Source organism: Maribacter ulvicola, assembly GCF_900155985.1.
Classification (GTDB): domain Bacteria; phylum Bacteroidota; class Bacteroidia; order Flavobacteriales; family Flavobacteriaceae; genus Maribacter; species Maribacter ulvicola.
Window position 1 is genome coordinate 230686 of sequence record NZ_FTMA01000004.1, and the last position, 57671, is coordinate 288356.

The 57671-nt window shown below is 34.7% G+C and carries 48 protein-coding genes and 1 tRNA gene (1 of these 49 running past the window's edge); 25 read left to right on the forward strand and 24 right to left on the reverse strand.

Annotated features, from left to right (window positions below; all coding sequences use genetic code 11):
* The 5 genes from BW936_RS13110 to BW936_RS13130 form a co-directional block, all read right to left on the reverse strand.
* A protein-coding gene (locus BW936_RS13110) for a restriction endonuclease subunit S (RefSeq protein ID WP_076548854.1) crosses the window boundary here: on the reverse strand, positions 1 to 1043 show its 5' portion. Its footprint begins 277 nt before the window's first position; only the first 1043 of its 1320 coding nucleotides appear in the window; it begins with the start codon at positions 1041 to 1043; the stop codon falls past the left edge of the window.
* The gene (locus BW936_RS13115; protein ID WP_076548855.1) at positions 1036 to 3159 is read right to left on the reverse strand and encodes a type I restriction-modification system subunit M; all 2124 of its coding nucleotides are present in this window, start codon (positions 3157 to 3159) and stop codon (positions 1036 to 1038) included. The genes BW936_RS13110 and BW936_RS13115 overlap by 8 nt, the downstream gene beginning before the upstream one ends.
* Before the next feature lie 3 nt (positions 3160 to 3162).
* Complete coding sequence (locus tag BW936_RS13120; RefSeq protein ID WP_076548856.1) at positions 3163 to 4329, reverse strand: S1 domain-containing protein; 1167 nt, start codon at positions 4327 to 4329, stop codon at positions 3163 to 3165.
* A gap of 3 nt (positions 4330 to 4332) precedes the next feature.
* The gene (locus tag BW936_RS13125; RefSeq protein ID WP_076548857.1) at positions 4333 to 6897 is read right to left on the reverse strand and encodes an N-6 DNA methylase; all 2565 of its coding nucleotides are present in this window, start codon (positions 6895 to 6897) and stop codon (positions 4333 to 4335) included.
* A gap of 66 nt (positions 6898 to 6963) precedes the next feature.
* Positions 6964 to 7965 carry a helix-turn-helix transcriptional regulator gene (locus tag BW936_RS13130; RefSeq protein WP_076548858.1) on the reverse strand — a complete coding sequence of 334 codons (1002 nt, stop codon included), beginning with the start codon at positions 7963 to 7965 and terminating at the stop codon, positions 6964 to 6966.
* 305 nt (positions 7966 to 8270) lie between these two features.
* On the opposite strand from BW936_RS13130, the gene BW936_RS13135 reads away from it, so the two are divergent.
* Positions 8271 to 10037, forward strand: coding sequence for a hypothetical protein (locus BW936_RS13135; RefSeq protein WP_076548859.1), 1767 nt, complete (start codon positions 8271 to 8273; stop codon positions 10035 to 10037).
* A 192-nt stretch (positions 10038 to 10229) separates the two neighbouring features.
* Here BW936_RS13135 and BW936_RS13140 read toward each other — a convergent pair whose 3' ends face one another.
* A complete protein-coding gene (locus BW936_RS13140) occupies positions 10230 to 10553 on the reverse strand; it encodes a helix-turn-helix domain-containing protein (RefSeq protein ID WP_076548860.1) in 324 nt (107 codons plus the stop codon).
* Positions 10554 to 10720: 167 nt separating this feature from the next.
* Between BW936_RS13140 and BW936_RS13145 the strand changes: the two genes are divergently transcribed.
* The 4 genes from BW936_RS13145 (at position 10721) to BW936_RS13160 (ending at position 13622) form a co-directional block, all read left to right on the forward strand.
* Entirely contained in the window at positions 10721 to 11503 is a 783-nt protein-coding gene (locus tag BW936_RS13145; RefSeq protein ID WP_076548861.1) for a hypothetical protein, read from the forward strand.
* Positions 11500 to 11976 (forward strand): hypothetical protein, encoded by a 477-nt coding sequence (locus BW936_RS13150; protein ID WP_076548862.1) that lies wholly within the window; start codon positions 11500 to 11502, stop codon positions 11974 to 11976. Before BW936_RS13145 ends, BW936_RS13150 begins: the two co-directional genes overlap by 4 nt.
* Before the next feature lie 168 nt (positions 11977 to 12144).
* Positions 12145 to 12486, forward strand: a complete 342-nt coding sequence (locus tag BW936_RS13155) for a plasmid mobilization protein (RefSeq protein ID WP_076548863.1) — start codon at positions 12145 to 12147, stop codon at positions 12484 to 12486.
* Entirely contained in the window at positions 12483 to 13622 is a 1140-nt protein-coding gene (locus BW936_RS13160) for a relaxase/mobilization nuclease domain-containing protein (protein WP_076548864.1), read from the forward strand. The genes BW936_RS13155 and BW936_RS13160 overlap by 4 nt, the downstream gene beginning before the upstream one ends.
* Before the next feature lie 201 nt (positions 13623 to 13823).
* Here BW936_RS13160 and BW936_RS13165 read toward each other — a convergent pair whose 3' ends face one another.
* Both BW936_RS13165 and BW936_RS13170 read right to left on the reverse strand, forming a co-directional pair.
* The gene (locus BW936_RS13165; RefSeq protein WP_244156227.1) at positions 13824 to 14834 is read right to left on the reverse strand and encodes a tyrosine-type recombinase/integrase; all 1011 of its coding nucleotides are present in this window, start codon (positions 14832 to 14834) and stop codon (positions 13824 to 13826) included.
* 297 nt (positions 14835 to 15131) lie between these two features.
* Positions 15132 to 15204, reverse strand: a tRNA-Met gene (locus BW936_RS13170).
* A 193-nt stretch (positions 15205 to 15397) separates the two neighbouring features.
* On the opposite strand from BW936_RS13170, the gene BW936_RS13175 reads away from it, so the two are divergent.
* The 4 genes from BW936_RS13175 (at position 15398) to der (ending at position 19949) form a co-directional block, all read left to right on the forward strand.
* Positions 15398 to 16762 (forward strand): alanine/glycine:cation symporter family protein, encoded by a 1365-nt coding sequence (locus BW936_RS13175; RefSeq protein WP_076548866.1) that lies wholly within the window; start codon positions 15398 to 15400, stop codon positions 16760 to 16762.
* Positions 16749 to 17633: a GTPase Era gene (gene era, locus BW936_RS13180; protein ID WP_076548867.1), complete on the forward strand. Its 885-nt coding sequence runs from the start codon at positions 16749 to 16751 to the stop codon at positions 17631 to 17633. The genes BW936_RS13175 and era overlap by 14 nt, the downstream gene beginning before the upstream one ends.
* A gap of 226 nt (positions 17634 to 17859) precedes the next feature.
* Positions 17860 to 18591 carry a NeuD/PglB/VioB family sugar acetyltransferase gene (locus tag BW936_RS13185; protein ID WP_076548868.1) on the forward strand — a complete coding sequence of 244 codons (732 nt, stop codon included), beginning with the start codon at positions 17860 to 17862 and terminating at the stop codon, positions 18589 to 18591.
* A 53-nt stretch (positions 18592 to 18644) separates the two neighbouring features.
* Positions 18645 to 19949, forward strand: a complete 1305-nt coding sequence (gene der, locus BW936_RS13190; RefSeq protein ID WP_076548869.1) for a ribosome biogenesis GTPase Der — start codon at positions 18645 to 18647, stop codon at positions 19947 to 19949.
* Between the two features lie 160 nt (positions 19950 to 20109).
* On the opposite strand, the gene BW936_RS13195 is transcribed toward der, so the two are convergent.
* From BW936_RS13195 to BW936_RS13215, 5 genes are read right to left on the reverse strand one after another with little or no spacing between them, the layout of a single operon-like run.
* Positions 20110 to 20904, reverse strand: coding sequence for a TPM domain-containing protein (locus BW936_RS13195; protein ID WP_076548870.1), 795 nt, complete (start codon positions 20902 to 20904; stop codon positions 20110 to 20112).
* Entirely contained in the window at positions 20885 to 21322 is a 438-nt protein-coding gene (locus BW936_RS13200; protein ID WP_076548871.1) for a TPM domain-containing protein, read from the reverse strand. The genes BW936_RS13195 and BW936_RS13200 overlap by 20 nt, the downstream gene beginning before the upstream one ends.
* A 6-nt stretch (positions 21323 to 21328) precedes the next feature.
* On the reverse strand, positions 21329 to 21928 hold the full coding sequence (locus tag BW936_RS13205) for a LemA family protein (RefSeq protein WP_076548872.1): 600 nt from the start codon (positions 21926 to 21928) through the stop codon (positions 21329 to 21331).
* A 10-nt stretch (positions 21929 to 21938) separates the two neighbouring features.
* Positions 21939 to 22268, reverse strand: a complete 330-nt coding sequence (locus BW936_RS13210; protein WP_076548873.1) for a MerR family transcriptional regulator — start codon at positions 22266 to 22268, stop codon at positions 21939 to 21941.
* The gene (locus tag BW936_RS13215) at positions 22268 to 23245 is read right to left on the reverse strand and encodes a M23 family metallopeptidase (RefSeq protein ID WP_076548874.1); all 978 of its coding nucleotides are present in this window, start codon (positions 23243 to 23245) and stop codon (positions 22268 to 22270) included. Before BW936_RS13215 ends, BW936_RS13210 begins: the two co-directional genes overlap by 1 nt.
* A 104-nt stretch (positions 23246 to 23349) precedes the next feature.
* On the opposite strand from BW936_RS13215, the gene alaS reads away from it, so the two are divergent.
* Genes alaS through BW936_RS13230 form a run of 3 tightly spaced genes read left to right on the forward strand, consistent with a single transcriptional unit; the run spans position 23350 to position 27593 of the window.
* A complete protein-coding gene (gene alaS, locus BW936_RS13220) occupies positions 23350 to 25965 on the forward strand; it encodes an alanine--tRNA ligase (protein ID WP_076548875.1) in 2616 nt (871 codons plus the stop codon).
* Between the two features lie 48 nt (positions 25966 to 26013).
* Positions 26014 to 26961, forward strand: a complete 948-nt coding sequence (locus BW936_RS13225) for a GSCFA domain-containing protein (RefSeq protein WP_076548876.1) — start codon at positions 26014 to 26016, stop codon at positions 26959 to 26961.
* 5 nt (positions 26962 to 26966) lie between these two features.
* Positions 26967 to 27593: a DUF4230 domain-containing protein gene (locus tag BW936_RS13230; protein WP_076548877.1), complete on the forward strand. Its 627-nt coding sequence runs from the start codon at positions 26967 to 26969 to the stop codon at positions 27591 to 27593.
* Here the strand turns inward: BW936_RS13230 and BW936_RS13235 are convergent.
* Complete coding sequence (locus tag BW936_RS13235) at positions 27571 to 29328, reverse strand: aromatic amino acid hydroxylase (protein ID WP_076548878.1); 1758 nt, start codon at positions 29326 to 29328, stop codon at positions 27571 to 27573. The two genes, BW936_RS13230 and BW936_RS13235, sit on opposite strands and share 23 nt — an antisense overlap.
* Before the next feature lie 169 nt (positions 29329 to 29497).
* On the opposite strand from BW936_RS13235, the gene BW936_RS13240 reads away from it, so the two are divergent.
* Entirely contained in the window at positions 29498 to 29965 is a 468-nt protein-coding gene (locus BW936_RS13240) for an Lrp/AsnC family transcriptional regulator (RefSeq protein ID WP_084182083.1), read from the forward strand.
* Positions 29966 to 30024: 59 nt separating this feature from the next.
* On the opposite strand, the gene BW936_RS13245 is transcribed toward BW936_RS13240, so the two are convergent.
* Positions 30025 to 30597, reverse strand: a complete 573-nt coding sequence (locus BW936_RS13245) for a DUF4136 domain-containing protein (protein ID WP_076548879.1) — start codon at positions 30595 to 30597, stop codon at positions 30025 to 30027.
* A gap of 73 nt (positions 30598 to 30670) precedes the next feature.
* A complete protein-coding gene (locus BW936_RS19660) occupies positions 30671 to 30829 on the reverse strand; it encodes a C1orf53 family protein (RefSeq protein ID WP_159439025.1) in 159 nt (52 codons plus the stop codon).
* Positions 30830 to 31026: 197 nt separating this feature from the next.
* Here BW936_RS19660 and BW936_RS13250 point away from each other — a divergent pair, with 197 nt between their 5' ends.
* Genes BW936_RS13250 through hemL form a run of 4 tightly spaced genes read left to right on the forward strand, consistent with a single transcriptional unit; the run spans position 31027 to position 34391 of the window.
* Positions 31027 to 31356 (forward strand): hypothetical protein, encoded by a 330-nt coding sequence (locus tag BW936_RS13250; RefSeq protein WP_076548880.1) that lies wholly within the window; start codon positions 31027 to 31029, stop codon positions 31354 to 31356.
* Between the two features lie 11 nt (positions 31357 to 31367).
* On the forward strand, positions 31368 to 32273 hold the full coding sequence (locus BW936_RS13255; protein WP_208611123.1) for a 1-aminocyclopropane-1-carboxylate deaminase/D-cysteine desulfhydrase: 906 nt from the start codon (positions 31368 to 31370) through the stop codon (positions 32271 to 32273).
* Positions 32270 to 33094: a glucosaminidase domain-containing protein gene (locus BW936_RS13260; RefSeq protein WP_076548881.1), complete on the forward strand. Its 825-nt coding sequence runs from the start codon at positions 32270 to 32272 to the stop codon at positions 33092 to 33094. Before BW936_RS13255 ends, BW936_RS13260 begins: the two co-directional genes overlap by 4 nt.
* 16 nt (positions 33095 to 33110) lie before the next feature.
* The gene (gene hemL / locus BW936_RS13265; protein ID WP_076548910.1) at positions 33111 to 34391 is read left to right on the forward strand and encodes a glutamate-1-semialdehyde 2,1-aminomutase; all 1281 of its coding nucleotides are present in this window, start codon (positions 33111 to 33113) and stop codon (positions 34389 to 34391) included.
* Positions 34392 to 34457: 66 nt separating this feature from the next.
* On the opposite strand, the gene BW936_RS13270 is transcribed toward hemL, so the two are convergent.
* From BW936_RS13270 to BW936_RS13295, 5 genes are all read right to left on the reverse strand, one after another.
* Positions 34458 to 34913 carry a lysozyme family protein gene (locus tag BW936_RS13270; RefSeq protein ID WP_076548882.1) on the reverse strand — a complete coding sequence of 152 codons (456 nt, stop codon included), beginning with the start codon at positions 34911 to 34913 and terminating at the stop codon, positions 34458 to 34460.
* A 522-nt stretch (positions 34914 to 35435) separates the two neighbouring features.
* Complete coding sequence (locus tag BW936_RS13280) at positions 35436 to 37925, reverse strand: zinc-dependent metalloprotease (RefSeq protein WP_076548884.1); 2490 nt, start codon at positions 37923 to 37925, stop codon at positions 35436 to 35438.
* 785 nt (positions 37926 to 38710) lie between these two features.
* Positions 38711 to 40402, reverse strand: a complete 1692-nt coding sequence (gene lysS, locus BW936_RS13285; RefSeq protein ID WP_076548885.1) for a lysine--tRNA ligase — start codon at positions 40400 to 40402, stop codon at positions 38711 to 38713.
* 216 nt (positions 40403 to 40618) lie between these two features.
* Positions 40619 to 41182: a thioredoxin family protein gene (locus tag BW936_RS13290; protein WP_076548886.1), complete on the reverse strand. Its 564-nt coding sequence runs from the start codon at positions 41180 to 41182 to the stop codon at positions 40619 to 40621.
* Between the two features lie 105 nt (positions 41183 to 41287).
* Entirely contained in the window at positions 41288 to 42340 is a 1053-nt protein-coding gene (locus BW936_RS13295) for a response regulator transcription factor (protein ID WP_076548887.1), read from the reverse strand.
* Positions 42341 to 42436: 96 nt separating this feature from the next.
* On the opposite strand from BW936_RS13295, the gene BW936_RS13300 reads away from it, so the two are divergent.
* From BW936_RS13300 to lipB, 3 genes are read left to right on the forward strand one after another with little or no spacing between them, the layout of a single operon-like run.
* Positions 42437 to 42592: a YqaE/Pmp3 family membrane protein gene (locus BW936_RS13300; RefSeq protein ID WP_073240341.1), complete on the forward strand. Its 156-nt coding sequence runs from the start codon at positions 42437 to 42439 to the stop codon at positions 42590 to 42592.
* An 11-nt stretch (positions 42593 to 42603) separates the two neighbouring features.
* Positions 42604 to 43341, forward strand: a complete 738-nt coding sequence (locus tag BW936_RS13305; RefSeq protein WP_076548888.1) for a hypothetical protein — start codon at positions 42604 to 42606, stop codon at positions 43339 to 43341.
* Between the two features lie 26 nt (positions 43342 to 43367).
* Positions 43368 to 44081, forward strand: coding sequence for a lipoyl(octanoyl) transferase LipB (gene lipB, locus BW936_RS13310; protein WP_076548889.1), 714 nt, complete (start codon positions 43368 to 43370; stop codon positions 44079 to 44081).
* 32 nt (positions 44082 to 44113) lie between these two features.
* On the opposite strand, the gene BW936_RS13315 is transcribed toward lipB, so the two are convergent.
* The 3 genes from BW936_RS13315 to BW936_RS13325 form a co-directional block, all read right to left on the reverse strand.
* A complete protein-coding gene (locus BW936_RS13315) occupies positions 44114 to 44806 on the reverse strand; it encodes a TapB family protein (protein ID WP_076548890.1) in 693 nt (230 codons plus the stop codon).
* A 117-nt stretch (positions 44807 to 44923) separates the two neighbouring features.
* On the reverse strand, positions 44924 to 47377 hold the full coding sequence (locus tag BW936_RS13320; RefSeq protein ID WP_076548891.1) for a hypothetical protein: 2454 nt from the start codon (positions 47375 to 47377) through the stop codon (positions 44924 to 44926).
* A gap of 42 nt (positions 47378 to 47419) precedes the next feature.
* Positions 47420 to 48001, reverse strand: a complete 582-nt coding sequence (locus BW936_RS13325) for a ribonuclease HII (protein WP_076548892.1) — start codon at positions 47999 to 48001, stop codon at positions 47420 to 47422.
* Positions 48002 to 48208: 207 nt separating this feature from the next.
* Here BW936_RS13325 and BW936_RS13330 point away from each other — a divergent pair, with 207 nt between their 5' ends.
* The 5 genes from BW936_RS13330 to BW936_RS13350 all read left to right on the forward strand — a co-directional run bounded on the left by BW936_RS13330 (position 48209) and on the right by BW936_RS13350 (position 57577).
* Positions 48209 to 51478 (forward strand): SusC/RagA family TonB-linked outer membrane protein, encoded by a 3270-nt coding sequence (locus BW936_RS13330; protein ID WP_076548893.1) that lies wholly within the window; start codon positions 48209 to 48211, stop codon positions 51476 to 51478.
* Positions 51479 to 51484: 6 nt separating this feature from the next.
* Entirely contained in the window at positions 51485 to 52996 is a 1512-nt protein-coding gene (locus BW936_RS13335; protein ID WP_076548894.1) for a RagB/SusD family nutrient uptake outer membrane protein, read from the forward strand.
* 135 nt (positions 52997 to 53131) lie between these two features.
* On the forward strand, positions 53132 to 53845 hold the full coding sequence (locus tag BW936_RS13340) for a hypothetical protein (RefSeq protein ID WP_076548895.1): 714 nt from the start codon (positions 53132 to 53134) through the stop codon (positions 53843 to 53845).
* Positions 53846 to 54003: 158 nt separating this feature from the next.
* Complete coding sequence (locus BW936_RS13345; RefSeq protein ID WP_084182080.1) at positions 54004 to 55374, forward strand: aryl-sulfate sulfotransferase; 1371 nt, start codon at positions 54004 to 54006, stop codon at positions 55372 to 55374.
* A 211-nt stretch (positions 55375 to 55585) separates the two neighbouring features.
* Complete coding sequence (locus BW936_RS13350; protein WP_076548897.1) at positions 55586 to 57577, forward strand: putative porin; 1992 nt, start codon at positions 55586 to 55588, stop codon at positions 57575 to 57577.
* Positions 57578 to 57671: the final 94 nt, after the last annotated feature.

The window sequence follows — 57671 nt, forward strand, 5'->3', positions numbered from 1 at the left end:
GTCTTTCTTAAGAAATCACTTCTAAAGAATAAATACACATACTCAAACAAGTCTTCAGTTTTAGGTTTCAATTTTGCAACACGCTGATTTAATAAATAATTATCTCCGTAAACCAAACAAATTCTACCAATGTTCCCAGTAAGTGAAAGCAAAATATCTTTGTCCTTTAAAAAAATATCATCCTTTATATTTTTAGGTAACTCTTTAATATAATCTGTAGTTTTAGTCACAAAAAAACCGTTCTGAACATTTTTAATCGTCACTAAGCCATAATCTCCATCTTCTTCAAAAGATTCAGTTTTAAAAGCATAACCTGAAATAATATCTACAATATCTTTAATTGGTTTCTTCTCCCACCCCTCAGGAATAGCACCTTTCGTACCGTGAGCAACTTTCTTACCTTCTTTATCTAAAAAGGTAGCGTCTTTATAGCCAGGAAAACGAAAACGTACAAACCACTCTTTGTAGATTTCTTCAGCCATTTCTTCTAGTAGCTTGATGCGTTGGTTGTTGTTTTCTATTAAATCATCATAAGCAGAAAGGATAGAGGCTATTTTTTTTTGGGTTGGTAATTCAGGTACAGGTATTTTAATGTTTTTTAAAATATCTTGATTCAAATTATTAATATTTGCTCCGTTACCAAATTGAGAAAGTAAAGCTCTAAATAATGGACTTTTAAAAACATATAAATAAAAAAACGAGTCAATTTTTATATCTTCTTTAAATCGCAACCTTATACAAAAAGCGGAATAAGTCACTTTTACATCATTTGGTAAGTTCTTTATATAAATAGACCTCCCAATAAGATTTTTATTACCATTTGAACGTACAAATACTATATCACCTTTTTTTAAAAATGATTCTTCGTGCCATTTTGAGGCAGCATCAAGCTCTCCTAAAAGTGAGTAGTCAGGATACATTCTATCTTTAAAATCAGAAACATTGATAACTTTTATTCCTTCTCCAAAAGAAGAGTTGTCAAAATTTACTCCATTTCTAAATTCTGCAATATTACCTAATGGAATTGTTTTCCAATTAACCATTGATTATATGATTTAAAGAATTAGCAATACTTGTAAACCTTTCTTCTTGAGACTTAGATAAGCTTTCCAAAAGTCTTTTATTATTGGTCAACTTCTTAATGAATTCTTCTTTTGTAATATTATCATCTTCAATCTCAACTCCAACATAACGACCTGCATTTAAAGAATAATCTTGTTCTTCAACATATTCGGTTCTATCAGCCATTTTACATAAACCAACAATGTCTTCATATTTTGCATCAGGAAAACGTGATTGTAACCAATTAATGTTAGTCACCCAATACGCAGCTTTCTCCGTAGCTTCTATATATAATTGTAATGCTTCTTCTAGGTTTTTATCGGCTTTTACTAAATCGTAATTACTCCAAACCTTATCTGTTTTAAGTTTCAGGTTTTTATCGGCTATTTTATACAGTTCTAAAAGTGCATTAACATCTTGTTTTAAGGCATCAGTATCTAATTTATGCTGCGTAACATGCCATTGTAAATGTGCTGCTACTTCCAATTGCGCTTCGTTATCCAATGGCGTGTTCTCTATTGGGTGTGCTAAGTTGTTTAAAACAGTTTCGTTTGTTATAGGTTTTGTTATTTTGAAACCCTGTACTAGATTTAAGAAATCAGTTTCTTTTAGCGCTTTTATTTTTGCTGGTGTGCGTTTGCTGTCTTTTGTTTCTTCAATGTGCTTTTTCAAACTATTTACCACCTTCTCAAGTTGTAAGACTAACGTTTCTTTTGCTGGTGCTATTTTATTTTCAGCTTGGTCTGCTGCTTTTATATAAGTTTCAATTAACTGTAAATAGCGGTTAGTTTCACCACGATATAAACGGACAATAGCAGCTAAATTTTGTTGATTTTCTGGTGTCCATTCTCTATGTGCTCTGTCTATTTGGTTATATACATTACGCGCATCTAAAAACAATATTTTGTCTTTGCGCTCTGTATGCACTTTTTGCTTATCAAAAAACCATAAAGTAGCAGGTAAAGTCACCGTTAAAAACATATTGGTTGGCATACTTACCATACAATCTACAATACCAGAATCTACGATGTTTTTACGAATGTCGTATTCAGAATGTCTAGCATCACTTGCAGAGTTAGGCATAACAAAACCTGCACGTCCGTTTTTATTTAAAGAGGTAGCAAAGAGTGAAATCCATAAATAATTGGCATCGGATATTTTATCGCTTTTCCCTTTACTTTTAGGTAAGCCAAACTCATAAAAACGTTTATCATTTTTTACAGTACTCTCTTTTACAGACTTCACATTAAATGGAGGGTTAGCCATGACAAAGTCGAACTTTTCATAGCCGTCATAAGGGTCGCTATCGTAAGAGTTAGCTTCAGTAATTTCGCCACGTAAATTGTGAACTAATAAGTTCATTTTCGCCAAACGCACGGTTTCGCCCATATATTCTTGTCCGTAAACGTAAATATCGTTTAGGTCGTGACCTTCGTGTGCTATGAAATCGGCAGATTGTACAAACATCCCACCAGAACCACAAGCGGGATCGTAAATTTTACCTTTGTAAGGTTCTATAACTTCAACAATAAAACGTACTACAGACGTTGGTGTAAAGAACTCGCCTCCTTTTTGTCCTTCGCTCATGGCAAACTTGCCTAAGAAGTATTCATATATCTTACCAAATATATCGCCAGAAGCATTTTTAGGAATGTCTGAGAATGATTTTAGTAGTTCCGGTAGAATATCATCCTTCTTCTTTTCGATATCAAAATAAGCCTCTGTAGGCAATACATCTTGAAATTTAGCATCTTGGTAATTTTCAATGCCTTTCATAGCATCTCGCAAAGCTTCTGCTCTTTTGTTTCCTTTTAGATTTAAAAGATAATCATACCTAGCATCATCTGGCAAGTAGAAACCACACTTGGCTAATGCAATTTCTTGCATAGTACGTTCCATTCTAGTGCCTTTATCCTTTTGATATTCTTTTAGAATTTCAGGTTCGTGCTGGCTGTATTTATTCTCGGCAAACTTTAAGAAGATTAACCCTAATACTGGTACAGCATAATCAGATGCTTTTAATCCGCCATGTGCACGCATTGCATTTGCAGAGTCCCAGAGTTTGTTTTCTAAATCTTTTAATTGATCGTTGGTCATATGCTATTCTATGAGTTTTTTAACTCGTTTTCTTAGTTCTTGTGTTCTATTGTCTGTGTATTCTTCTATTTCTGCAGTAATTATAGCTGTTTCTTTTAAACTATGATTGGTTACTAAATGAGGTGGAATGAACACATTTTCGGTTCCATCTTCTGGTTCTAGAAAAGCAAATCCCTTAAAAGCATGAAAATTAATTACTTCTCCTTTTTTGATATTACTTATTGTTTCCTCTTTCGTATAATTAATTTTAAACCAATTCTCTTTTTTTGGATTACTATCAACATGTAATTTAAACCAAACTATAACATCTAACAATTGGTATAGTATACTTTGAAAAAGATAAGGGGTATTTAATGATTTAGTATGTAAATCTATTTTAGACCTATGAGATCCATCTTGTGTGGCGGATAAAATATTCCATAACATAGTAGAGATTTGTACAGGTATATGCGTTTCTTCATTATGTTGATATCCTCTTTCGGTAAATAATTCTCCCTTATGATTTTTGCCAGATAAAAACTTACTGGTTTCATTTATTGCAATTGAAGGTGTTATAAATTCATTTGGTAATAATTGAAACTTGTTAAATGCAATAAAAATATCTTCAACTATTTTTCTTATTGTATTGAATTGATTTTCAGTATTAAAATGACTTATGTTTAAAAACAAGCTCAATAAGTCTATGCTTGCATTTTCTCCAATATACTTTTCAGTACATACTTCAAAAACCCGTTGATATTTATGTCGAATTTGAGTATCGGGTTGTTTACTTGCTTCTTCCTTAATTGCTAAAAATAATGCTGCATTATCCTTACTCTTCATAAAGATGGTTTCATCTGCCAACATTTCTCTTGCGCTAGCATGCTCATCCTGGTCTATATACCCTGAAAAAATAAAATAGGGTATTTTTTTTCTGTCAGATAAACTATTAATTCTTTTTATAGAATTAAATAACCCAGTTAATGCTGCATTTTCATCTTCTGATTCATTAAATACCATTGCATCTAAAATAACTGCATCATAGTGTTCAATTTTGTCAACCAACTCTTCCATGCCTTTCTTGGACGTTTTGTAATAATTTACATCTAATCCTTCTAGATAGGCAGAATCTAGAAAACCATCTTGCTTTTCGGCATCATCATCAATCCATAGTACTTGATATCTATTCATAACTTAAAGCGTTTCCAGATTAAATTTAAAATTATAACCAACAGGGAAATCTGCTGTGGGTTCATCGAATACGGACATTATGGCTCCAAAGTGTTTTGCAATTTCTGATACTTTCCAAAGCCCTATACCTGTACCTGCTGTGATACCCGCTTTTTCTCCTTTAACATCAAATTTCTGGGCAATTCCTTTAGGAAATGGCTTTCCGTTATTCTCGAAGTTAATTTCTAAAAAATCATCAATGAAGGCAATGGTGATTCTTAAAATGTATTTCTTATTATCATCAACGAAACCATGATTAATAGAGTTCTCTAAAATATTATTATAAATTTCTTCGAAATCATTTTTAGAAATACTTATGAGTGGTTCTCTGCCCTCAAAAGAGGTTTTTTCAATAATAACCTCTACTGTAAATGATTCATTCTGAATACCACGTTCTTTACATTCTTTAATAAATTTTGCAGGGTTTATTATTTCAGCCACGTCATACTTTAACTCATTGGTAATATTATCTACATAATAAATTACCTTACTTAAACTTTCTTGCAAACGGTGAAAACGTTTTTCTACCGTAACCCCCCTTCTAGGGTCTATAATCTCATCAGACTTTAAAATGCCATTGTTAAGCTTCATCATTTTAGTTAAAACATCTGCGGATGCTTTTACATTATTTAGATGTTGCATGATGTTATGTTTTTTAGAGCCCAAATCTTTCATTTGAGCTAGCTTAAGTTTCGCTATCTCTTTTTCAAAACCTAAATCTTTTGCTGCCGATTGAAAACGTACTTCACGTTCTTTTTCAATAATTTCTTTTTGTTCTTTAAGAGATGGTGGAATTGAAATAAGAATTTTCAAAAGATCTTTGCGACTAATAGTTCGCATTACAGAACCCATACTATATCTTTCTAATTCGGCCTTAATATAGTCCTTGTGTAGTTCAGCAACTAAATAGTCCATATCCACTCTGTTTTCATCTACTTTAAAAGAATATATAGCATTTACGGAATAGGCAACTTTCTCAGTATTTGAAGAATAGAATGTTGGCTTAAGGTTCGTGCTTAATTTAGAAAGTAAAAGCACATCATTCTGTAATATACTATAATTAGGACTTTTACCTACTTCAGATAGGTTATCAGTTTTAAGTATATATGAATCAGGATTAGAGGACAGATCTTTTATACTAACCTTCTTAATATTATCCTTTAACTTGGATTTTGTTGGGGAAACATATGTTAATATTTCACCAAGTGAAACAATATTTCCTGGTTCGTGATCTAGTTTTACTGTAGATAGATAATCAAGATTTAAGTATCGTTGAGGTGTTAGAATATAGTCGTTTTCAGCGATTCTCTTTATATCGACAGAATTGGAAAACCCTATACTACTTATTTGAGTTTCACCTACTTTCCATTTCGTATAGTGGGTAACGATTTTTTGAATACTATCTTCATTTAATTCACGCTGTCCTTTATTAATCATTTTACCTAGATCAGAGGCATCAATTAATATTACCTTTTTATTGAGAGGTTTTTTTTTACTAAAAATCCAAATACTTGAGGGGATACTGGTATTTGCCAAAAGCCGAGAAGGAAGAGTAATGATTGCCTCTACTAAATCAGCTTCAATTAAATTCTTTCTTATTTCGCCATCTTTGCCCCCTCTAAATAATGTACCCACATTGAGTAGTAAGGTCGCTTTACCCTCATTGTTTAAGTGGGATAAAGCATGTTGAATCCATGCAAAATCTGCATTTGATTTTGGTGGTAGACCAAATTCAAATCTTGGGTCAGAGGAATTTAATTCGTTTCCCCTTAGTCGTACATTAAATGGAGGATGCATTATAACAAAATCAGCTTTTAAATTAGGGAAGCTGTCATTAATTAAAGTGTTGGCTGAATCTCCAAATTGAAATATATTTTTTTCGTTAAAGGCAAAACGCAGTTTAGCAATAGCTAATGTTGATGAGTTATACTCTTGTCCATAAAACTGAAACTGATTTTCGGAATAGTTTTCTTCTATACTAGAGAAATAACCTCCTATGCCGCAAGTAGAATCTAATACAGTTCCTCCTTTAGGTTCTAACAATTTTGTCATTAGTTTAGAAACAGAATGCGGTGTTGTAAAATCGCCTCCCTTTTTGCCTTCGTAATTTGCGAAATTAGCGAGCAACTTTTCAAGAATATCTGAAAAGCTTAATTCAATCTTTTGAAAATCAATTTTTGAAAAAGTAATAAATAAATGATAGAGAAATTCCAGTTGCTGTAAGTGATTTCGATTAGAATTAAAATTAAAGTTACATACAGTGTTACGGATTTGGGAGTTGGCATTTTCTAATAAAAAAAAAGCCTTATTTAATTCATCTTGTAAATAGGGGGAGCCTACCGTTGAATATAAATAGGCCCATCTTGCATTCTCTGGTATCTCTATGACATTATATTCTTTAGGTTTATAGTTGTCATTTGCATACTTTAAAAATAGCAGAGAAATGAACATTTCTTTCATGCCTTCAATATCTCTATATCCTTTAACGCTATTTAAAATATCTTTAAGCCTATTATCCAATTCACTCATATACTAAAACTTCAATTATTCAATTAATTATACAAATATCAATAGAGTGTGTGCAGTCTTTCTGCATTAATTATAAAAGGATATGTTTTTAAGTAATCGTTGTTTAATCGATTCTTGGAAATGATTGGGGGAGATAACTATCATTTCTTCCCCAAAAGAAAGAATAAGTTTTTCCAATTCAAAGTTGGGAACTACTTCAATTGAAATATAAACATAATGATTGTCTGAAAGCTTTTTCTTTTGCGAACCGTGCAAGGGTTTAGTTTCTATATAAGGCCATAATTTTTTTGTAATTTTTAATTCAATAATTTCTGGGTTACCATCATTTAAGGTAACGCCTACAACATCTTCAAAATACTCTTCAAAATCAATCTCAGTTTCTACATAAGACATATCAACTTCATGAATTTCGTTAATTCTATCTAATGGATAATTAGTTAGTGTCTTATAATCTGGGTTACGACCAAAAAGGAACCATCGAGAATTAAACTGTTTAAGGTGGTATGGAAAAATAATAGAGCTAAACTCATCTTTACCAAAAGGTTGATAGGTGATTTCTAAGCTTTTTTTATGATTTATGGCATTAAAAATGGGGTCTAAAAATTCTAAGCCTTTAAGAAATGGGTTGTTTTCAAAAGACATGATATGATTTTCTTTATCTTTTAAAAGAAAGGTCTGGTCTAGTTTTGGAAGTAATTCGTTTACCCACTCAAATTGAGGCATACCCTTAAACCGTGTCAAAACCATCATTGCAGACTTTAACTGTTCAGCCTCTAATTCATTAATAGGGTTCTTAGTGATAGAGAAAGAGGTGTCTATATACTTATAAAAAGTTCTTCTACCTTCTTTGGTCTTTTCTAATTCTATTGAATATCCTTGGTTAGACTCCATGAATCTAATATCTTCATAAAGCTGCCTTTTTTTTATACCGGTAGCATCGGTATTATATTCGAAAAGAGCATCATTACAAATTTCCAATAATGCATTAATATCATAACGACGACCAGGGTTGGCAAAGCACTTGTCAAGTGCTTGGTATCTAATAAGGGCATTTTTATTTATAGGCACATTAGCTATTTTAAACTAAATTAAAAATTATGTGCAGAATACCCGCACATATAAGTTTATGTTTTAAAAATAAATTTTTAGAGTGATATCATTTTATGAATCAAATGCTTTAGGATAACGAGTTTATGCAATTTAGATGGTTTTAATTGATTCACTTTACGGTTTTCCGTAAGTGCTCTTTAATATTATTTGTCAGGGAGAACTCAAATGAATTTATTGGTTTTTTAAATTGAGAGATTATTTGTGCAGATTGGGTGCACGTATTACCCATAGTTTTACAGTGTTAATCTTTTAAACCTGTACATATGACTGCTTATCAAAATCACTGGGATGCTGAAATTGAAATTTTATTAAATCAACTGGATGCACCAAATTCTTTAACTGAAAACATCGCTGATACTATTCATAATTCTAAGCGGACGGGGATATTTCCTAATCAAATAATTAATGCATTACGTATTGGGTTATCCCTAAAGGAAGGAAATCAAAATATGGCTTTTGTAGCTTCTATGCAAAGTGGTAAGTCCGGGACTGTTTACTTCTTGTGTAATTATGTTTTGCCGGCTATTGGATTGGTTAATAAATATGAGTCTATTTTATTTGTAACAAGTATGCGTGATACGGATTTGTATGATCAGAACTGTAGAGTTTTGCACAAGGAATATTATGATGCCTCAACAGGAGAGATTAACCCGTCGAATATTAAGGTGATGAAAATGAGTGATTTCTTCAATCATCCAAATCCTCATAAGGTAGTTAATGAGTTTGACGTACAGTTGATCGTTAGAGATGAAGATCAGTATGGTTGTGGAGAAGAATCTAGTTTTCAAATGGCGTTTTTTAGCGAATTAAGAAGAAGAATGCCAGATATAAAACTTTTGGCTGTTAGTGCTACTCCGTATGATATTTTGGATGCGCAATATACAGGTACTGCAGATGTTGATGTTATCGTTGGTGTTAGACCACCGGAATATTATGGCATTTCAGAAATGTTGGAAGATGGTTTAATTGAAGATTTGCCAGAATCTTTTAAACCGCTACAGTCTCAAGAATTAGATGGTGACAAGGTGTATAATGCACATCCAAAGGTATTGTCTTTAATGAACCATCTTTGTGGGTTTGATAGTGGATTGGGCATCATTAGAGAGTCGAGTACGACCAGAGCATTGGAGCTTAGAAATCTTTTGAAAAAAGATTTTAAAAGGCAATGTGAGGTAATTGCCATTGGATCAAATTCTTCATGTGATTTTGGCATAAATGAAGGCATTAAAGAAATATCCAGCTTAATAATGAAGCGTGGAAAACGAGTTGTTTTAATAATTGTTCAGGCATTAACTGCCGGTAAAGATTTAGGTCTCCTAAAAGAAAAGATTCGTTTTGGTATAGAGCCGAGAGATCGTCAATTGGCAAATGGAGCCCAAGGAATTACCGGTCGTTTTTGTGGGTATCACAAAAACCGTGATTTCAAATTACTTGCCAGTTTACCATTGTTAAGGCATTATGCACAGTTTGAACAAGATTGGGAAATATTTGCAGATGAGGTATGGAGAAATGAGTTGTATAATAACAACGTGAAAGGGTTGAGTACCCATACCAAATTTGTTAAAACACTGTCTGAAGGAATGTTTACTCCAATTGTAAGTATTGAAGAATTGTCCTATTCTCAATTAATAGCAGATGGAGGAAGAGAGAAGCTTAGTTTTATTGACGATGATGCTTACGATAGACTTCTCGCTTATTTTGAGACTACCTTCTATGAGGTTTCTACAAAAGGTACTCGCTTTAAGCAAAAAGGAATAACCGTTCGTATAGCGTCAAGCTATAACCAGAGTAGTAATAGAGTTTATAGAAACTGGGATTGTAATTTAAATAATGATTTCGGTAGTGTGTTCTTTAAAAAGAATCCGTACGAGTATGGTATTTTAATTAGTAATTATCCAGAAAGTGATGAGCGTAATGCATCTGGATTTACCGGCATAAAAATCTTGCGTTCCGGCATAGGAGAATGGAGAAGTCAAGAGACTAACGTTCAGAATAATTCCATGTATGGTGGAGATAGTGATGCAGCTTGATAGTTACTCCAAGAAAATTTTGAATTAGGTTTAATTATTTTTTTCAAAATTCCTTTTATGTGATTTTTTAATGAGTCTGGTCCTCGCCCAGACAATGGAAAAAGCTTGGAGGCAATAATAGAGTATTTGGCTAATAAGATAGTAACTGTGTATACTGGTAATTCAATTTTATTTACTGAAGAATGATGAAACTTAAAGAGGTTTTTTTAATAAATACTCATCTGCTTTTTCTTCAAGCTCTTCTCTTGTTAACTGCCTACTATACTCTAACCATTCATCTACCACCCTTTTTTGAAAATATAATCGCTTTCCTTTTTTAATGAATGGTATGGACCGTTTGTGTACTAAACCATAGATTGTATAAACAGACAAGTTTAGATATTCACCAAGTTCTTTAGCAGTCATTGGTTTATTGTCATTATACTTAGATTCATTTATATTTTGTGAGATTAGTTTATCCAATAATTGCTCAATTCGTTCCAGGCGCTGATTTATTATTTCGAAAGGGTTTTCCATAGTTTAATAGATTTTGAGTTTTATAAATCAATAAAATTTTCAATATGAAATATAACTTAAACTTATATTTCGGGATGTCATAATGGTTTTTGTTATATTCTGATTATCAGTAAATTATATTTTGTTTTAAGAAAAATAATTTTAAGTTTACGACAGATTAACTAGAAATGGATTACAAGAGATTAAATTACAATAAGCCTATTGATCCCACTCCTTTTGTAAAAATGCTCACTAAAGAACAGAGAGCCTCATTTGATAACGGGAAAATTCAATTACAGCCAAAGCAGCTTAAGGCTTGGATAGCTGAGCTTTATGCTTACGGATTGGTTGATACTAAAAAACCGGGGGTTGATGATTACCCTTTGTACATTTCCATAGCATCTAATAAAAATAAATTATTGAAATATGTCAAACAATTTTCTCATCATTTATTAAATAATCTTGATGATGATAGAACTGAAGATTTAGCGTCTTTAGCTAAACTTAAATATAACATTCTAAGACCCTTTTCAAATCATGGACTTTTGAATTTTGTTGATGAACAGCTTTTAGATGTAACATTTTCTTATCGAAAATGGGAATTCGGTCAGTTCATTCTACAAGAATTAGAAAGAAATGAAATTGATAAAAGTGTATTAGATTTTGTTGATGAGGGGTTTAAAAGTTCCGAATTAAATTTTCAAGATCAATTATTTAAAATAATGGACCATTTTAATCGAAGCCTCAGATTGTCTGAATCAGAAAAGGTTTTGTCGACTATGATCGTAAAGAGTAAGGTTGGTCCAGAAAGGATGACAATGGCTGATTTTTTATTGATGGGGGATATTTTTCAATCATATTTAATTGCGTATTCCAAACGAATTAAAATTATTAATAGTGAGATGCAATATTTGAAAAATAGGAAATTGTTCATTAAGGATAATGGAAAAAGAAGGGGACCTAGATTATGAATAATTTTATTGAGAAATTAAAAGAAATGCAAAAAATGCAAGATGATACTTTTCATTTAGATGGGGAATATTATTCAAAAAAGGATATACAAAAAGCTATAAAAATAAATCGGTTTTTTGGAGGACATAGCAACGGAAAAATACCTTTATCTCAAAAGCGTGCTTACATGGTTATCATACACGAACTTTATTTTGATTGTGATAAATATCCGGATGATATAGAGAGTCAAAGAATTTATGCAAGAGCATCTCAGCGGTTTAAATTCTCTCATCGTGAAAAGAAAACGGTTATTGATGTAGAGCGTTACCATCCTAAAGATCCGTGTCTATATTTTGAAGATAACGGTTTTTCAAAGAGGCATTACCGTGATTCTGTAAAATTTCTTTTGGACGATCCCAGAAATATTTTTGAAGTTACCAGTGCCATTCCTTCCCTTGAAGCTATTTATGAGGACGTTGTTCTTTGCTCTTAAAATTTACCGTACACATTTCTGTGTACGGTAACCACCATTTCCGTTTTTAGTAAGTCATAAGTTTGTTTCAAGTAAAACAGAGGTCACGTAGCAAGCCATGTTTTTGGAAGCAAAAACTGCTCACTGTGTTCGCAGGCTTGTTGGGTATCCTCCCCAAACCCCTAGAGTATGGCACGCCCAGAAAAAGATATTAATGACTTAAAAGCGATCAAGATCAATCTACGAATGACGGTCCAGGATTATTTGACCGTCTGTGAAAATGCGAGTACCGTAGGTATAAGTATTCCCGATTTTATTCGTAAACGATCAGTTGGCAAACCGTTGCCCAGAACCAGAATTTCTTCAGAGAACAGAAAGCTGTTTATTGAACTTTGTCGGATCGGTAACAACTTAAACCAGCTTACCAAGAAAGCCCATTTGGGTGGTTTCAATCCCGATGATCTTAATTCACAATTGAATTTACTGAAGTCCACTTTGGCGGAAATCAAACAAGTAACCTTGAGGTCATGATAGCCAAACAGATCAAAGGAAAAGACTTTTATGGCTTGATCGTTTATCATGATAAAAAGGTGAAAACAGGCAAAGCATATGTATTGGATTCCAATATTGAAATTGGCAAACCTGTGGATATGACCAAAGAGTTTAATGTGGTACGACAGTTAAGGCCCAATCTTGGTAAAGCCGTCTATCATGTATCCTTAAATCTTCCTCCAGGAGATCAGTTAAGCGATAAGGATTTTTCATCCTTGGCAGATGATTATTTAAAAGGAATGGGTTTTGAGGACAATCAATATTTGATATACATGCATATAGATCAAGAACATCAACACTTACATATCATAGCGAATAGGGTGATGTTTTCAGGTGATGTGGTTTCCGATAGTGGAGACTACAAAAGAAGCCAAAAACTGGTCAGGGAATTGGAACGGAAATATAGATTGACCATCCTGTCCGATAATTCGTTTAGGGAAAAGGCGGCACTCACCCAGAATGAAATTGCAAAGGCGTTGCGCACCGGCGATATTCCTGTTAAAAATTTGCTTCAGGAAAAGGTGAAGGTAGCCTTGAAATCGGCAAGCAATGTAAAAGAGTTTGTCGTTAAATTAAATGAGGTAGGTGTTTCGCCCCAATTCAATACCAGTAAAAGCACCGATAGGGTAATGGGTGTTTCCTTTAAGTACAAAGACATTATTTACAAGGGAAGTACCCTTGGTAGAAAATTTTCATGGAATAACATTTTAAAACAAATAGATTATGAACAAAGCAGAGACCGTACAATTATTTTCAAAACTAATTCAGCAGAACGAGGAAATAAAGAAGATTTTAAAAGAATTACATGGGAGGCAGGGGTTGCTCAATTCAGCCAATGGAATAACCCATCAATATCTGCAAATTATTATAGCCGGACTAAAGAATTTGAGTATGGGTCAGAAAGCCCTCAAAAAGTAAAATTGAGGACTAATCCTAAAAGTACTTTCGAATCAGATTCTAATATTACGAAGTCTGAAAAGGTATCAAAAAGCCCTTTTAAAAAGAGTTTTAATAAAATAATTCCTCCTTCAAATTATCCAGATTCTATTCAGGTAAATGAACAGTTAGCGGATATTGACCGCAAAAAAAGAAAAAAGAGAGGAAGAAGATTATAAAACATGGGTTTGGCGAGCGACAAAATATTGAACGTCCTTTTGGACAGCCTTTCCGTTGAAGAGCTAGAGGCGGCCTTGGCCCAAAAAAAAAGGGTCAAGTCCGCCATGCCCAAACCTATGACCGATGATGAGGCATTAGGTGAGTATTATCGCCGCCTGATCATCTCGCGAGGAATTCTCTTTCCGAAAAGCTCGTGAAATTTATTTTAAATAAGTACTGTAATCCTCCGGCAGCTCTGCGTCGATATCCCTTAGATATGATACCAGTGCCTGTAAGCTCGAGTGTCCCGTGATCAACATGAGACGGTCATGGGTTTCCGTGCGGGAGCATTCGATGCGCATTTCCCTGTACAGTTTTGTGATGAAGGTATGCCTGAAAGAATAAACGGTATGGTCCTTCCCTAATCGGTAGGTTTCTCCCGTTTTTTCTAAATGTACGTTGTAGGCATCCTTTATCTTTTTAAATCTCTTGGAAAAATAATCTCTCTTATTGACCTCACTGGTAGTCCAAGGTCCTACACCTTCAGGGGTTATTAGGTAGTCCTGTGCATTGCTGAGGTCCAATTTCTCCAATTCTTCCAGAATGATATTGGGGATGATCTTTGTCTTTACCACCTTGTTCTTCGCCTTAACGTATAATAGATTTTGTTCCAGGTTCAGGTCGCCAACTTTAATTCTGCAGACTTCTATAGGTCTTAAAAAGTTATAGGAGACCAATTTTATGAAGAGTAACAATTGAGGATCTTTCTCTGATAGGAACTCATAAAGTTCATCGACCATTTTTAAGGTATAGGTCTTGTTCCTTTTAGGATTGGTCTTAAGCGGTTTTATACTCTGAATGAAATTCTTCGGTATGATATCGTTTTCCTCCAAAACGGTAAAATGAGCACTAAGCACCGTACGGGTATTGTTTCGGTTTCGGGCGCTTGAAGTTTTTAATATGGAATTCAGATACGCATTGACGACTTTCTTGTCGATACTTAAAATACTTCGTTTGAGCAGTTTCCGTGAATCCAGATATTTCTTAAAACGTTTGAACCTACTTTCATAATCCATTATGGAAGTAGGGTTCAGCGTTTTTATCTTTAGGCTATGGGCAAAGTCGAGAGCACTTTCGGCAGTATACTCCTCTGTTTTCATGTTCATTTCACCTTCATAAGGTGAATGTCCGTCCTTTAGCATTTCGGAAAGAATATCCTTGAGAATGTTCAATTGAGCGAGCCTTTCCCTTTTCGTGTGAAATCTTTGGTTGATCTTTGCGTAGACGGGTGTTTGGCGTGTCATCTTTGGTTCTCCGTTCACATCTTTTTCGGTAGGGTGCTCGTATGAAAAGTAGACGTACCACCTTTTGGAGAGGTCAAAATTCTCTCCACCGTGATAAATTTTAGGATCTGTATATTTCTTCTTCAAACCTTCGCTGTATGCGGTATCGTATGCGGTTTGTAAGGTATCAAAAAAATAACCCATTGACAAAAGATTTAGAAATCTGATAATCAATGGGTTATGTAGTAGCGGGGACTGGACTCGAACCAGCGACCTTCGGGTTATGAGCCCGACGAGCTACCTACTGCTCTACCCCGCGATATGGGTTTTTATCTTACTTGTTTTTCAACTTCAGGTCATTACGCTGACAAGATAAAGGTGTGCTACTATTGGTAGCGGGGTGCAAATATACAACACATTTTCTCTATATTCAAAACTTATTTAAAGAATATTTTTTAAAATCAATTTCTTTTAAAAAACATATAATCCATAACTTCGGTTTTTTTAATTTTATGGATACAATTAATGACTTTATAGCCAGTGCGCTACCGTTTACAGAATGGCCCATGTTTCTTTTATTGATAGGTGGCGGACTCTTTCTGGTTTTCTATTCCAAATTAATGCCCTACCGTTTTTTTGGGCACGCTATTGCAATTACAGCCGGTAAATATGATAACAAAGAATCAAAAGGTGATGTAAGCTCTTTTCAAGCGTTGTCTGCCGCCGTTGCGGCAACTGTTGGTTTAGGGAACATATCTGGTGTTGCTATTGCAATACATGATGGAGGACCAGGAGTTGTTTTTTGGATCTGGATGACCGCATTAATAGGTATGTGTATCAAGTTTTATTCCTGTAGTTTAGCCATTATGTACCGTGGGACGGATTCTGACGGTAGGTTGCAGGGTGGTCCCATGTATTATATCACAAAGGGATTAGGAGAAAAGGCAAGACCATTGGCTATATTTTTTGCTGTTTGTGGTCTATTTGGTTTTTTAGGTGTTTTTACGGCTAATCAGTTTACAGAAACTTTTATGAGTGTGGTTGATCCTGGGGCAACAATTATAGAAATGAGTGATGAGAATTGGAAATGGTCTATTGGTCTGGTATTAGCGGTAGTAACCTCGTTTGTAATTTTCGGCGGACTAACAAAAATTGCGAAAGTGGCTTCTGCAATAGTACCCTTTATGGTAGCAGTCTATTTAATTGCCGTAATAGCAGTCATGGCAATGAATTCTGGTCAAATACTACCCGCCTTAAAAATGATATTTACAGAGGCTTGGAACTTTAAATCTTTAGCTACAGGTGGGTTTTGGGGATTGGTTATAATTGGTGTTCGTAGAGCTATGTTCTCAAATGAGGCAGGTCTAGGTAGTGCGCCAATGTACCATGGGCAATCTAAGAATGATGAACCTATTCGTGAAGGGTTGGTGGCCATGTTAGGTCCGTTTATAGATACCATTCTAGTTTGTACATTTACAGCAATTGTGATCATATTAAGTGGCGCGTATTTAGAGGATTCTAGTGGAATTGTAATGACCTTGTCGGCATTTGAAAGAACCTTATTTGGTTGGGGAGATATCTTGCTAATGGTCATTGTTACGGCCTTCGCGTTCTCAACCTTATTTACTTATTCCTATTATGGTGTAAAGTCGTTGTCATTTTTGACCAATGCCAAAATTGGGAAGTTATATAATTGGTATTTCGTTATTATGATTGTCTTTGCCGCGGTAGCATCATTGGAGTTGGTGAAGAATTTAATTGATTTGTCTTATGCACTAATGGTGATTCCGAATATGATTGCCGTACTTTTGTTGGCTCCAAAGGTAAATGTAGAATTGAAGAAATATATATTAAAGTTTAAAGATGGTAGATCATAAAGCAGGCTTCGTAAATATTATAGGTAATCCTAATGTTGGTAAATCAACGTTGATGAATGCTTTTGTGGGTGAGAAATTATCTATAATAACATCAAAGGCGCAAACTACTAGACACCGTATTCTGGGAATTGTAAATGGAGATGACTTTCAAATGATTTTGTCAGATACTCCTGGTATTATTAAACCGGCATATGAGCTTCAGAGCAGTATGATGGATTTTGTAAAATCTGCTTTTGAAGATGCCGATGTACTTTTGTATATGGTAGAGATAGGGGAGAAGGCATTAAAAGATGAGGCTTTCTTTGAGAAAATCAAGAATAGTAAAATTCCGGTTTTGTTACTTTTGAATAAAGTGGATACGGCTACTCAAGAATTATTGGAAGAACAAGTGCAATATTGGCAAGAGATGCTGCCAAGTGTAGAACTGCATCCTATTTCTGCATTATCTAATTTCAATGTTAAAGGTGTATTTGAGCGTATTATTGAATTGTTGCCTAAATCACCGGCATATTATCCAAAAGACCAATTAACGGATAAGCCAGAGCGTTTCTTTGTAAATGAAACTATCCGAGAGAAAATCTTATTAAACTACAAGAAAGAGATTCCGTATGCGGTAGAAATTGAAACGGAAGAATTTTTTGAAGATGAAGATATTATACGTATGCGCGCAGTAATAATGGTGGAACGCGATTCTCAAAAAGGTATAATTATAGGTCATAAAGGTTCGGCTTTAAAACGAGTAGGTGTAGAGGCAAGAAAAGACTTGGAGAAATTCTTCGGTAAACAAGTGCATATAGAATTATATGTTAAGGTGAATAAAAATTGGCGTAGTAATGCCCGTCAATTAAAACGCTTTGGGTATAATAAATAAGTGAAATTAGGTGTCGTTCAGTAAATAGAACAATTTTGTTCGTTTTTAGTGTATCGTATAAATTCAGTCATTTTTTTGAACGCTAGTTGAAATCAATTAATTCTGATTTCCTTTATTTTTTGTCTTTTCAATAGTATTATTATCTCATATTGATTTTTAACTCTTACTATTCAAAAGAATATCCTATTTTTGTTTTATCGACAAACAGCCTCAATACTTCGATGAAATGCAAAATGTAATTATTTTTGGAGCCTCTGGGCACGGTAGTGTGGTCTTGGACTGTTTGGAGAAAGAGGGTAGATACAATGTTATTGGTTTTGTAGACTCTTTTAAGAAAAAGGGAAGTAGAATTAATGGATATCAAGTTTTAGGGAGCGAGGTTGATTTACCTTATTTAATAAATAGATATCATATTGATGGGGGTATTGTAGCAATTGGTGATAATTGGACAAGAAAATTAATTGTAGATCGCATTTTAAAAATAGCACCGAATTTTAGTTTTATAAATACCGTGCACCCAAATGCTGTCCTTGGGAAAGATATACTAATTGGCTGTGGAAATGTTTTCATGCCGGGAGCTATAGTAAATGCGAATTCCATCATTCATGACTTCTGTATAATAAATACCAATGCCTCTCTTGGTCATGATGGTATTATGGACTCATATTCAAGTTTGGCCCCATCAGTTTGTGCAGGTGGCGGATTAAGATTAGGAAGGTATTCCGCTATTAGTTTAGGGGTTAATGTAATTAATGGTATTGAAATTGGTCAACATTCGGTTATTGGAGCTGGCTCTCTGGTGGTAGATCATTTTGGGGATAATATTATGGCCTATGGTTTACCCGCCAAGATTGTTCGCGTAAGAGCCGTTGGTGAACCATATTTATCAACTCATAAGAAGTGGCAATCTTGTAAATTGGAAGATTTGGATGAAATCCAATCAAATCTCTCTATTTAAGATATATAGTGTAGTTGCCACTTTAAATATTACCTTTGCACCAAATTTAAGCTATGGGTGCTATTGTTGCCATTGTAGGGAGACCTAATGTAGGAAAATCAACTTTTTTTAATAGATTAATACAAAGACGCGAGGCTATTGTTGATGCCGTTAGCGGTGTTACACGTGATCGTCATTATGGAAAAAGTGATTGGAACGGTAAAGAATTTTCAATTATTGATACCGGCGGATATGTTGTAGGTAGTGATGATGTTTTTGAAAAAGAGATAGATAGGCAGGTAGAACTTGCTATAGAAGAAGCAGATGCCATTATATTTATGGTTGATGTAGAGACCGGTGTCACTGGTATGGATGAAGATGTGGCCAAATTATTAAGACGCGTTAAAAAGCCTGTTTTTTTAGCGGTTAATAAAGTAGATAATGCCAAAAGAGCAGAAGATGCTGTTGAGTTCTATTCATTAGGGCTGGGAGAGTTCTATACATTGTCTAGTATTAATGGTGGTGGAACAGGGGAATTGTTAGATGCTTTGGTGGATAAATTGCCAGATGTAGAGGAGGTGGAAAGTGAACTTCCAAGATTTGCCGTAGTTGGTAGGCCTAATGCAGGAAAATCATCTTTTATAAATGCTCTTATTGGAGAGGACAGATATATTGTAACTGATATTGCCGGTACCACAAGAGATAGTATTGATACAAAGTATAATAGATTTGGGTTTGAATTTAACTTAGTAGATACGGCTGGTATTCGCCGTAAGGCAAAGGTGAAAGAAGATTTGGAATTTTATTCTGTAATGCGCTCGGTTAGGGCTATTGAACATTGCGATGTTTGTATTTTAATGTTAGATGCAACAAGAGGGTTTGATGGTCAGGTAGAGAATATATTCTGGCTTGCTCAGCGTAACCATAAAGGGATTGTAATTCTAGTGAACAAATGGGATTTGGTCGATGACAAAGAAACCAATACCATAAAACACTATACCCAAAAAATTAAAAAAGCTATTGAGCCATTTACGGATGTACCAATTCTTTTTGTTTCTGTGTTGACTAAGCAACGTATTTTCAAAGCAATAGAAACTGCTGTTGAAGTGTATAATAATCGTAATAAAAAGATTATTACGCGTAAGTTCAATGAAACAATGTTGCCTATAATAGAGAACTATCCGCCACCGGCGTATAAAGGTAAATTCGTTAAGATAAAATTCTGTACGCAATTACCTACTCCGTATCCGCAATTTGCATTTTTCTGTAACCTCCCTCAATATGTACGTGAGCCGTATAAGCGTTATCTAGAGAATAAAATTCGTGAAGAATACGATTTCTCTGGAGTACCTATTACAGTTTTCATGAGAAAGAAATAATTTTGGATAGCGTAGAGGTTTTAAAAATAAAATACTCTAATCTTTAATTAAAGAAATTATAAGATGACCAAATATTTTGCGAAGCAGAATTATTTGGTCTTTTTTTTTTGTTTTAAATCAACAAACAACACTTGTGCTGAGCGTAGCCAAAGTAACCAACTTACCATCCACCAGAAGCACCGCCACCGCCAAAGCCGCCACCGCCGAAACCTCCTCCAAATCCACCACCGCCGAAGCTTCCGCCTCCGCCGCTACCGAATCCGCCATTAGAACCACTTGAACGCCCCATGTTGCTGAGAATAATCATGTCCCACGGACTTAGCCCTCCGCTTCTTCTTCCGCCGTTACCATCGTTGTCGTTGTTTTTTCTGCTCCAGAAAATGAACAGAATTACTATGAATATGATAAAAGGTAGAAAAGATGAGAATGGAGAACCGCCGTTATCGTCAAAAGTTCTGTCTTCTTGAAATTCGCCGTTTAATACTTTAAAAATTACATCTGAGCCCTTGTTTAGTCCCCCGTAATAATCCCCTGCTCTAAATTCAGGTAGAATTACCTTTTCTATGATTCGTTTAGAAAGGGCGTCTGTTAGTGAGCCTTCTACTCCGTAACCGGTGCTAATATCTACTTTTCGGTCGTTTTCCGCAAGAATGATAAGGATTCCATTATCTTTTCCGTCTTGCCCGATGCCCCACTTCTGTCCCCAGTTGGCTCCAAGGTAATTAATGTTTTCTCCATTGGTACTCGCAATGATTGTAACTACAATTTGGGTAGAGGTGCTATCGGAATAGCGAACTAGCTTTTGGCTTAAAGCTACCTTTTGTTGGTCGGTAAGTAGGTTGGTGTAGTCGTAAACACTAGTTTCTAATGCCGGTTTTTCAGGTATCTCAAACTGACTCCATGACGGAGTGCACCAAAGTATAAGGATTACAAGGCTAGCCTTTAGATATCTCATTGCTTAATTCATTGGTGTCATCAGAATGCCAGGGAAAATGACTTCTTAGTTCTTCGCCAGCTTTTAAAACTCCGGCAACAAGTCCGTCCTTAAACGCTCCTTTTTCAAAATGGGTTTGAATGCTGTTTCGTGTAGTTTGCCAAAAGTCTTGGGGTACTACATTGTCTATACCTTTATCTCCACAAATAACAAACTTTTTGTCATGTACGGCTACGTAGATCAATACTCCGTTTTCTTGCTTGGTGTTATCCATTTTTAATAGATGGAAAACCTCTTTAGCACGCTCATAATGGTCTTTACGGGTATGCCCTTCTATATGTACTCTAATTTCACCAGAAGTATTCTTTTCTGCAGTAAGAATAGCATGTACTACCTCCTGTTCTTCTGTTGCCGTTAAAAAATCTTCTACTTTGGACATATGGTGTTATTCGAAATCAAAATCTACATCAGGTGCATTTTCTGAACCGGCATCTGCTTTGTAGTACGCTAATTCACCAAAGTTAAAAATACCGGCTAATATAGAATTCGGGAATTTTTTAATGTGTAGGTTGTAGGGTTCTACGGTGGCATTGAATCTGTCTCTAGCTACGTTAATTCTATTTTCTGTACCCTCTAATTGAGATTGAAGCTCTAAAAAGTTCTGATTTGCTTTAAGGTCAGGGTAGCGTTCTACGGTCACCAATAATTTACTTAACGCACCACTTAATCCGCTTTGAGCTTGATTAAATTGTGATAATTGCTCTGGTGTAATATTGGTAGGGTCAATACTTATTGAAGTTGCTTTTGCTCTAGCTTCGATTACGTCTGTCAACGTACCTCTTTCAAAATCTGCAGCACCTTGTACGGTTTTTACTAAGTTGCCAATTAAGTCGTTTCTACGTTGGTAAGCACTTTCTACATTGGCCCAGGTTTTGGTAGATGTCTCTTTTAATGCTATGGCGGTGTTGTTGAAGCCAACACCCCACTGGTATAGTCCAAATGCTATGACAACAATAACAATTAATGCAATTAATCCTTTTTTCATAATGGTTGTGTTATAATTGGTCTTTGATTTTATTTAGTTCAGCTTTAACACGTTCTAACTTTTGAATGATATCAAAATTAGAAAGTGTTTTCTTTTTTTCTTCTTTTAAGTGGGTCTTGGCGCCATCTAGGGTGAAACCTCTTTCTTTTACCAAGTGGTATATTAATTGAAGGTTTTTAATGTCCTGGGGGGTGAATTTACGGTTTCCCTTTGCATTTTTTTTAGGTTGGAGCACATCAAATTCTTTCTCCCAAAAACGAATTAGTGAAGCGTTTACACCAAAGGCGCGGGCAACCTCGCCAATACCATAATATCTTTTTTCAGGGAGTTCTATCTGCATTAATCCAATGATTGATTTTCTTGATTAGCAAATTTCAACATGTTCTCGAATTCTTCTGGCGACAAACTGCCGTAATAGAAATTCATAGGGTTGATTCTATCATTATCCTTCCATACTTCGTAATGTAGGTGAGGCGCTTCTGATCTGCCTGTGCTTCCTACAAATCCTATAAGATCACCTCTTTTTACTTTTTGACCTTTCTTGACATTGTACTGGCTTAGGTGAGCGTAAAGACTTAAATATCCATAACCGTGTTCTATACGAATATGTTTTCCGTAACCAGATGAATTATTATCGGCTCTACTAATTTTACCATCACCTGCGGCATAAATAGGTGTGCCCTTTGGAGCGGTAAAATCCATGCCATAATGCATTTTTCTAGCTTTGGTGAATGGGTCGGACCTCCATCCATAACCGGAAGCCATACGTTTTAGGTCTTCATTATTGATAGGCTGGATAGCAGGTATCGACATTAATAATTTTTCCTTCTCTTCTGCCAGTTTTGTAATTTCATCCAATGATTTAGATTGGATAGCCATTTGTTTTTTTATGATATCTAGTCTCTTGGTTGTAGAGATTATCATTTCAGAATTATTGAAGCCTTCTAAAGATTTGTAACGGTTAATACCTCCAAAACCAGCTTTACGCTGTTCATCTGGTATAGGATTAGCTTCAAAATATAGGCGATAAATATTGTTGTCTCGATCTTCAATATTGCCTAGAACCTCTTCAATTTGTTCCATTTTCTTATTCAGTAGTTCATACTGAAGCTCATAATTTTTTACTTCACGAGAAAGTGAAAGCTCTCTTGGGGTATTTACTAAATTGGTGTTTAAAAGTAAAATAAGTGCTAAAAATCCAAACAGGCATGAGCCCAAAATAAAAAAAGCTATATTTCTATAACGTTTAGATTTTTCGGGTTCTATTTTACGGTACGACAGCGTGTCTGGGTCGTAATAGTATTTTACCTTAGACATGAATGTTATTTATCCTATTTTTGTTTTTTAATTATTAGGGAACAAACAAATATAAAGATAGTTTTATATAAACCGTTACAATTTGTAAAAGCTTAGCATTTTAGATGAATTCCAAAGATACAAGAACTCAATTTCTGAATTTTTTCAAAGGTAAAGAACACAAAATAGTGCCTTCTGCACCAATGGTCATTAAAGATGACCCAACCCTGCTTTTTACAAATGCGGGAATGAACCAGTTTAAAGAATACTTTTTGGGTATAAGCCAGCCTAAAAGCTCTAGGGTGGTAGATACTCAAAAATGTTTACGTGTAAGCGGTAAGCATAATGATTTAGAGGAGGTAGGTAAAGATACCTATCACCATACGATGTTTGAAATGCTGGGTAACTGGAGTTTTGGCGATTACTTTAAGGAAGAAGCCATTACCTGGGCATGGGAATTATTGACAGAAGTTTTTAAAATTGACAAAGACAGTTTATATGTATCTGTTTTTGAAGGAAGTGATGATGCCGATCAATTAAAATTAGATACCGAAGCTTTTAACCTTTGGAAAGGTATTGTGCCTGAAGATAGAATTATCATGGGTAACAAGAAAGACAACTTCTGGGAAATGGGCGATCAAGGTCCGTGTGGTCCTTGTTCAGAGATTCATGTAGATATTCGTTCCAAAGAAGATAAAGCAAAAGTTTCTGGTGCAAGTTTGGTCAACCAAGATCATCCGCAGGTAGTAGAAATTTGGAATCTTGTTTTTATGCAGTATAACCGTAAGGCAGATGGTTCATTAGAAAATTTACCGGCTAAACATGTAGATACCGGTATGGGTTTTGAGCGTTTGTGTATGGTGTTACAGGGAGTTCAAAGTAATTATGATACTGATATATTTACGCCATTAATTAGAGAAATAGAAACGATTACAGGTTCTGGTTATGGCAAAAATGAAGAAATAGATATAGCCATACGCGTGATCAGTGATCATATACGTGCCGTAGCATTTTCTATTGCAGATGGTCAGTTACCAAGTAACACAGGTGCAGGTTATGTAATAAGAAGAATTTTAAGAAGAGCGGTACGTTACGGTTTCACGTTTTTAAATACCAAAGAGCCTTTTATGTTCCGTTTGGTTAATGTACTTACAGACTCTTTGGGAGATGCATATCCAGAATTAAAGGAGCAGAAACAATTAATTGAAAACGTAATTAAGGAAGAAGAGCACTCTTTCTTAAAAACTTTAGATCAAGGTTTGTTGCTTTTAGATACGATTATAAAAAATACCAAAGGAAAAACTGTAGATGGCGGAAAAGCATTTGAGTTATATGATACTTTTGGATTCCCTATAGATTTAACAGCTTTGATTCTTAGTGAAAAAGGATATCAATTAGATGAAGCGGGGTTTAATGCAGCCATGCAAAAGCAGAAGAATAGATCAAAGTCGGCATCTGAAATATCGAAAGAAGACTGGGAGGTCTTGCAAGATGATAACGAACAAGAATTTGTTGGTTATGATATGCTAGATGTTGAAGTGAAAATTACAAAGTACCGTAAAGTAGTTTCAAAAAAAGACGGAACACAGTTTCAATTGGTATTTAACCTAACTCCATTTTACGCAGAAGGTGGTGGTCAAGTAGGTGATAAAGGTTATCTAGAAGATACGCATGGAGATGTAGTGTATATTACGGATACCAAGAAAGAAAATAATGAAATCATACATTTTGCTAAAAATCTGCCAAAGCATTTAGGGGAAAGCTTTAAAGCGGTGGTTGATAAGAAGCAACGTAGCAGAACAGAAGCAAACCATACGGCAACGCATTTGCTACATCAGGCTTTGCGAGAAGTTTTAGGTAAACATGTAGAGCAAAAAGGATCTTCTGTTCATTCTAAATATTTACGATTCGATTTTTCCCATTTCTCTAAAATGACGCCAGAAGAATTACAAGAAGTAGAGAGTTTTGTAAACGCACGTATAGATGGACATTTGCAACTTCAAGAAGAAAGAAACGTGCCAATGAAATCTGCAATTGCAGATGGTGCAATGGCATTGTTCGGTGAAAAATATGGTGATGCGGTGAGAACTATTCGCTTTGGACAGTCAATTGAATTATGCGGTGGTACACATGTAAAGAATACCGGTGATATTTGGCAGTTTAAAATTAAGTCAGAAGGGGCCGTTGCTGCCGGTATTAGAAGAATAGAAGCAATTACAGGAGATGCGGTCAAAGATTTGCATATAGATAATGATAAATTGTTATCAAAGATAAAAGTGGTTTTGGGTAATACTCAGGATCCGGTAAGGTCGGTTTCAGGTCTTCAAGAAGAGAACAATAACCTTAAAAAACAAGTAGCCGAATTGTTGAAAGACAAAGCGAAGAACTTAAAAGGAGATTTACGTTCAGAGCTTAAAGAAATAAACGGAGTACAATTTTTGGCAAAGAAGATTGATTTGGATGCTGCGGGCATAAAAGACCTAAGTTTTGAAATGGGGAGTAACAAGGATAATTTGTTTTTACTCTTTGGTACGGAGCAAAATGGTAAAGCATTGTTGTCATGTTATATTTCTAAAGAATTGGTAGCTTCGAAAGGGTTAAATGCCGGTACTATTGTTCGTGAACTTGGTAAGTATATTCAAGGTGGTGGTGGTGGTCAGCCTTTCTTTGCAACCGCAGGTGGTAAAAACCCTGAAGGTATTAATGAGGCTTTGGCACAGGCAGAAAGTTATTTGGGGTAGATTATTTTAATTATTTAAGAAATTCAATAGTTGATAAACTTTATTAGTATGAATCTCTTGACTAAAATACCCTTATCGAAAGCTCAAAATCAAATTGACTATTCTAGTCAGCTATTGATTTTGGGCTCTTGTTTTTCTGAAAACATTGGGGCAGAATTAGAATACTATAAATTTCAGGGATTACAGAATCCGTTTGGGATATTGTTTCATCCCTTGGCAATTGAAAAACTGATTCAAAAATCTGTCAATCAAGATTTATTTACTGAGGAAGATGTGTTTAACGAGAATGAACAATGGCATAGTTTCGATGCTCATTCCAGTTTAAGTAACCCATCCAAGGAACAAATAATTATAGATTTAAATGGGGCGTTAAGTTCTACTGCTGTACAATTAAAAAAAGCCAGTCATATCATCATCACTTTGGGTACAGCGTGGGTGTACCGCAATACGTATAGCAATCAAGTAGTCGCAAATTGCCATAAAATACCACAATCTAATTTTACGAAAGAGTTATTGAGTGTTGAAGAGGTTGCAGAAAGTTTAAAACGCTTAGTCACTTTGGTACGGTCTGTAAATTCTTCAGTACAGTTTATTGTCACGGTATCACCCGTAAGGCATTTAAAGGATGGCTTTGTGGAAAACCAAAGAAGTAAAGCACATCTAATTGCTGCAATTCATAAGGTCTTGAATGAGTATATTTCTTATTTCCCCAGTTATGAAATTATGATGGATGAGTTACGGGATTATCGTTTTTACGCTAAGGATATGATCCATCCTAATGAGGTAGCAATAGATTATATTTGGGAGAGATTTGTTGAGGTTTGGATTGATAATGCCATTTCTGGCACAATGAAAAAGGTTGATGAGGTTCAGCGTGGTTTGCAGCATAGGGCTTTTAATCCTAAAGGTGAAGGGCATCAAAAATTTTTGACATCACTAGTAAAGAAAATTACGTATTTAAAGAAAGATTATCCGTTTATGGATTTTAATATTTAAAAAGCATGAGAAAATTTGTAGCAGGCGTTTTAATCACCTTGGCAATTGTTTTCATTGTTCGTTCTTGTGAAGACGAGAAAGAAGATAAATCTATTCTTGAAGAAAACTCCATGCTCATTCAACAAGAAATCACCAATGTTTCTAAGTTGGTAGTAACGGAAGGGCATTTTGCTGAAGTGTATAATTATAAAGATTCAAAAAAGCTTTTTGGCTCTTTGTTACGAGCAGAGAAAAAGGCTTTTGTGGTGGTAAATGCAGATGTAACGGTAGCTTATGATTTAAGTAAGATTGAATTCGAAGTTGATGAAGCAACAAAAACCGTGAAAATTAATAGTATACCCGAAGCAGAAATTAAACTGAATCCGGATTTTGAATACTACGACGTCACCGCAGATTACCTTAATCAGTTTGATGCAGCCGATTATAATAAGATCAAGAAAACGGTAAAGGCTTCTTTAATGAAAAAAGTAGAAGCTTCTGCATTGCGCAGTAATGCGGAAAATAGGTTGATCAGTGAATTGCAGAAATTCTACATGCTTACCAATTCCATGGGTTGGCAATTAACGTACCAAGAACAAACTATTGAATCTTTAGAAGGGTTGCAAGCGATTAAGCCAGTGATTTTACCGTAGCTAATTCCAATCCGTCATCTATTAATTGACCTAAGTTAGGTTGGTCTAGTTTAATGGTTTCAAGATGCAGTTTAATGTTTTTAGCTAGTGTTTTTTCATTGCTTAAAACGGCCAGTTCATATATCTCAATAGGCAATAACCAGTCTTTCGGATATTTTTCTTGTATGACCTCAAAAACCTTTGTTCTAGAGATAATAGTATTGTTTCCCTCTCTAAAATCTCTAATTAGTTTATAGTATGATTCAAGCTCAGAATATGTGTCATTAGAATTGTTGTAATTTCCTGAACTTAAAGAAAGGTCTAACAGGTCAAAACTATATAAATCTGCAGGACCATGATAGGCAGAAACAATCTCTTCTCCAATGGCCATATTGTACAATTCTTCGTCCGATTCAAAAAGAGTTAGTCCGTTATGTGTTACTCTGCAGTTCTCAAAAGTGATTAAAATAATGCGTCCTTTTAGATTACGTGTGCCGGTAACTATTTTTCCGGTAACATTAATTCCGCCGATAAAATCTAGCGAAATAACTTCTCCTTCATAAATTTTATAAGCTTTAAGGTCACGCGGACTCATATCTTCTATTGGGATATTGATGCCTTTAAGTCTACCGATAGGAGAGCCAAAACCGGTTTCATGCCGATTAATATCTTGACCTACTAATTCTTTTTCTCGGTATGCCAAGGCAGATTTTCCCTCCGTTTGAAAATAAATAGGTTTGCCATCATGGGCAAGTAATGATTTAAAATTGCCAGATACCTGTAAACCGGTGCTTAGCTCAATAGTGCCTAATTCTTTAGAATTTATAAGTTTTTGTAAACCTGTAAGTCCACCTTTTCGTAAGGCCATAGTATTAGCAAAGTCTTCTAGTACCTGACTTAAAAAGGCAAAATCTGGAGTTACGAATAGTTGCGGTTGTTTTTTGGTAATATCAAAAGATGTTTTTGCCGCCTCAATAGAATAAGGCAGTTTTTTTACATTGTCGGTCATACACCACTGACTTTCCCCTATAGAAGATAAAAGTCCCGCTCCGTAAATTTTAGGATCTTCTAAGGAGCCTATAAGCCCGTATTCCACTGTCCACCAATGTAGATTTCTAATGAGAGCCATCTCACTAGGTTCGCCCATATTATCTTGAAGGAATGCTATGTGCTTCTCAGCTTGTTCAATTTCGTCTAAAGGAGTTCCTTTGGCTTCTTTGATAATGGACAAATGACGTACAGCTTCATAAAGCTCAAAGTCTTTTGCGCTAGATATAGCTTTACAACCTATTTCCCCAAAGCGTCTTAAATAGGCTGCATATTCAGGATTGGCAATAATAGGGGCATGACCGGCACCCTCATGAATAATGTCTGGTGCCGGGGTATAGGCAATATTCTCTAATTGACGAATATCTGAAGCAATTACAAGAACATTATATGCCTGAAATTCCATAAACGCGGCAGGGGGGATAAACCCATCAACCGCTACAGCAGCCCACCCTAAATCCTTAAGAATACGGTTCATGCCATACATATTAGGAATATGGTCTATGGATATACCAGTTTTGCGTAAACCTTCTAAATAAGATTTATGGGCAACTTTACTTAGATAATCTACATTCTTACGCATTACATACCGCCACACGGCCTGGTTGATAGGGGTGTAGTCCTCGTAATTTTGAGGTTTAATGTACTGTCTTAAATGCCTTGGAAGCTTATCTAAAATAGGATTGCTTTCATATTCAGATGTATTCATACAATTAATTTTCTTGTGATAGACTCATAGTATTTCTATTAAATATATAATTAATAGACCAATTAATTGTTAATATTATCTATATTAGGAAATATATCTTTTGTAAAGTGTTATTAAAGGAATAAGTTCTTTTTTGTTGCAGCTTGCAATTGTAAAACAGGAAAAAGTTATGATGGATAAACTAGATGATATAGATAGAGCGATATTAAGAATATTACAGAAAGATGCTAAGACCGTAGCTAAATCTATTGCAGAACAATTGGGATTGACCAAAACGCCGGTTTATGAACGTATTAAAAGATTGGAACAAGAAGGGTTTATCAGGAACTATGTAGCAATTTTGAATAAAGATAAGATTGAAGAAAGCATTACGGTCTTTAGTTTTGTGTCTTTAGAGGCTCAAAAAGGAGCCATGATGGATGATTTCTTTGAGCAGGTTATGAAATACCCAGAGGTTGTTGAGTGTTTTGTTGTAGGTGGCGAATTTGATTTTCATTTAAAAGTTGTCGTTAAAAATTTAGATGCTTATTATAATTTCGCAAAATTTAAAATAGCATCTCTACCAAGTGTAGGTAATGTTAAAAGTGCATTTGTTTTAAACGAGGTAAAGAACGATACTCATTTTCCGTTACTGTAAATAAAAAAGGCTTGCAGGTGAATTCATCTGCAAGCCTTTTTTTTAAATCTATACTCTCATTATTTCATTGCAACCGCATTAGGTGGGTATTGCTCTAAAATTTGAGAAACGAATTCTTTAATACGTTCTTCTTTTTTGGCTATATTTTTAGTGTTTGAAAGTGTGCCTACACCTTTACCCTGCCATACCAGTTCACTGGTTTTATTATCTATAAGGTCTATATATAGAGATCCTTGTGTGCTTGCACTAACACTGGTTCCACCTCCCCAGCCAAAACCGGGTCCCCATGAGTAAGGATTGTAACCCCATCCCCAGGCGCCGCCCCAACCATAGTTGTTATTGTAAACATCGACTCTTTCTTGTTCTTTGGTGAAAATACTTACCAATAAATCGGGATTTTTAGATTTCACAAATCCTCTATTACTCATTTCAGTTTCTATGGCACGTAAAATTCGTTTCTTGTCTAAATCTGATATTTGTGCCTTGTCTATGCCTGTTTTATAAAAGGCATAAGATTTATAACCGTTAAAATCTGCTTTTTGATCATAGTCAGAAAGTACGCTAACCGATGAGCAAGAAGTAATAAAAACTAAAAGAAGCAGTGGTAAGCCAAGTAATTTAATGTTTTTCATAACGTTATATGTTTTAAGTACCAATTTTTTCTAAAAGAATATTCACAAATACCATGCCGAGCTTTGTTAAATACTATTGTGTATTTGTTTTAGGGTCATAGCCATAAGGGCAATGTCTACAGCCACTTTCACAGCAATATCCTCGTTTAAGGTGAAATTGTTTCGTAAATACTCTAAATCCATTTTCGGACCAGTAAAAATCACCTTCCTCAATAGGGATTATTTTTTTCATGTAATCAGTGTATCTTAATGGTATAAAGTTACTTCTTTCTGTTGATAACCTAAGGAGTAAGATGTTTAGAAGTTAGCTATAAAGGAGGTTTAGCCAAATTTTGACCATTTAACGGTTTTGTTGGCAACAAAAACCCGTAATTTTCTTACAACCCATATTTGGCTTTATCTTTGTAATGGCATCATTAAATTAAATCTATGATATTGATTTTTAGACACTTCTTTTATAAAAATTACGTAGGGCTATCACTATGGCCTTTTATATTTTTGAAAAATGGAAGTTTAAAAAATGATGATGAGCTTATAAATCATGAGAAAATTCATTTGCGCCAGCAACAAGAATTATTGATTCTTCCTTTTTACCTTCTCTATTTAGTTGAATGGGCAATACGTACTATTTGCTATTTAGATACTTACAAAGCTTATCAGAATTTAAGTTTTGAGCGCGAGGCCTATATCCATGAAAATGATATGGATTATCTATCAAATCGTAAAACGTTCAGCTTTATTAAATATCTTTGGCGATAAATTCGTCCTACTTGCAAAGCATCAATCAACTTGTTGAACATCCTTTATTAGCAGAAAAGCAAGTAAGTCTTGTTATAAAACGTGAAGATGTACTTCATCCATTTATTTCAGGAAACAAATACAGAAAACTCAAGTACAATTTATTGGCTGCCAAGTTAGAAGGTCAGCATACTATTTTAACCTTTGGCGGAGCATATTCTAATCATATTGCCGCTACTGCTTATGCCGCAAAGGAAAAAGGGTTTAAATCGATAGGAGTTATACGTGGCGAGGAACTTGAAAATTCTTGGCCAACGAATACCACATTAAAAAGAGCTTTTGATGATGGTATGCGCTTTAAGTTTATAAGTAGAAGTGATTATAGAAAAAAAGAATCCACCGTATTTATTGATGATTTACAAAATGAGTTTGGGCACTTTTATTTAGTACCAGAAGGGGGCACAAATGATTTGGCGGTAAAAGGATGTGAAGAAATTATTACCCAAGAAGATAAAGAATATGATATTATATGCAGTAGTGTGGGTACTGGAGGAACGGTGTCTGGATTGATAAAGTCTTCTTTTTCGCATCAAAAAGTATTGGGGTTTTCTGCGTTGAAAGGCGATTTTTTAAGAGATGAAATTGAAAAAATAGTGGACAATAAACGTTGGCAACTGCTTACCAATTATCATTTTGGAGGTTATGCAAAAACATCCAATGAACTAATACATTTTATAAACGCATTTAAAGAGGCAACGGCTATACCCTTAGACCCTATTTATACAGGAAAAATGATTTTTGGGTTGTTCAATATGGTCAAGCATGATACTTTTGCGGCTGGAACTAAAATTATGGCAGTACATACAGGTGGTTTGCAAGGTATAGCTGGTATGAATAGTGTGCTGAAAAAGAAAAATTTACCTTTATTGAATATATGAAAAAGATAATTTTATTGGTTTTAGTAATAGGAATTGGGTTGTTATCTTGTAAATCCAAAAAAAGATATTCAGATCAATTACGTACCAAAAATGTAAAGACAGAACGTAGAAACTCAAGCTCAGAAACCTCTAAGAAAGGGGGTAGTGCTGATATGCCGGCCGAGCCCTCTAAATTTGTTCGTTTTACCATAGATTCCCCATCAGATTATATAGACACATTTGCTGAAACCGCTCAGTTAGAAATGATGGGTTACGGTATACCGGCAAGTATAACCTTAGCACAAGGACTTTTGGAAAGCGGTAATGGAAAAGGGGAATTGGCCATGAAAACCAATAATCACTTTGGTATTAAATGTCACAAAGGTTGGGAAGGTGATTATGATTTTCATGATGATGATGAAAAGGGAGAATGTTTTAGAAAATACAATCATCCCATGTATTCTTTTAGAGACCACAGTATATTCTTAACTACACGATCTAGGTATGCCTTCCTGTTCAATTTAAGACATACCGACTATAAGGGGTGGGCTAGAGGCTTAAGAAAGGCAGGATACGCTACTGATCCAAAATATCCGCAAAAACTGATCTATTTAATAGAAAAGTATGGTTTGGATAAGTATGATAGGCAAATCAAAAAAACGGACTATAAAGATAGACCGGTTGTTACAAATGATTTAAGCAACGTGCATACGGTACAAAAAGGAGATACGTTGTATTCATTGTCCAAAAGATATTACATGAGTGTAGATGAATTAATGAAGTTAAATAATTTGCCCAATACGGACCTGTCTATTGGACAATCTATTAAAGTCAAAAAATAGTAAAACCATTAAGAGTATGATTTATCAAAGAAGTAGCGCCCTGTTTGCAGAGGCAAAGAAATATATACCTGGCGGCGTAAATTCTCCCGTACGTGCGTTTAAAGCTGTAGGCGGTGATCCAATATTCGTGAAAAAAGCGAAAGGAGCGTATTTATATGATGAGGACGGTAATAAGCTAATTGACTATATCGCATCTTGGGGACCGTTAATTTTAGGTCATGCCCATGAGCCTGTAATCAATGCAGTGGTAGAAAAAGCTCAAAACGGGACATCGTTCGGTATGCCTACAGAAATTGAAACAGAGCTAGCTAAATTAGCGATATCTATGGTGCCGAACATGGATAAGATCAGGTTCGTAAACAGCGGTACAGAAGCTTGTATGAGTGCGGTACGTTTGGCAAGGGGCTTTACGGGAAAGGATAAAATCATAAAATTCGCCGGATGCTATCACGGTCATTCAGATTCGTTTTTGATTCAAGCGGGTAGTGGTGCGGTTACTTTTGGTAGTCCTAATAGTCCCGGTGTAACTCAGGGTACTGCAAAGGACACACTGTTGGCAGATTATAATGATCTGGCAGGAGTGAAGGCATTGGTTCAAGCAAATAAGGGAGAGTTGGCAGCAATTATCATAGAACCAATTGCCGGTAATATGGGGTGTATTGTACCTGCGGATGATTTTATGAAAGGCCTTCGTGAATTATGTACGCAAGAAGGAATTTTATTGATTTTTGATGAGGTAATGACCGGTTTTCGTTTGGCGAAAGGCGGAGCTCAGGAAGTCTTGAATATAAAGGCAGATATTGTTACTTACGGTAAGGTTATAGGTGGCGGATTGCCAGTAGGTGCCTTTGCTGCAAGAACAGAAATTATGGATTTTCTTGCACCGGATGGACCCGTTTATCAAGCAGGTACGTTAAGTGGAAATCCGCTGGCTATGAGCGCAGGTTTGGCTATGTTGACAGAATTGAACAATAACCCTGAAGTATTTAAAAGTCTTGCTGATAAGGCAGAATACCTACACAAAGGCATTTCTGAGGTACTGATCAATAAAAAGGTAGCACACCAAATTAACCGTTACGGTAGTATGATATCTGTACATTTTACTGATGAGGCTGTAGTGGATTTTGCTTCTTCCGCAAAAGGTAATAATGAAACATTCAAGAAGTACTTTCATGGCATGTTAGAGAGAGGTGTTTATTTGCCGCCAAGTGCTTTTGAAAGCTATTTTTTAAACGATGCTCTTAGTTATGAAGATTTAGATGCGACTATCAATGCCTTGAAAGAAATAGAATTATAGATTTAGCATTTATTGGTATTTAAATTAAAAAGAGTCCTTGGTTAAGGACTCTTTTTAATTTAAAGGTTATTCTCTAGCGGAATGTTTTCCTTTTCTATCTCGTTTGTTTTTACCATTACCACGCATTTTTCTTTTATGGTTCATTTTCTCCCATTTTTCAAATTGCTCATCATTAAGAATAGATTTCATTTGTTCTTTACGTGCAATTTGATGGTCTAAACGTGCGTTTTGCATGGCGTATTTTTCATCTGCGGTCAAAACTTTTTTACCCTCTTTCTTATGGGCTATACGTTCTTCCATTTTTGCTTTTCTAACTGCAGCTTCTTCAGTAAGTATAGTTTTTACTTTAGCTTGTTGCGATTTATTTAAATCTAATGCCAAGGTCATTTTTTTTGTTTGGATCGTAGCTACTTGTTCAGAAGTTAAATTCCTCATATCACCTCTTTTTTCATTTCTGCCATGATCTTGTGCCGTTGCTGTTATGCCAGCCATTACTAAAATGGCCATTACTAGTTTTTTCATGTGTGTTTTTTTTGTATTTACTTCTTTGACATGAATTTTACAGTTTGGTTTAAATATGGATGTGATTTTAATAAGGATTTAATTACTTTTTGAGTGTTTTGACAATAAAAAAGCGCGGCTGTAGGGGCCGCGCTTTAAGTAGGTAAGTCTTTTTAACATTTTAATTTGTCTGTGTTCTTCCCTCTATGGTTTTGTAAGGGTTGATAACAATGTCGGCTTCTTGATCATAAGTGTTAGTTACAATTTCCTCTTTTACTGTTTCATTTGTACTGTGATGGTAAACGATAGAAGCACAGATGAAGCAAGCCAAGTAAATAAGACTTTTTAATTTGTTAGTCATGATTTGGGGGTTTTTAAATTCAATACTAATCTAAAAAACAATAACACATGAAAAAGCCCATTGTTGTGTAATGGGCTTTTTTTGATGTCTAGAATATTTAATGTGTGGTATATACATTTCATTCATCGATGTAATTGGTTTTTAATCGATAGTGATGAAAATTCAATTCTTACAACAAGTAATTATTTAGGGTCCAAAATGTCGTTAATACGCTCAGAAACATCGTCGTAATGATATTTTGTCATCATATCTGAGGTTCTGTTACGTGCATTTCTAATAGCTCTTTTTAAAATGTTCAATTCTGCCCTGGCTATGGATCTAATATCAGATTGGCTAGTGTTGACAACTGTTGATTTTCTGTAGCCACCAAAATCAGAACCTTTAGATTGATTACCTGCTGTTAACAAATATGCTAAGCGATCTACATGAGCCTTTTGCAAGTTTCTTCTATAGGTGTCAACTGGTTTTCCGTTTTTAGCTTCGGCCCAAATTCCTTTTCTTAATTCATCCATCATTTGGGTTAGAGCGTATGCTTTTTGCTTATCTACCGTCTCATATTCTATGAGTCTGGCCATTTTACCTAAGCTTAATACATTGTTTAATGTACGCTCTTGCATAGATCGCATTTGCTCTAAAAATCCGGAATACTCTGTACGGTCTAAAATATCTTGATCCAGCATCCACATTGGGGTGTTAAATAGTTGTGCATGAAGAAAAGCCATAGCCCTTTGTTGTTTCTCTTTTGGTACGGCAGTATATACAGCACCCTCTTGGTCATAGGTCTTATGATTTTCATAAACACCACCAATGTTGTTGGATACGTGCCCCATATACCTATTGAATTGAGAAAATATTTGTCCGTAAAGCTTATCTAGGTCTTCGTAATTTTTTCCATCTTCGGCGGTCCATTCAATTAATTTAGGAACAATTCTTTTAAGATTTGCTATGCCGTATTCACTAGCTTTCATGGCATCATCACCTAAATCCTCGGTTTGCGAACTAGGATCAACAATATCACCAACTTGTTGGTGTCCAAATCTATATAAAGGATCTCCGGCATGAGCCATAATCCATTTGTCTAAGGTAGATTTTTCTTCTTCTGCAGAAGTGTTTAAAATAGGTTTATATCCCCATTTAATGGCATACTTATCATAAACACCAATATCTGGCATTAAGGCCACGCCTTCATCTCCAGGTTGCGCTATATAGTTAAAACGCGCATAATCCATAATTGACGGTGCTGTTCCATATTTTTTGGTAAATGTTTTAGATCGTAGCGAATCTACAGGGTAGGCAACACTACTCCCCATGTTGTGTGGCAAGCCTAAAGTGTGCCCAACTTCATGAGACGATACAAATCTAATTAAGCGTCCCATAACGTCATCGTCAAAAGAAACACCTCTAGCAGCAGGGTTAATAGCTGCTGTCTGTACAAAGTACCAGTTTCTTAAAAGCGTCATTACATTATGGTACCAGTTAATATCAGACTCCAAGATTTCACCACTACGTGGGTCACTAACATGGGGGCCGTTTGCATTTGGTATAGGGGACGCTAAGTAGCGAACAACAGAATAACGTACGTCTTCAGGAGACCATTCTGGATCTTCCTCTTCTGTAGGAGCTTCTTTTGCGATAATTGCATTTTTAAAACCTGCAGCTTCAAAAGCAACTTGCCAGTCCTCTATACCTTGTTTAATAAATGGGATCCATTTTTTTGGTGTAGCTCTATCTACGTAATAGATAATTTGCTTTTTTGGTTCTACCAGTTCACCATTCTTAAATTTTTCTACATCTTCATCTTTTACTTCAAGACGCCATCTATCAAGAAATTTAACTGTTTTGCTTTCTTGTGCCTCTAGGCCATAATCAACCTGACCTCTGGCAAACCAGCCTACACGTTCGTCAAAGAATCTGCGTTTCATTTGTTCCTTGGGCAATAATATCATGGAATTATTGATTTCTACAGAAATAGAACCTAAGCTAGGGTTACTAGGGGCGGCACTTGCAAAATATGTTTTAATATGACGTACCTCTACATTTAATGGGTAGCTTTTGATAGATTCAATATAACCTCTACCTTCATCTAAACGAGAAACTTTATATTGTTTACGATACTGTTCTGGCATACCAAAAGCCTTGGTATCTTTTGAAAAAATATCGTTTACTTCGATTACAGTTGTTGGGTTCAATGAATCTTTTTTGATCGCTTTTATATCAAAGGAAAATAAAACAGGTTCAAAGTTTGAATTCATCACGGCTTCGTGAACCGGTAAAGAGTCTGCAGCAACAACATCATGAGATACTACACGAAGTAGAACTTTTTTATCTTTCTTTTGCCAACGTAAAACCTGGGTGTTTATTTTTCCGCCACCAAAGCCAATGCCTGATGCAGTTTTAGAAATACGGCTAACCATCAACATTTCTTTGTTGAAAAGAGAATCTGGAATTTCAAAAAAGTGGTTTTCGTTTACTACGTGGGTAGTAAAAAGTCCGTCATCACTAACGGCATCTTTTGTGATTACCTTGTTATAAGGTTGAATTTTGTCCTTTGAAGGTTTACTGGCTTCTTGTTCGGTATTTTTTTTCTTCTTTTTAAAAATTTGTGCTTCGGCATTTTGGTAGCCAAAAACACATAAAAATAGCAATAACTTTAAAAGTAATTTTCTTTTCATTTGTAAGTGAGTTAGGTGATCCTCCAAAGATTGAAATAAAATTTGGAACAAATAGTTAATAATTTCTTAAGGGTAGATGTAACAATGCTGAGGGAAAGGCGTCTATTAAATAGGAATAAACATTTTTTCATTTCTGAATTAGTCGATAATAAAGTCTTTGCAACTGCAAAGGCTTTATTTTTTTTGGTTACTATCTTGAGCAATAAGGATGGTATAAATTGAAGTAATCCTATTTCTACAAGTTCAGTAACAAGATTATGAGGACTACCTTTTTGTTTGATTTCATGAACTTAAACGTAACCCGTGGCTTATACGAAAACTTTTAATGGTTTAGCCATATATAGTAAAGCATAAAATCACTACTACTGGTGATTGAGAAGGGAGTCTGTATTTAAATTATAGGCATATCTAGACCCATTAAAAAACGACAGTTTACAAGGAACAGAAAAGATGCTATATTATTCAGCCGCCGTCATAAACAACATTGGGATATGCAATAAAGAAGTGGTAAGTAAAATACTAAGATTTCTTAGTCCCGATAACTGCTGCTAAGTCTACTAAACCGGTAACAGAAAACTCTTTTGTTAATGAGCGTCCGTCACCAAATACCCATTCAAAGTGCAACTACTATTAGGGCATCTACATTTTTTGAAAATCAGTACAAAGAGTAAAAAAATAGTGATCATTAATAGGAACTATACACAGCGTTATTTTTCTGCTTAAATTCATGCTGGCTGGTTTTGCCAGCTTCAAAGCTGCTATTTTTTTACCCTTTTGAGGAACAGTTACTTCAATATTTCAACAAAAAGAACATCGCTCTCTTTGTAGATTTTAGCTAATTGCTGCTTTGTGATACCCTTTATTCCTTTATCCCAAGCTTTGTTGCTTAGATCAGATTTAGTTTTTAAGGAGTCAAGTTCCATTTTCTTTTCAGCCTTAAGAATGTCGAAAATTACTTTTTCATTATCAGACAATTGAAGTGGTTTTTTCTCAGGTCTCATTTGTGGGAAGAACAATACTTCTTGTATAGATGCATTATTGGTCATCAACATCACCAAACGATCAATACCAATACCAATACCAGAAGTTGGGGGCATACCATATTCCAAAGCTCTTAAAAAGTCTTGGTCAATGAACATAGCCTCATCATCTCCTTTTTCAGAAAGTTTCAATTGATCTTCAAAACGTTCTCTTTGATCAATAGGATCGTTAAGCTCAGAGTAAGCATTGGCCAATTCTTTTCCATTTACCATAAGCTCAAAACGCTCTGTCAATGCAGGGTTGTCTCTATGCTCTTTGGTTAACGGACTCATCTCTTTAGGATAATCTGTAATGAAGGTTGGTTGCACATAGAAGTGCTCACATTTTTCACCGAATATTTCATCGATCAATTTTCCTACACCCATGGTTTCATCAACCTCTAAACCTAATTTTTTAGCAGTTTCGCGAAGCTCATCTTCTGGCATACCTGCAACATCATAACCAGTATGTATTTTTATAGCTTCAAGAATTGGCACACGAGCGTATGGAGCTTTAAATTCAATTTCGTTTTCACCGACGGTAACTTTTGTAGTTCCGTTAGAATCCATCGCAATTTTCTCCAATAATTTTTCTGTGGTATCCATCATCCAGTTGTAATCTTTGTACGCAACATACAATTCCATTACGGTAAATTCTGGGTTGTGGGTACGGTCCATTCCTTCGTTTCTAAAATCCTTAGAGAATTCATAAACACCATCAAAACCACCAACAATTAGCCTTTTAAGATAAAGTTCGTTGGCAATTCTTAAGTACAAAGGAATATTCAGCGCATTATGATGCGTTAAAAACGGACGTGCAGTTGCACCACCAGGTATAGGTTGTAAGATCGGAGTCTCTACTTCTAAATAACCAGCCGCGTTATAAAATTCACGAATACTATTGGTGATTTTCGTTCTTTTAATAAAGTTCTCTTTCACCTTTGGGTTCACTACCAAATCAACATAACGTTGACGGTAACGTAATTCAGGATCATTGAATTCGTCGTATACTTTTCCATCAGCATCTTTTTTAGGAAGTGGTAAAGGTCTTAGCGATTTGCTTAACATGGTAAATTTCTTCACCATAATAGTTTTCTCACCAACCTGAGTAGTAAAAAGTTCCCCTTTAATACCGATGATATCACCAATGTCCAACAATTTCTTGTAAACATCGTTGTACAAGGTTTTATCCTCTCCCGTACAAATTTCGTCCCTATTGAAATACACTTGAATACGACCAGTACTATCTTGAAGTTCGGCAAAAGAAGCCTTACCTTGAATACGACGAGACATAAGTCTACCGGCAACAATTACCTGTTTGCCTTCTTCATAATCAGATTTTATACTTTCTGATGTGGAATTTACAGGATATAAAGCAGCAGGATACGGATTGATACCCAGTGCTCTTAATTTGTCTAATTTCTCTCTTCTGATAAGCTCTTGCTCCGATAATTGCATGCCGTCGTTTATTTAGCTGGCAAATATAATCGATATGTCTTAATCTTTCAATCTTGTAGACACTAAAGGATGGCGTCTTTATATATTTATTTTAGAAGAGACTCCGTAAATATACCTTTCATCTTAGTAGTGAAGTAAGGCATTTCTATCCTTTTATTAGATGTTGCTAATTTAATAGAAAGTAATCCTTTTGCTTTTTAAGTTAAATTTTATGTGTTAGTCAAAATGTAATGATGACGTATAATTGGGGACATACTCGTGTTGCGAAATAATTTTTAATATGTCTTCTTCTAAGGTTGTAACAGGTGTTTCAATGATTCTGTTTAATTCTTTGCCATTTTTGTAAAATATAAAGGTAGGTACTCTACGGATGTTTAATCCCCACTCTTCACCTTGCGGACTTTTTTTATAAGATACCTTACGTTTGTCTAAGGCCACAATTTTTAAGTTTTCTAGAGGGAAGCCTGCAGATTTTAGAATTTTCAAAAATCTAGGTACTTCCCGTTTACTATCGGCACACCATGTTGCCATGAAGATTAAAATTTTGTAAGACGCTATTTTGCCTTTAAATACATCAATTTGATTTTGGTCAACTTCATAGTTTACAAAGTTTTGTTCATACCATGATTGGTAGGTGTTTGTTGAGAGTGCGTCTACCGTAACTTCACCTAACAAAAAAGGTTGTTGGTTTTCTAATGTGACCTCTTGGTTTGGGTTTTGGGAGAATGTAGAAACCGTGTAATTTAGAAATAAGATAATAATAATGACTGGAAATTTCATGATTTTAGGTTTTAGATTAGACCTGAAAATTCTTGAAATTGTTAAAGGAAAAGTGTTCTTTTTGGGTGGAAATGGGTACTAGACCCTAGGTGGAATTTTAAAAATTTATCGATAGCGTTGTTTTATTTCATCTCTTGAAGTTATATTTAATTTCTTGTAGATATTGTTTATATGGGTTTTTACGGTGCTAACGCTTATGAACAAAAGAGCTGCAATTTCTTTATTGGTCTTGTGTTCCAAAATTTGTTGAACAACGGTATTTTCTTGTTCGGTTAGTTTCTCTAGAGACTTATTTCGTATGTTGATTGAATTTTTTCTATGTCTTAGAATTAAATAGCCGTTCAACAAAATAGAAAATAGAAGCAGTGTAGGGAGCAACCATTTCCATAAATTAGAGTTTAGAGAGTCTCTATTGGCTAATTGCTGATCTGCAGCTATATCATTTAAATATAAATCTGTAAATAACGCATTTGGATAATTGGATACTAGTCTCTCCCCAAGTTCAGTGTAATAATTGGTTCTGGTAATATCCTTAAGGTAGTATGAGTAGGTATCATTCCGTTTGTCCGATAAGAAATTGTAAATATAAAGTTCTGCCAAGGGTTCGTTTAAATGTTCTCCAAATTCCTGTAAAGCTTTGAACCACTTTTTGGAATTTAGTTTTTTATTCGCATCACTTCTAAATTCATTAAAATTAAAAGCCATTTCCTCCTTTAAAACATCAATATTTAAAAATGCGGCAGATGAATTGTTGGTAGAAATTATTTCACAAAGTGCTTCGTTGGCAAATGAGGTAGGGAAAGTAATGGAATCATTATTATTAGCAATGAAAAGAATACTTCTACTATATTCACAATATCCAAAAAAGTGTTTTGTGTTAGATTTAATTTCATCACAATCGTCTAAGTGTATTCTATAAGTTCTATTTTCTTGAATAAGATTGTTGCCAATGAATTTGAAATATCCTAACGAATCTGTAGTTGTTTTTTTAATAATCTGCTCCGTCGATATGCTGCCAAACTTTCTATAATCTTCAATAATAGATAGGTAAATGGTTTTTTTACTTTGCTCATCAGCAATCTGCCCTTCAAAATTATATTGAGATGAACCTAGAAAACAGGAAAAGAGAATAAGAATTAAAAATACTGTCTTGATCATAGCTAGAGTTCTAGTCAATAAAATTAGCAGATTTTGTAACAAAGTATTCAAGATTGCGACCTATAAGGTACATCAATCAATCAAAATAATAATCAAATGAGTTTAATAAGAGTTTTACTAGCCATATTTTTTCCGCCTTTAGCTGTTCTAGGTAAAGGTTGCGGTTCTTTTGTAATTGTTCTACTTTTGACTTTTTGTGGATGGGTGCCAGGTGTAATTGCTGCATTGGTCATATTGAATAACCCTAATTAGAACCTAAAGACATGAGATTTTTTAAAATTCTAGCTGTTATTTCTATAACAGTAGCTGTTGCTGCCTGTAATTTTACAGAAGAAATTTACTTCAATGAAGACGGATCAGGTAAAATGAGCATAGCTTTTGATGGTGGTGAAATGCTACAAATGTTGCCAAAAACAGACTCTACGGCATTAGACAAAGCAATAGATTCTACTATAGTCTTTAGAGACTTGTTAAGAGAAAAAAAAGATAGTATAGCGCAATTGTCACCAGAAGAGAAAGCTAAACTAAAGAGATTGGAACCTTTTAGTTTGCATATGGTAGTTGACCCTGAAGGCGGAGTCATGAATTTTAATATGTTTACCGACTTCAAAAAAGTTTCTAATGTAAACGATGCCTTCAATGCTTTTCAAAATGCAAGTTCGGTTGGTCCTATTGCAGGTGGTAAAAGAATGCCTGGTGGTGCTACAGAAGAAACAACGATCGTTAATTATAGTTTTAAAAAGAACACATTTAAGCGCGAGACAGTTATCTTAAATCAAGAGTTGTTTGAACAAAGTATAGATAGCTTGGCAAGTGCAGAAATGTTTTTATCTGGTTCTACGTATACGTTTAAGTATCATTTTCCAAGACGGGTAAAGTCTACCAATATTGAAGAAGCTACTTTTTCTATGGATGGTAAGACCATGATTTATGAAGTAAATTTTTTGGCTATGATGAAAGATCCAGAATCTATGATGATAGAGGTGGAGTTAGAAAAATAGGTTTTTGCTTTTCATATCTTTGTAGGATGAATAAGAAGGTGCAAGTACAAGATTTGGGTCTTAAAGATTATAAAAAAACTTGGGACTATCAAGAACAGCTATTTCAAGAAACCCTTGATCTTAAAATTAGGAATAGAAGAGAGGAGTTGAATTTAGAAACTCCAAATCATTTTCTGTTTGTAGAACATCCGCATGTGTATACGTTGGGTAAGAGTGGAGATATCACTAACCTTTTGGTAGATGAAAAAGTCTTGGTAGATAAAGGTGCTACATTTTATAAAATAAATAGAGGCGGAGATATTACCTATCATGGCCCTGGACAAATAGTAGGTTACCCTATTTTAGATTTGGACAACTTCTTCACCGATATACATAAATATCTTCGGTTTCTAGAGGAAATGGTCATTCTAACTTTAGACGAGTACGGAATAAAATCTGAACGTTCACCAGGAGAAACGGGTGTGTGGTTAGATGTTGGTACATCGTTTGCACGAAAAATATGTGCTATGGGAGTGAGAGCATCACGTTGGGTGACTATGCATGGTTTTGCATTAAACGTAAATGCCGATTTAGGATATTTTGATCTGATGATCCCATGTGGAATAAAAGGGAAGGCTGTTACCTCTCTAAATGTAGAATTGGGAAAAAAGGAGGTAGATATGGAAGAGGTGAGGCAGAAATTATTAAAACATTTTCAAGTGCTTTTTGAAGCCGAAATAAATAAAAAAACCGAGGTGTAAGCCTCGGTTTAAATAGGTATATGTTTAAGTTGTTATTTGCTATGTGCCGTGAGCAAAGTACTGCTCATGACGTCTCCATTTTTCTTGTAGGTCTCTTGTTTGACCATCCCTACACCTTCGGCAAGCCAAACTCTTGAAGGGTACACTTGGTTTACCATCATCATTTTAGAACGATTTTCACTGTATAAAACATAACAGTCGAAAGTGCCGGCAGTAGTAGTGACACTTTCTTTTTTCTCTACCTTTCTATTTGTCACATCAACGGTCATATTCATATTTATACCGCTCATGCTTATTTTCATGGCAACGTTAGCATCTTTAAGGTTTTGGCCAACACTAAGATTATTGGGTATTTCAATATCATTGCCAGATATTTCAATGTCCATATCTCCATACTGTTCCATCATATCTTTAGGAAGCAATGATTCATAATCTAAGGTTACCACATTCCCGGTACAGGTTAAATTGTAATCTGTACTATAGGCATTTTTACCTTTACCGTCAGTCATGTTGATAGCCATTGTGGCGTTTGTGGTGCCCCCAGAATTAGTAGCTTCTACGACCTCATATGAACTTATGCCTTGAACTTTCCCCTTTTTATTATAGTTGGTGTATTCCATTGAAACACCTTTATCCATTGGATAGAATTTGCTGCAATTGTTTTGAGCGGTAATTGTAGATGAACAAATAAACAGAGATAGTAAGAGAATTAAAATAGTTTTCATTTTTAAATAGTTAAGATTCTGAAATTTAGCTATTTAAAAATAAGGTATTCAATGTGTCTTTTTGGATAATTTGTGTGAACGGTACATAAATATTTATGAATTCAACTTTCTTATGTGTTATCGTATTTTTAAAACTTTAATACTGTTATCCTGGTCTTTATAAACGAATTCTGCCTTCTTGTTTAAATTAATATCTGCCATATCAATACTAGAACTGCCATATATTGGAAAATTAGGAATGGACTCGGCCTGACTGTCAAACAGATATATTTTCTGATTCTGAATATCGGTCACGGATACATAAATTTTATCATTAAGATAGAAAATGATAGGTTTAGAGTATACCCCTAATTCCAGTTCTATTTTTTTGTTGCGAATCTGCAAGGTATTATCGTTCATGATAGCTAAGGTTCTTGAGGTAGCATCCATACCATGGTCTTTAGCGAGGTTTAAGTTACTTGAAGATATTTTGCCTTGAGAATCAACTTGAAATAAAATACCATCAATAGAAGTAAAAGTGAACTTATTTTGATGCAGTTGTATATCATTATCAGAAAATGAGAATTTATCTTTTACGCTTACTCTAGTTTTACCAACTCTATTGGTGATTTTTAATTGCCCATTGTCAAGTTTGAAGACTAGGTAATCTCTTTTCCCTATTCTAAAATGTTGCGGGGCATCAAGAATATTTGCTTCTGCAGTATGGTAGGTAAAGCCTTTTACAATATCCCCTTTACTGTTATACATGAATACTTTTTTTCCTTGAGTAACCACTAATCTATAGTTTTTATTACCCTCATAATCAAATACAGCTAAGGGATTTAAGTTACCGCCGGAATATTTTTTAGTAAATGGATTAACTGCTTTACCGTTTCTATCTAAGATTAAAAACTCATTGTTAGTGGTAAAGGCAAACTGTAGTTTGCCATTTTTAAAAAGATCTACTTGATGAATTTTCCCTTGTACAGTTCCATTAAGTTGTTTTTTCCAAAGCGTTTTACCGCTGTTAGAAATCAAATAGAGGTTATTTTCTTGGTCCTGGACCAGGATTTCCTTTTTTCCTGAGTTGTGGTTAGTTACAAATTGAGGTAATGTTGCCAGGTCACTATCTAATAGGACTTCAAATGCAGAAGAAACTGAATTCTGTTTCTCTTCTTTCGTATTTTTTTTGATTAAGAAATTGATGTGAGAAAAATTAGCATCTGCAATTATTTGTGAACCAACTAGATAGTCGTTTAATTTACTCTCTTGAAAAGATGCTCCTAAAGTCTTAGAGACCGATTTGTTCAAGAGAGAAACAAAACCTTTCAAATTAGATATAGACAACACACTAGAAGATGAGGTCAGATTGTTTTCGGCGTTTTTAAATAAAGTAGTCTGATCAAAAGTGTCTCCCGTTTTTATTCTGGTAATTACAGATGCTAACGTACGCTTTGATTGGGAAAAGAGAAATGTATTCTCTATAATAGATGCGTATTCAAATGCATGTTCTCCTATTAAAGGACTTAAAGGAGAGAAAATTTTAATATTAGGTTTTAATTCCCAGATTTCATGACCGCTAAATTCTTCCGTAGCTATTTTTTCTTCATTAATATAGTCTAATAAAGTGGCGGTACCGTAAGTTCTCAGAAACAAAACAGATTCATTGTCGTATTCGGTAATCCCAATTTCTTCTACTGTATGAAGTAATGAATCTAAGTTTGTGGCTGAATGACCGTTCAGCGTTTTGTTTTGAATATATTTTTTGAAGTCATCTATTCCAAAAGATGTATATATATTAGTACTACTTGGTGAAAAGTTCCATGTTTTGTTGAGAATTGGTTTGGTGTCGTTGAATAGGTTGAGGAACTGATTTTTATCTGCTTTAGATGCGGTGACGCCATTAAAAAGAATTTCAGAATCGTTTAAGGTTAAATCAAGTGATATCCAACTTGTAAAATTCGAAAACCCTTGGTTGTCAGTAAGTAATTTATCAAATAATAGTTTGCCTTTCTCGACGTCTACCCAAATATTTGCGACTTTTTCACTATCGGAAACATTATAAAATTGTTGTAAAGATTCATTTTTGATAGGATTATCAAGAGAATTGATTATATTTTTTAACAAAGATAGAGAAGAGCAAAATATCCAATGTTTATTTATAATTGTACTGTAGAAAGTATTCTTTTCAATTTCGTATTTGGTGATGTTATATTCATTTATACGTAGCGTTTGTATGCTTTTGTTGTTGATGTTATCAGGTACGGTAAAGTTTAAGCTGTCTGTTGAAATATAGGTAAAATCTAGTTGTAGGCTATCAGCGGATAAGGCTAGTAACCCTTTCGTCATATTTGTAACATGTTGAATAGGCGATATGATGTTTTTTATAGCTACAAAAGGTTTTTTTGATGCAAGGGAATTGTAAATTTCATTCGTAGAAAGCTCGCTGCTAAGCCTTTCAAAATCATTTATTTTAAGTACTAAGGTGGCGTTGCTTGGAGCTAGGTCTAAGATAGAATTCTCAGATTGTTTCTCGGAAGTACAAGATGTGCCTATTAAAATAATAACTAAGGATAATAATGTAAGCCTCATGCGGAAAATTTGTGCAAAGTTATACTATTTGTAAAATAAACTTTAGTTGTCAGGTAAAAGCTTAAAACTCATTCTGTGGTATTTAGTTGGGCCATATTTTTTAATGGCAGCTCTATGTTCTTTAGTAGGGTAGCCTTTGTTTTTCTTCCAATTGTACATGGGATATTCTTCGTGTAATTTTAGCATATAAGCGTCGCGTGCGGTTTTGGCTAGTACTGAAGCTGCAGCTATGCTCAGATATTTAGAATCCCCTTTAATAATACAAGAATGCGGTATGTTTTTATAGGTTTTAAATTTATTGCCGTCAACAATAATATGTGCTGGTTTTTGAGACAATTTGTCTATAGCTTTATGCATACCTAGAATAGAGGCATTTAAAATATTAATATCATCTATTACTTTAGGTTGAATGTGTACTATTCCGTAGCAGATACTTTCATCTTTTAAAAGAGGCTCTAAAAGGGTCCTTTTAGGTTCGGATAAAAGCTTTGAATCCGTTAATATTGAATTTTCGAAAGATTCAGGTAATATTATTGCGGCAGCGGTAACAGGACCTGCCAAGCAACCTCTTCCAGCCTCGTCAGTACCCGTTTCGTTAATATTTTTGTAAAATTTAAGAAGCATTATGTTTTTTTTAACTTAAAATTTGGAATTTTAAAATGTGATAAATTGTTAAATAATTGAGAATATTTTATTAAAATCTAACATTTGAAATAAAAATAATAATAATAAGTGTTTTTTTAACATATAACATTTTTGAGTTAAGATAGCTTTTGGAATACTAAGCAAAATTTTGGACTTTTGGCGCAAGCTAATTCAAAAACAAATTTTATGAAACAGAAGTTGACGTGGATGTTGACACCTTTATTGGTGCTCTTCATGACATTTTCCTTTGCACAGGAAAAAACAGTGACCGGTGTTGTAACCGATCAAAGTGGTTTGCCTTTACCAGGGGTGTCGATAGTGGTTGTAGGAACAACTAACGGTACGCAAACAGATTTTGATGGTAACTATGCCATTAATGTTAATCAAGGTGAAAAATTAAGGTTTTCTTATTTAGGTCAGAAAACGGTAACAATGAGTGTTGGTGGTACCAATACTATAAATATACAACTTGAGGATGACGCACAGGCTCTTGAAGAGGTAGTGGTTACTGGTTTTGGTAGTGTGTCTAAAACATCCTTTGCTGGTTCTGCAAAAATTGTAGTAGGTGAGGATATATCTAAAAAGTCCTTTACCAATGTGTCTCAAGCCTTAGCAGGTGAGGCAGCTGGTGTTGCTGTATTTAATACTTCTGGTCAGCCAGGTAGTACTTCTACGGTAAGAATAAGAGGATTCGGTTCTATGAATGGTAGTCAGGCTCCTTTGTACGTTGTTGATGACGCACCATTTGGTGGAAGTTTGAACGATATTAATCCAAATGACATTAAGTCGGTTACGGTGCTTAAGGATGCTTCTGCTACATCATTGTATGGTGCAAGAGGAGCTAATGGTGTAATCGTAATTACTACAAAAAGAGGTAGAGATTCTGGAAATGAGATCAACGTTTCTATTAAGACGGGAACAAACTTTCAGGGTATTGGAAGGTATGAAACTATTAAATCGCCAGAAGAATATATTGGTGTTGCTTGGGAAGGTATTTATCAAAGAGGTTTGTTGGAGAATAATGGTGATGCAATAGCTGCTGTAGATTATGCTAATGCAAATTTATTTGAAAATGATGGTAATGCAGATGTTTCAGATATTTCTCCAGTTTACAATATGTGGAATACTAGTGATAGTGGTGTTGTTGGTGTGTCGGAATTGATTGATCCTGCAACTGGCAAAGTTAGATCGGGCGTATCTAGAAGATATAACCCAGAATTATGGGAAGATTATGCTTTTCAGAGTTCAAACAGAATAGAAGGTAATGTTTCTTTGTCTAATAGTAGTGAGAATTCATCAGTTCGTACTTCTGTTGGTTTTATAGATGATCAAGGTTATGCAACAAACACGGATTATCAAAGGTTAAATGCACGTGTATCTGCTACAAATAGCTTTGGAGATTTCATTAAAATGAACACTTCAATAAACTATGCTCAAAGTGAAACGAATAATAATGGTACTGGCGAGAGTTCTTCTTCTCAGTTTTGGTGGATAGATAATCTTCCATCAATTTATCCTTTATTTACTAGAGATGCTGCCGGGAACAAAATACCGGACCCTGTTTACGGAGGCTTCTTATATGATTACGGTTTAGAAGATGGTCGTGGTTTTGGTTTTGCTACTAATGGTGTAGCGGATGCTGTCTTAGCGGTAAATAGATCAAAAGATAATTCTGTAAACTTTAATAATGATTTAAAGATTACATTAGTTGAAGGTTTAACTCTTGAAAATAACTTTGCGTATCAGTACTACATGAGTGATGATATTAGTTTAGATGAGCCTTTTTATAGTCCTGCCAAGGGTCAGGGTGGTTTGATCAGTAGGTCTAGATCTGAGACAAAGAACTATACGATAAGAACGGGTCTTAGGTATAAAAAAGCTTTTGATGATATCAATTTTAATGCATTTGTATCTCATGTGGCTACTACCTATGAATTTAATTATTTATTTGCTGAACGTGCTAATTTAGTAACCAGTACTGGTGTCGATATTTCTAATGGTGTTGTGAATCTTCCGGGTAACGGTTATACTCGTGATGAACGAACAGAAAGTTATATAGCAAATGTAACTGCAGATTTGTCGAGTAAATACTTCTTAAATGCAACATATAACAGAGATGCTTCTTCTAGATTTGTGAACAACAAATGGGGTAATTTCTATTCTGTAGGTGCTGCTTGGGTGTTGACTCAAGAAGAATTTTTATCTGATTCAGGTTTCGTAGATTTCTTAAAAATTAAAGGAAGTTATGGTGTTCTTGGTAACTCAGGGGTGCTTGACAGTAATGATAATGATTACTTTTATCCAGGGTACAATCACTATTCTGTAAATAACTTAAATGATAATATTTCTTTAGCTTTTGCTACAAAAGGAAATCCTGATCTTACATGGGAAAGTTCAAACCAATTTAATGTTGGTGTAGAATTTGAGCTTGCAAATTTTGTAGAAGGTTCTGTTGAGGCGTATAGAAAAAATACAACAGATATGTTCTTTCAAAGAAGTGCTGCGCCTTCTAATGGTTTTGCCAGTATAAGGGTAAATGACGGGGAGATGTTAAATTCAGGTGTAGAATTTGATTTGGATTTTAAACTAGTTCAAGACGAAAAGTTTTCTTTGAGTTTTGGTGTTAATGGTGCTATGTTGAATAATGAGTTAGTAGCAATGCCTATTGATCCTACAACAGGAGAAGAGCAAAAATTCAGTCAAAGTGGAAGTTTTGGTCGTACGGCAGGTCGTTCGTTATATGATTGGTTTATGCCAGTTTATGCAGGTGTAAATCCAGCAAATGGCGCGGCATTATGGGAGCGTCACTATGATGATATTGATGGTAACGGTACTTTTAGTACTGGTGACGTTAGTATTCTTAACTTAACTAGTTATACCAATGATAATCCTAATGCTAATATATCTCAAGATTTAACTGAGGTTTATGCAGAAGCTACAGATAAGTATGTTGATAAAACTGCAATTGCTGATGTTCAAGGTTCTTTCAGATTAAATGCTAGATATGGTAATTGGTCATTAAGTACTTTATTCAACTATTCTCTTGGAGGGTATTCTTATGATTCAGCTTATGCTAATTTGATGGATAATGATTACGCAGGTACTAACAATTTCCATGTAGATATTAGAGATAGGTGGAAAGCTCCTGGTGATATTACCGATATACCAAGACAGGATGCTAAAACTCAAATACAGCAAAATTCAACATCTACTAGGTTTTTAACAAAATCGGATTACTTGGCTTTAAACAATGTTCGTTTAGGTTATGCATTTCCTAGCGATGTGGCTAAGCAGATAGGTCTAAGTAAATTAGATTTTTATATTTCTGGTGATAACCTAGCATTCTTTTCTAAAAGGCAAGGTTTCAACCCTTCTACTGATGTAACCGGTGGTTCAGATGTATATCGTTACAATCCATTATCTACCATCGTGTTAGGTGTTAACTTAAACTTGTAAATTATTATGAAAATAACATTAAAAAATATTGTTTATACTGGGGTTTTATTATCATTTATTTCATGTGGTAAGGATCATCTAGAAGTATATCCAACAGAAACGTTGTCTCAGGAGCAGGTTACAGAAGCTGCTACTGTTAACCCAGATGTTGCAAAAGCTACCTTGTTTGGTATTTATGAAAATTTGTATCGTTTAGGAAGTGGAGGAACTGATTCTCAAGAAGATTTTGGGATTACTACTCAATATATTCAGTTGGATATGATGTCTGCGGATATGGCTCATTTAGGTAAGAGTTATAGTCGTCAAGTAAGTATCTCTGAATTGACCGCAATGGTTGATCCAGATTCTGATTACAACTACAGACCTTGGAGGTTTTTGTATAGAATAATTAACTTGTCAAACCTAGTAATTGATGGAGCTGGCGGTAATGACGTAGTTCCGGAAACTGAATCTGGTAAGCATACTATTGGGCAAGCAAAAGCTTTAAGAGGTTACGCATATTACTTTTTGACTCATATTTTTGTAAATGACATTAGTGATTTGTCTAAGCCTGTACTTCCTCTGTATACGAGCGCAGAACAATTAGATCAGCCTAAGGCAACAGTACAAGAGGTGTTCGATTTTGTAATAGATGATTTAACAGCTGCTGAAACATTATTGGAAGGCTTCGTAAGATCAGAAAAAATTGAAGTAAATCAAGATGTTGTAAGAGGACTTTTGGCTAATACGTATGGTGCTCTTAATAATTGGTCTAAAACAGAGGAATATGCTAAAAAAGTGATAGATGCTGGTTATCCGATTATGACTGCTGACGAGGTTGCATTATTGCCAGGTGAAGACGGTAGTGTAGGAGGTTTCAATAATATTAATGTTATGCCTAGCGTTATGTGGGGTATTGATATTACACCTAGTCAAGAACTAGCTTCTTTATTTTCATGGTGGGGTTTTATGGATTTTTATAGCTATAGCTATGCTGCCGTAGGTAACCCAAAAGGTATAGACGTGTCTTTACATGCTAACTTTAGGTCAGATGATATTAGATTGAATCAGTTTAACTCTAATTTATATCCAACTGGTAAATTTTATTACCAAGGAGCTCAGCTAAATGATTTTGAAAGTTTTTCTGGACCTCAGGTAAATATCGACTCAGATTCTCATTACATGAGAGTTGCTGAATTTTACTTGCTGCATGCAGAAGCAGCTGCAGAAAATGGTAATGATGCAGCGGCAAGAGCTAGTTTGAAAGCGTTGTTAGACCTTAGGTTAGATGATACTTCTTATATCGATGCGCTTTCAGGAGTTGCATTGGCTGAAGAAGCAGCTTTACAGGCTAGATTAGAATTATGGGGAGAGGGTAAGTCATACTTTATTATGAAAAGAAGACGAGAGACAAGAACAAGAGGAGCCAATTGGTTAGATTTTGCAGGTGAATCCTTTTCTCATTCAGATGAGCGTTTGACTTATGAGATACCGCAAAATGAAATTTTGTTTAATAGTAATTTGACAGATCAAAACTAAAAGTTAAACAAAGAAAATCTAAACCTTGACTATTAATGAATCTTGATATGTCAAGGCTTAGATTTATATATTTCATAAATAAAAAACTCATATTAATAATGAACTTGACTTTTAAGTTCTAATAAATTATAAAACATGAAAAAACTAACTTATTTATTAATGCTTTCGGTTTTCATGGTTGTTTTCACAAGTTGTGAAGAAGATGATGATGTGTCATTGAACTATGTTGATTTCCAGGGAGTTTCTCCGTCTGTCATAATTGATATTGACGGTAGTACAACACAAGATGTAGCGGTGTATACATCAACTACTTCAGGTTCTGATAGAACATTTAATATTTCTGTTGATGAGGCCTCAACTGCTGCTGTTGGGTCATATACTGTTCCTAATTCTGTGACGGTGCCTGCAGGTTCTAATGAAGGAATTTTGACTATTGCATTAGCAGACGTAGATTTAGGTATTGGTGTTAACGAGCTAATATTGAATATTGAAAAATCGGATGATTATTATTCTGGTGATTCACTGTCTTTGACCTATATTCAAGCGTGTATTGAAGTTGTAGCGACTATCAATATTAATTTTGATGCTTATGGTAGTGAGAGTGGTTGGTCTATTGAAGATTCTTTAGGTGGCACTGTTGCTTCTAGTCCTGAATACGAGGATGGTCAAGTTTCGGCCTCGGAAACGGTAACACTATGTTCAGGTAGGGATTACACATTTACATTTACAGATGGTTATGGGGATGGAATGTCAGGTTCTTACGAATTGGTAATAAATGGTGAGGCAATAGTTTCTGGCCCTAGTGCTGGTTTTACTACTACCCAATCAAATGATTTTGATACAAAATAGAATTTATAACAGCAAAATTTAAATGCTGTTATAAATGTATATTATATAATTAGAAGCTGAACAATGAAATCATTGTTCAGCTTTTTTCATTTGGAAGGTTAACAATTTATTAACAATTAGTATATTACCTTTATTAAGTTATCATCATAATATTAAATATGAAACGAATATTTTATATAATTTATCTTAGTTTGTTGTTTTGGGCTTTAAGTTGTTCTTCTGATGATGTTTTTAGTAATGGAGCACAGGATGAAGTTGAGCAGGTTGTTATTGATGAAGAAGATGAAACAGTACCCAATATTCCAGATGAAATTATTTATCCCATTATAGGTGAGACCGGGCAAATTTTGAATCATAATAGAAATTTATCTAAAGAAGGGTATGTCTTAATTAATGAAGCCACTGATGATCGTGTCTATTTAATGCAAAAAGATTCAGCTGTAATAGTTCATGAATGGCAGTTGGAATTTGGTCTTGGTAATGATGTTGAATTATTGCCTGATGGTAGGTTGTTGGCTTCGTTGGGTGTAGAAAAGCCGAGTTTTAGCTTCGGTGGATTTGGTGGTATTATTCAAATTATAAATCCTGATAGTTCAATTGATTGGGAATATACATTGGCAAGTAAAGAACATTTAATTCATCATGATGTTGAAATGTTACCCAATGGAAATGTATTAGCTATTGTTTGGGATCTAAGGACTAGAGATCAGTTGGATGAAATTGGTTACTTGGGCAAACAAGAAAAAATCTACACGGAGTCCATAATTGAAATTGACCCAAATTCAAGTGAAATTGTTTGGAAATGGGACTCTTGGGATCATATTGTTCAAAATGTTGATGCCTCTAAAGTGAAGTACGGTTCTATTAATGAAAATCCCCAATTAATAAATATAAACTATGTTGATATGTTGAGGAATGATGAAAACCCTGATGGCGATATTATGCATGCTAATGGGTTGGATTATGATGAAGATAATGACCTTATTTATTTAAGTGTAAATAATTATAGTGAGATATGGGTGTTGGATCATAGTACTACCGCTAGTGAATCTGCAACAAGTAGTGGTGGTAATTATGGAAAAGGTGGTGATTTAGTTTATAGATTTGGTAATCCAAAAACTTATAATAATGAAGGAGACAGGCTTTTTTATAATGTGCATTTCCCAAATATTTTGGATGAAGAAGTCCCTGGAAAAGGAAATATATTAGTCTTTGGAAATGGAAATGGAGATTCTCAGCAGTCAGTAGTTTACGAATTTATGATACCTGATCAATTTAATCTGCAATCTAATATGGATAATGAATTGGATGTAGTTTGGGAATATACTAGAGATGGTTTGTATGCGCCTAGAGTATCCGGTGCAATCCGTCTTGATGATGGAAATACGTTGATTACATCTGGCACTTTTGGTGTTATAGAGGTTACAAATAACAAACAGGTCGTTTGGGAGTTTCAAGGAAATGGGTTTTATTGGCGTGCATATCATTATAATTATGATGCTACCGCAATTTTATTTTTAACTAAATAAAATGTAGGGCCTTCGGTCTTTTTGCAAAAGTATTTTGTTCAGATGATATGTTCTTACTTTTGTTATGTTGACATGAAATTCTATATTATAATTTTTCTAATGTACCCATTTTTATGGGTCAATGAGTTATAGGGCGCTAGGTTTAACCCCCTTAAATTTTCACATTTACTTAGCAACAAAAAAATTAACTTTGCAAGGGTAACAAAGCTTCATGAAATATATTATTCTAGTTTTATTCTGTTTTTCAACTTCAATGTTGTTAGGTCAAGATGTAATCGAAAATTCTGAGAAAAAGAGTGCTGCACTTCCGGCGACTCAAAAAACAAAACCAATAAGTCCCAAAAACAAAATAGAAAGTGACTCTATAATTTTGACTATAGAGGATTATAAGATTATTTCTTTTAAGAGAGATACCACTTTTTTAGATACCACCTTAACTATTCAAAAAGAATACAAGTATAATTACCTACGAGAAGATGATTTTGAATTGATGTCATTTGGTAACATTGGCCAAGCGTATAATGAATTAGGGGTAAGTTTCGAAAGTATCAGTAGCTATCCTAGTTTGGGGGCCATTGCTAAAGACCGTAAGTATTTGGAGAAAGAGCAAATAAATTATTACAATGTAGCCACTCCCATGACGGAGTTGTTCTTCAAAACTACTTTGGAAGAAGGACAATTGTTAGATGCAAATTTGACTTTTAATACTTCTAGGAGGCTAAATTTTTCAGTTGGGTACACCGGCTTTCGTTCGCTGGGTAAGTATAATAATACGCAAATAGAATCTGGTAATTTTATTACTACCACAAATTATTTGTCAAGAAACGGCAGATATGCATTAAGAGCCCATATCGCCGCGCAGAATATTACATCGGAAGAAAATGGAGGTCTGTCAGAAAAAGAAGATCAATTTGAATCTGGAGATCCGGATTTTATTAATAGACCAAGGGTAGATGTGTATTTAGATAATGTGAAGAATAAGATTTTAGGTAAAAGATATTACCTGGACCATAGCTACAAATTAGTTAGAACTCAATTAGATTCAACTAGATTTGAAAAAACATCTCTAGCTATAGGTCATACTTTTGATTATGAAACCAAGTATTATCAATTTGTAGAAGCGGCTCGTGATACCTTATTTGGTGATGCCATTCTAAACGCAATAGATGATAAAGCAATTTTAAAGACCTTTTATAATGAAGTAAATGCTGAATTCTACAATAGAACTCTAGGTAGGTTAACAGGGGGTGTTACTATGTATAACTATGATTATTATTTCAATAGTCTTTTTATAAAGGAAAATGGAACCATTATTCCTAATAGATTAAATGGAACGGAATTTGGAATAATGGGTAAATATGAAAAACGCATAGGAGAATTTGATTTTCAAGCAGATTTAAAGTATAATATTTCAGGAGAATTAGCGGGGAACCTTTTTAACGCATCTGCATCTTACGTTATAAATGAGAAGAATAAATTGCGATTCTCTTTGCATACCTCTAGTAGAATGCCAAATTTCAATTACTTGTTATATCAAAGTGAATACCTTAATTATAATTGGGATAATAGTGAAGTGTTCAAGAAAGAACGTGCTAGTAGTTTAAAAGGTGAGTTGCTTTCCAGAACATGGGGTAATCTAATGGTGAAGTATAGCAATTTAAATAACTACACCTATTTCGCTCCAGTTTCTGATGTTACTATAGGTGATAATATGGATAATGCATTCATAAAACCTTTACAAGAAGGTAATAGTGTTTCTCATTTAAAGGTTAAGTACGAAAAAGAATTCAAGATGGGTATGTTTGCATTAAACAATACGGTCATGTATCAGAACGTAACTCAAGATGCCCAAGTATTAAATGTTCCTCAACTAGTAACTAGGAATACCCTGTATTTCTCTTCTGATGTGTTTGATAAAGCAATGTACCTGCAAACAGGTATTACGTTTAAATATTTCTCCAGTTATAGTATGAATGGTTATAATCCTATCCTTGGAGAGTTCTATGTGCAGAATAAAGAAGAGTTGGGCGGTTACCCTTTATTGGATTTCTTTATTAATGCCCGAATTAAACAAACAAGGATTTATCTGAAAGCAGAGCATTTTAATGCTTCTTTTTCTGGCTATGACTATTATGCAGCACCCAATTATCCTTATCGCGACTTTGTTATACGCTTTGGTTTAGTGTGGAATTTCTTTTCATAACCTTTGTGGGCTGGGTTGTAAAACATTGAAAATAGTGGTGTTAGAAACAGCAGTTATCGTAAGTAACTGTTTGTTAGCAAAATACGTTTACCAC

Excerpts from the sequence above, each read along its gene's own strand:
- BW936_RS13335 (WP_076548894.1), top strand. The coding sequence starts at position 51,485 with ATGAAAATAACATTAAAAAATATTGTTTATACTGGGGTTTTATTATCA.
- BW936_RS13240 (WP_084182083.1), top strand. The coding sequence starts at position 29,498 with ATGATGGATAAACTAGATGATATAGATAGAGCGATATTAAGAATATTA.
- BW936_RS13155 (WP_076548863.1), top strand. The coding sequence starts at position 12,145 with ATGGCACGCCCAGAAAAAGATATTAATGACTTAAAAGCGATCAAGATC.
- BW936_RS13140 (WP_076548860.1), bottom strand. The coding sequence starts at position 10,553 with ATGGAAAACCCTTTCGAAATAATAAATCAGCGCCTGGAACGAATTGAG.
- BW936_RS13115 (WP_076548855.1), bottom strand. The coding sequence starts at position 3,159 with ATGACCAACGATCAATTAAAAGATTTAGAAAACAAACTCTGGGACTCT.
- BW936_RS13340 (WP_076548895.1), top strand. The coding sequence starts at position 53,132 with ATGAAAAAACTAACTTATTTATTAATGCTTTCGGTTTTCATGGTTGTT.
- BW936_RS13290 (WP_076548886.1), bottom strand. The coding sequence starts at position 41,182 with ATGAAATTTCCAGTCATTATTATTATCTTATTTCTAAATTACACGGTT.
- alaS (WP_076548875.1), top strand. The coding sequence starts at position 23,350 with ATGAATTCCAAAGATACAAGAACTCAATTTCTGAATTTTTTCAAAGGT.
- lysS (WP_076548885.1), bottom strand. The coding sequence starts at position 40,402 with ATGCAATTATCGGAGCAAGAGCTTATCAGAAGAGAGAAATTAGACAAA.
- BW936_RS13250 (WP_076548880.1), top strand. The coding sequence starts at position 31,027 with ATGATATTGATTTTTAGACACTTCTTTTATAAAAATTACGTAGGGCTA.
- BW936_RS13305 (WP_076548888.1), top strand. The coding sequence starts at position 42,604 with ATGAGATTTTTTAAAATTCTAGCTGTTATTTCTATAACAGTAGCTGTT.
- BW936_RS13350 (WP_076548897.1), top strand. The coding sequence starts at position 55,586 with ATGAAATATATTATTCTAGTTTTATTCTGTTTTTCAACTTCAATGTTG.
- BW936_RS13325 (WP_076548892.1), bottom strand. The coding sequence starts at position 48,001 with ATGCTTCTTAAATTTTACAAAAATATTAACGAAACGGGTACTGACGAG.
- BW936_RS19660 (WP_159439025.1), bottom strand. The coding sequence starts at position 30,829 with ATGAAAAAAATAATCCCTATTGAGGAAGGTGATTTTTACTGGTCCGAA.
- BW936_RS13185 (WP_076548868.1), top strand. The coding sequence starts at position 17,860 with ATGCAAAATGTAATTATTTTTGGAGCCTCTGGGCACGGTAGTGTGGTC.
- BW936_RS13120 (WP_076548856.1), bottom strand. The coding sequence starts at position 4,329 with ATGAATAGATATCAAGTACTATGGATTGATGATGATGCCGAAAAGCAA.
- BW936_RS13145 (WP_076548861.1), top strand. The coding sequence starts at position 10,721 with ATGGATTACAAGAGATTAAATTACAATAAGCCTATTGATCCCACTCCT.
- BW936_RS13315 (WP_076548890.1), bottom strand. The coding sequence starts at position 44,806 with ATGAAAACTATTTTAATTCTCTTACTATCTCTGTTTATTTGTTCATCT.
- BW936_RS13245 (WP_076548879.1), bottom strand. The coding sequence starts at position 30,597 with ATGAAAAACATTAAATTACTTGGCTTACCACTGCTTCTTTTAGTTTTT.
- BW936_RS13205 (WP_076548872.1), bottom strand. The coding sequence starts at position 21,928 with ATGAAAAAAGGATTAATTGCATTAATTGTTATTGTTGTCATAGCATTT.
- BW936_RS13280 (WP_076548884.1), bottom strand. The coding sequence starts at position 37,925 with ATGAAAAGAAAATTACTTTTAAAGTTATTGCTATTTTTATGTGTTTTT.
- BW936_RS13210 (WP_076548873.1), bottom strand. The coding sequence starts at position 22,268 with ATGCAGATAGAACTCCCTGAAAAAAGATATTATGGTATTGGCGAGGTT.
- BW936_RS13135 (WP_076548859.1), top strand. The coding sequence starts at position 8,271 with ATGACTGCTTATCAAAATCACTGGGATGCTGAAATTGAAATTTTATTA.
- der (WP_076548869.1), top strand. The coding sequence starts at position 18,645 with ATGGGTGCTATTGTTGCCATTGTAGGGAGACCTAATGTAGGAAAATCA.
- BW936_RS13175 (WP_076548866.1), top strand. The coding sequence starts at position 15,398 with ATGGATACAATTAATGACTTTATAGCCAGTGCGCTACCGTTTACAGAA.
- BW936_RS13215 (WP_076548874.1), bottom strand. The coding sequence starts at position 23,245 with ATGTCTAAGGTAAAATACTATTACGACCCAGACACGCTGTCGTACCGT.
- BW936_RS13330 (WP_076548893.1), top strand. The coding sequence starts at position 48,209 with ATGAAACAGAAGTTGACGTGGATGTTGACACCTTTATTGGTGCTCTTC.
- BW936_RS13195 (WP_076548870.1), bottom strand. The coding sequence starts at position 20,904 with ATGAGATATCTAAAGGCTAGCCTTGTAATCCTTATACTTTGGTGCACT.
- BW936_RS13270 (WP_076548882.1), bottom strand. The coding sequence starts at position 34,913 with ATGAAAAAACTAGTAATGGCCATTTTAGTAATGGCTGGCATAACAGCA.
- BW936_RS13260 (WP_076548881.1), top strand. The coding sequence starts at position 32,270 with ATGAAAAAGATAATTTTATTGGTTTTAGTAATAGGAATTGGGTTGTTA.
- BW936_RS13235 (WP_076548878.1), bottom strand. The coding sequence starts at position 29,328 with ATGAATACATCTGAATATGAAAGCAATCCTATTTTAGATAAGCTTCCA.
- BW936_RS13200 (WP_076548871.1), bottom strand. The coding sequence starts at position 21,322 with ATGTCCAAAGTAGAAGATTTTTTAACGGCAACAGAAGAACAGGAGGTA.
- lipB (WP_076548889.1), top strand. The coding sequence starts at position 43,368 with ATGAATAAGAAGGTGCAAGTACAAGATTTGGGTCTTAAAGATTATAAA.
- era (WP_076548867.1), top strand. The coding sequence starts at position 16,749 with ATGGTAGATCATAAAGCAGGCTTCGTAAATATTATAGGTAATCCTAAT.
- BW936_RS13320 (WP_076548891.1), bottom strand. The coding sequence starts at position 47,377 with ATGAGGCTTACATTATTATCCTTAGTTATTATTTTAATAGGCACATCT.
- BW936_RS13345 (WP_084182080.1), top strand. The coding sequence starts at position 54,004 with ATGAAACGAATATTTTATATAATTTATCTTAGTTTGTTGTTTTGGGCT.
- hemL (WP_076548910.1), top strand. The coding sequence starts at position 33,111 with ATGATTTATCAAAGAAGTAGCGCCCTGTTTGCAGAGGCAAAGAAATAT.
- BW936_RS13295 (WP_076548887.1), bottom strand. The coding sequence starts at position 42,340 with ATGATCAAGACAGTATTTTTAATTCTTATTCTCTTTTCCTGTTTTCTA.
- BW936_RS13125 (WP_076548857.1), bottom strand. The coding sequence starts at position 6,897 with ATGAGTGAATTGGATAATAGGCTTAAAGATATTTTAAATAGCGTTAAA.
- BW936_RS13225 (WP_076548876.1), top strand. The coding sequence starts at position 26,014 with ATGAATCTCTTGACTAAAATACCCTTATCGAAAGCTCAAAATCAAATT.
- BW936_RS13230 (WP_076548877.1), top strand. The coding sequence starts at position 26,967 with ATGAGAAAATTTGTAGCAGGCGTTTTAATCACCTTGGCAATTGTTTTC.
- BW936_RS13300 (WP_073240341.1), top strand. The coding sequence starts at position 42,437 with ATGAGTTTAATAAGAGTTTTACTAGCCATATTTTTTCCGCCTTTAGCT.
- BW936_RS13150 (WP_076548862.1), top strand. The coding sequence starts at position 11,500 with ATGAATAATTTTATTGAGAAATTAAAAGAAATGCAAAAAATGCAAGAT.
- BW936_RS13160 (WP_076548864.1), top strand. The coding sequence starts at position 12,483 with ATGATAGCCAAACAGATCAAAGGAAAAGACTTTTATGGCTTGATCGTT.